Origin of the sequence: Streptomyces sp. NBC_00178 (assembly GCF_036206005.1) — a bacterium.
Lineage (GTDB): Bacteria > Actinomycetota > Actinomycetes > Streptomycetales > Streptomycetaceae > Streptomyces.
On the sequence record NZ_CP108143.1, the window covers coordinates 4,612,463 to 4,668,828 of the forward strand.

Below are 56,366 nucleotides of genomic sequence, written 5' to 3' on the forward strand. Positions count from 1 at the left end.
TGTGCCAGTTCGCCGGAGCGGTCGAGCAGGTCGGCCAGCGCCTCCTGGAAGACCGCGTTCATCAGGGCGTGGCGGTTCGGGAAGTGCCGGTAGAGCGTGCCGATGCCGACGCCCGCGTTCCGGGCGATGTCCTCCAGGGAGGCGTCCGTGCCGTGGGCGGCGAAGGACGCCCGCGCCTCGCTCACCAGCCGGTCGCGGTTGCGGCGCGCGTCGGCGCGCAGCGGCCGGGCCGGTGTGGGTACCGCGCTCATCGCCATGGCCTGTCCTCCTGGTGTCCGCTCCCGCGTCCCAGGATGCCACCGGGGCCCGGCGGATGCCGGGCCCCGGTGTGCGAGGACGAGCGTCAGTCCTTGATCTCGCAGATCGCCGCGCCGGAGGAGATCGACGTGCCGACCTCGGCCGCCAGGCCCTTGACGGTGCCGGAGCGGTGCGCGTTGAGGGGCTGCTCCATCTTCATCGCCTCGAGCACGACGATGAGGTCGCCCTCCTTGACCTCCTGGCCCTCCTCGACGGCGATCTTCACGATCGTCCCCTGCATCGGGGAGGCGAGGGTGTCACCGGAGGCCGCCGAGCCGGACTTCTTCGCCGCGCGGCGCTTGGGCTTGGCACCCGCCGCGAGGCCCGTGCGGGCCAGGCTCATGCCCAGCGAGGACGGCAGGGAGACCTCGAGGCGCTTGCCGCCGACCTCGACGACCACGGTCTCGCGGCCCGACTCCTCGTCGGCGTCCTGGTCCGCGGGCACCGAGAACGGCTTGATGTCGTTGACGAACTCCGTCTCGATCCACCGGGTGTGGACCCGGAACGGGTCCGAGGTGAACGCCGGGTCGGTGACGACCGCGCGGTGGAAGGGGATGGCGGTGGCCATGCCCTCGACGGTGAACTCGCCCAGCGCACGCGCGGCCCGCTGCAGGGCCTGCTCACGGGTCGCGCCCGTCACGACCAGCTTCGCCAGGAGGGAGTCCCAGGCGGGGCCGATGACGCTGCCGCTCTCGACGCCCGCGTCCAGGCGGACACCCGGACCGGTGGGCGGGGAGAACAGGGTGACGGTGCCCGGGGCGGGCAGGAAGCCGCGGCCCGGGTCCTCGCCGTTGATCCGGAACTCGAAGGAGTGGCCGCGCACGGCCGGGTCGCCGTAGCCGAGCTCCTCGCCGTCGGCGATGCGGAACATCTCGCGGACGAGGTCGAGGCCGGTGACCTCCTCGGTGACGGGGTGCTCCACCTGCAGGCGGGTGTTGACCTCGAGGAAGGAGATCGTGCCGTCCACGCCGACGAGGAACTCGACGGTGCCGGCGCCGACGTAACCGGCCTCCTTCAGGATGGCCTTCGAGGCCGCGTACAGCTCGGCGTTCTGGGCCTCCGACAGGAACGGTGCCGGGGCCTCCTCGACGAGCTTCTGGTGGCGGCGCTGCAGCGAGCAGTCACGCGTCGAGACGACGACGACGTTGCCGTGCTGGTCGGCCAGGCACTGGGTCTCCACGTGGCGCGGCTTGTCGAGGTAGCGCTCGACGAAGCACTCGCCCCGCCCGAACGCCGCGACGGCCTCGCGGACCGCGGAGTCGTACAGCTCGGGGATCTCCTCCAGCGTGCGGGCGACCTTGAGGCCGCGTCCGCCACCGCCGAAGGCCGCCTTGATCGCGACCGGCAGGCCGTTCTTCTCGGCGAACTCCACGACCTCGGCGGAACCCGACACCGGGTCCGGCGTGCCGGCCACCAGCGGAGCGCCCGCGCGCTGCGCGATGTGGCGGGCGGCGACCTTGTCACCCAGGTCGCGGATCGCCTGCGGCGGCGGGCCGATCCACGTCAGGCCCGCGTCGAGCACGGCCTGGGCGAACTCCGCGTTCTCCGAGAGGAAGCCGTAACCCGGGTGGATCGCGTCCGCCCCCGAGTCCTTGGCAGCCTGGAGCACCTTGGCCATGTCCAGATAACTGGCGGCCGGGGTGTCACCGCCCAGAGCGAACGCTTCGTCGGCCGCGCGCACATGCAGAGCGTCCCGGTCCGGATCGGCGTAGACGGCTACGCTCGCGATTCCGGCATCCCGGCAAGCCCGAGCAACACGGACAGCGATTTCGCCACGGTTGGCGATGAGCACCTTGCGCACGATGACTCCCTCCTTGAGAACAAGCTGAGTTTAGGGACTACCGACACGGCCGTACGACCCGTCCCCAATAGTGAACTTGCCCACACGGAGTGTGATTCGAGGCTTGCTCGAGTCGCGAAATCCCTTGTCGCACCACGGTACGCCGCCATCCTCAACGGCACAGTAGCCACGAAGTGTGGCCCAAGTCTCTGTCCGGACGGTCAACGGCGCGCGGCGTTTCTTTGTGGACTCCCTACGAACGGCCGAGGGAATCTTTGCGTCGGCGCGACCGAGGGCACGGCGCGTCCCCGCCGAGGGGGCGCGCGGGCGGTGCGGGCGGACGGCCGGCGGCGTCCTACCCCTTGTCCGGTGCGTTACCCGTTAGTAGGGTCCGCGCTATCGCACGTACTACAGGTAACAGGGGGTGGCGCCGTGGTGCGCAGACCAGTGGCCTTCGTGACCGCGGTCGTTCTGTTCGCGGAGGCCGTCGGCATCGTGCTCGTCAACGCCGTCCTGGCGACGGTCGCGGACAACCAGAGCATGTCCCTCGCGGGGATGGATCCCGACGCCATGGTCACCGGCACCTGGGTGATGGGCGGTGTGTCGGGCGTCCTGCTCGTGCTGTGCGGGCTGATACCTCTGCTGGCCGGCATACGCGACCGGGCGCCGGGCCGCTTCGGCAGGATCGCCCTCATCGCCTGCGCGGTCGTCCACGGGGTGCTGGGCGCCCTGGCGGTGGGTCTGATCGGCTGGGCGGCCTTCGCGTTCATGATGGCCGTCCTCGCGCTGATCGTGCTCACGCTGGTGGCGTTCGACCGGCGGGCGCCGCAGGACACGGCGGCCGGTCCCGGAGGGGCCCCCGCCGCCGTGTGAGGTGTCCGCGGCCGCTCAGACCCAGAAGTCGGTCACGGAGAAGCCGAGTTCGCCCAGCAGTCGGCGCAGCAGGGGCAGCGAGAGGCCGATGACGTTGCCGTGGCTGCCCTCGATCGCCTCGACGAACGGCGCCGAGCGCCCGTCCAGCGTGAACGCTCCCGCCACGTGCAGCGGTTCGCCGGTCGCGACGTACGCCGCCACCTCGGCGTCGGTCGGCTCGCCGAACCGGACCACGGTGGAGGCGGTCGCCGACGCCGTGCGGCCGGTCGCCGTGTCGATGACGCTGTGACCCGTCTGCAGGATGCCCGGCCGGCCGCGCATCGACTTCCAGCGGGCCGTGGCCTCCTCGGCGTCCGCGGGCTTGCCGAATGCCTCGCCGTCCAGCTCCAGCACCGAGTCGCAGCCGATCACCAGTGCCCCGGACACCTCCGGGCGGGCCGCGACGGCGGCGGCCTTCGCCTCGGCCAGGACGAGGGCCAGCTCCCCCGGGGTGGGGGCGCTGATCGCGTCCTCGTCCACGCCGCTGACGATCACCTCGGGGGCGAAGCCCGCCTGGCGGAGGAGGCCGAGACGGGCGGGGGACGCGGAGGCGAGCACGAGGCGGCGCTGATCAGTCATGCCCGCCATCGTAGGCGGGGCCGGAGACCTCAGCGGGTGCCCAGGACGAACATCGCCACGACCATGGCCAGGGCCAGCAGCAGTCCCGCGCGGCGCATCATGTCCTGCGCGTCGCGGAGTTCCTTCGGGGGCTTGTTCTCGGGGTCGGACCACAGCATGGGTCCGATGGTGCTCCGGGCACGGCTGCGGCGCCTGAGTACGGGTACTCAAGCGCCGCTCGCGGGCCCGCCGGGCCGCAGTGCCTCAGGAGGGCCAGTACGTCCGCGCCCACGACCGGGGTCCCGGCCGCGGCGAGGCGCCGCGGGCGATGCGTCCCGGGTCCGACCACTGCTCGGGGGGCAGCGGGGCGCCGGACGGCACGGCGACGGCCGCCGCCGCGCGCGCCCGGACCACGGCGAGGGCCGCGGCGAGCTCCTCCGGGGTCGGATTGCCCCGTACGACCTTGATCATGGTGGCTCCCGTGGCTAGAGGGGGATGTTGCCGTGCTTCTTCGGCGGCAGGGACTCGCGCTTCGTGCGGAGCTGGCGCAGGCCCTTCACCAGGTGCGCCCGGGTCTCCGACGGCATGATCACCGCGTCGACGTAGCCGCGCTCGGCCGCGACGTACGGGTTGAGGAGCGCGTCCTCGTAGTCGGTCATCAGCTCGGCGCGGGTGGCCTCGGGGTCGTCGGCGGCCGCGATCGTGCGGCGGTGCAGGATGTTCACCGCGCCCTGGGCCCCCATCACCGCGATCTGGGCGGTGGGCCACGCCAGGTTGAGGTCGGCGCCCAGGTGCTTGGAGCCCATGACGTCGTACGCGCCGCCGAACGCCTTGCGGGTGATCACCGTGATCAGCGGGACGGTGGCCTCGGCGTAGGCGTAGATGAGCTTGGCACCCCGGCGGATGATGCCGCCGTACTCCTGGTCGACGCCCGGGAGGAAGCCCGGCACGTCGACGAAGGTGACGACCGGCACGTTGAAGGCGTCGCAGGTGCGGACGAAGCGCGCCGCCTTCTCGCTCGCGTTGATGTCCAGACAGCCGGCGAACTGCATCGGCTGGTTGGCGACGATGCCGACCGGATAGCCCTCGACGCGCCCGAAGCCGGTGATGATGTTCGGCGCGAACAGGGCCTGGGTCTCCAGGAACTCGCCGTCGTCGAGCACGTGCTCGATCGCGGTGTGCATGTCGTACGGCTGGTTCGCCGAGTCCGGGATGAGGGTGTCCAGCTCGCGGTCCTCGTCCGTGGTCGCCAGGTCCGCCTCCTCCGGGAAGGCCGGCGCCTCGGAGAGGTTGTTGGACGGGAGGTAGGACAGCAGGGACTTGACGTACTCGATGGCGTCCTTCTCGTCACCCGCCATGTGGTGCGCCACGCCTGACGTGGTGTTGTGCGTACGGGCGCCGCCCAGCTCCTCGAAGCCGACGTCCTCGCCGGTGACCGTCTTGATGACGTCGGGGCCCGTGATGAACATGTGCGAGGTCTGGTCGACCATCACCGTGAAGTCCGTGATCGCCGGCGAGTAGACCGCACCGCCCGCGCAGGGGCCGACGATCAGCGAGATCTGGGGGACCACGCCGGACGCGTGCACGTTGCGGCGGAAGATCTCGGCGAACAGGCCGAGGGCGACGACGCCCTCCTGGATGCGGGCCCCGCCGCCGTCGTTGATGCCGATGACCGGGCAGCCGGTCTTCAGCGCGAAGTCCATGACCTTGACGATCTTCTCGCCGTAGACCTCGCCGAGCGAGCCGCCGAAGATGGTGAAGTCCTGCGAGTACACGCAGACGGGCCGGCCGTCCACCGTGCCGTATCCGGTGACGACACCGTCCCCGTACGGGCGGTTCTTCTCGATGCCGAAGTTGGTGGAGCGGTGCCGCGCGAACTCGTCGAGCTCCACGAAAGAACCTTCGTCGAGCAGGAGCTCGACGCGCTCCCGGGCGGTCAACTTGCCCTTGGCGTGCTGCTTTTCGACGGCACGGGCGGAACCTGCGTGTGTGGCCTCTTCAATACGGCGCTGCAGGTCCGCGATCTTTCCCGCGGTCGTGTGGATGTCGCTCTGCGGCTCGGACATCGGGTGGCGGCTCCCTGCCTGGTCACGGGGACGGCTGGTACATCCAGCAGCGTGCTCGACGGCACGCCGCTCGTCGGCTGTGTGGCTACTGACCCGTAGCGTATCGGCGCGGATACGGTTCGGCAGTGCGTCGTTGGCCACACCTAATGTGGGTTGCATGACACCTTCCGATGCGCCGCACAACCGCTGGTCGGACCTCGACAGGCCGCCCCTCAACGTCACGGCGCTGCGCCGCGGGCTGCTGAGGCCCGGTGGGCTGTGGAGCTCCCTCGACGTGGTCGACTCGACCGGCTCCACCAACTCCGACCTCGCGGCACGGGCCGCCGGTGAGGGGCTGGCCGAGGGGGCGGTGCTCGTCGCGGAGGAGCAGACCGCGGGCCGCGGCCGGCTGGACCGGAGCTGGACCGCGCCGCCGCGCTCGGGCCTCTTCCTCTCGGTCCACCTGACCCCCGGCGACATCCCCGCCGAGCGCTGGGGCTGGCTGCCGCTGCTGACCGGCGTCGCCGCCGCGACGGGCCTCGCGCAGGCCGCGGGCATCGACATGGCACTGAAATGGCCCAACGACCTCCTGGTGACCGTCGGGGGCACGGAGCGCAAGACCGGAGGCATCCTCGCCGAGCGCGCCGGGGACGGCGTCGTCATCGGCATCGGCCTCAACGTGTCGCTGCGCGCGGCCGAGCTCCCCGCCCCCCACGCGGGGTCCCTCGCGCTCGCCGGAGCGGTGTCCACCGACCGCGAGACCCTCCTGCGGGCCGTCCTGCGGTCGCTCGAACAGTGGTACACGACGTGGCGTGACGCCGACGGCGACGCCGCGGCCTCCGGCCTCCAGGCGGCCTACGCCGCCGGCTGCGCCACCCTCGACCGCACGGTGCGGGCCGAGCTGCCGGGCGACCGGTCGGTCGTGGGCGAGGCCGTCGCCATCGACGGAGACGGCCGGCTCGTCCTGGCCACGGGCGAGGGCGTGCAGGAACCCGTGTCGGCGGGCGACATCGTGCACCTGCGCGGCGAGGAGGGAGGACTGACCTGATCCGGGGCCCGGGCACATACGGGTGACGTCCCGCGGAACGCACCGCGCAACCGTGTGACCGGGACGTGAGCCAGGGCACACCTGCCGTATCGTTGAGGCGATCCAGCGACAGATCGGCAGGGCAGTGCGCACGGAACGGGCAGGAGGCGGCCGGTGACCGTCGACGACGCTATTCCCGGCGACGGCGCGGACGGCGCGGAGCCCTCGTCGGCGCGGCCGGTCCACTCGACACCGCATCACGAGGTCGACCACACGGCCGAACCCACCGACGACCCGCTCGCCATCCGGCTGGAATCCCTGATCCTCGGGGCCGACCGCCGCTACACGCCCTTCCAGGCAGCCCGGACCGCCGGGGTCTCCATGGACCTGGCGTCCCGCTTCTGGCGGGCCATGGGCTTCGCCGACATCGGGCAGGCCAAGGCGCTCACCGAGGCCGACGTGCTGGCCCTGCGCCGGCTCGCCGGCCTCGTGGAGGCCGGGCTGCTCAGCGAGCCGATGGCGATCCAGGTGGCCCGGTCGACCGGGCAGACCACCGCCCGGCTGGCCGAGTGGCAGATCGACTCCTTCCTGGAAGGGCTGACCGAGCCGCCCGAGCCCGGCATGACCCGCACCGAGGTCACGTATCCCCTGGTGGAGCTGCTGCTGCCCGAGCTGCAGGAGTTCCTGGTCTACGTGTGGCGGCGCCAGCTCGCCGCCGCCACCGGACGGGTCGTGCAGGCGGCGGACGACGAGGAGATGGTCGACCGCCGGCTCGCGGTGGGCTTCGCCGACCTCGTGGGCTTCACCCGGCTGACCCGCAGGCTGGAGGAGGAGGAGCTCGGCGAACTGGTCGAGGCCTTCGAGACGACCTCGGCCGACCTGGTGGCCGCGCACGGGGGACGGCTCATCAAGACGCTGGGCGACGAGGTCCTCTTCGCCGCGGACGACGCGGGGACGGCCGCCGAGATCGCGCTCCGGCTGGTCGAGGCGATGGCCCAGGACACCACGATGCCCGCGCTCCGGGTCGGCATGGCGTTCGGGACGGTCACGACCCGCATGGGCGACGTGTTCGGCACGACGGTGAACCTGGCCAGCCGGCTCACGTCGATAGCGCCGAAGGACGCCGTGCTGGTCGACGGCGCGTTCGCCCAGGAGGTCGTCCGGACCGGTGACGCCCCCGCCTCGGAGGCCCAGGCGGCCGAGGAGATCAGCGCCGCCGCGGAGCGGGCCCGGATGGCGGAGAAGGAAGGGCGGAGTCCCGGCGAGGAGCCGCCGCTGCCGACGTACCGCTTCGGGATGCAGCCGATGTGGCAGCGGCCTGTGCGCGGACTCGGTGTGGTCGAGCCCTGGCTGCTGGCGCGGCGGGGCAAGCCGGCGTCCTGACGCCCGGCCGCGCCCACCCCCTGTCACGGCCGCCCCGGCCGCCCCTAGGATCCCCGGTAACGCTCGTTAACCGTCAGGGGTGCAGTCATGGGTGTCGCGTCGGAGCAGAGGTTCGGGGAGTTCGTCGTCGTACGGCGGCACGAGGGCCGGGAGCACGTGGCCGAGCTGGTGCTCGACCGTCCCAAGGCCATGAACGCCGTGAGCACCGCCATGGCGGTCGCCATCGGTGAGGCCTGTGCCGCGCTCGCCGCCGATCCGGGGGTACGGGCGACCGTGCTCACGTCCAGCCACGAGCGGGCCTTCTGCGTGGGCGCGGACCTCAAGGAGCGCAACTCCTTCAGCGACGCCGAGCTGGTGCGACAGCGGCCGACCGCCCGCGCCGCCTACACCGGCGTGCTCGAACTCCCCATGCCGGTGGTCGCCGCCGTGCACGGCTTCGCCCTCGGCGGCGGCTTCGAGCTGGCCCTGGCCTGCGACGTCATCGTGGCCGACCGTACGGCCGTGGTGGGTCTGCCCGAGGTGTCCGTCGGCGTGATCCCGGGCGGCGGGGGTACGCAGCTGCTGCCCCGCCGGGTCGGCGCCGCACGCGCGGCCGAGCTGGTCTTCACCGCGCGGCGGGTGGACGCCGCCGAGGCGCGCGAGCTCGGCCTGGTCGACGAGCTGGTCGACGCGGGCCGGGACCGCGAGGAGGCGCTGGCCCTCGGCGGCCGGATCGCGGCCAACTCCCCGGTGGGTCTGCGGGCGGCCAAGCGCGCCATGCGGCTGGGGCACGGCCTGGACCTGCGGGCGGGGCTGGAGGTCGAGGACGCGGCCTGGCGGTCCGTGGCCTTCTCCGGCGACCGCGCCGAGGGCGTCGCCGCGTTCAACGAGAAGCGGAAGCCCAGCTGGCCGGGGGAGTGACCCCCGGGAGCGGATCGGGCGATTCGAAGATCATCAGCGCCGTCAACTGATCAATTCGCTGCAAACCTACATAAGCTGTGGCGATGGGCGGTGATGATGCGCGGCTGCGTGCCGTGGTTGCGCTGGCGCAGACGATGGCGGCGGCCTACACGCCGCGCGAGTCGTGGCATGCGGCGGCCGTGGGCGCGTGCGAGGCGCTGGGAGGCAGCTTCGCGGCCCTGTCCGTGTGGGAGCGCGAGCAGGGCAGGCTGCGGGTCCTGGTGAACGCGGGGGAGCGGGCCGAGGGGGAGGAGGAGTTCCCCGAGCAGGAGTCCTATCCCGTCCACCAGTTCCCCGAGATCACCGAGTTCCTGCACGAACGCTGGGCGGGCGGCGGTGAGCCGGACGCCTGGGTGGAGACCGCCGCCGGTGCCCCGGCGGCCGGTGCCCCGGCCCGCGGCGCCCGCCCGTACTGCCACCAGCGGGTCGCGGCGCTGCGCCGGCGTGGGCGGGGCTGCTGCGTCGTGGCGCCGATCGTGCTGCACGGCCGGGCCTGGGGCGAGCTCTACGTGGCGCGCCAGGCGGGTGTGCCGGTGTTCGACCGGGACGACGCGGACTTCGCGACCGTGCTGGCCGCCGTGGTCGCGGCGGGCATCGCGCAGACCGAGCGCCTGGAGGAGGTGCGCAAGCTCGCCTTCACCGATCCGCTGACCGGGCTCGCCAACCGCCGCGCGGTCGACATCCGGCTCGACGAGGCGCTGGAGCTGCACCGCGCCGAGGGCGCCGTGGTCAGCCTCGTGGTCTGCGACCTGAACGGCCTCAAGGCGGTCAACGACACGCACGGGCACGCGGTCGGCGACCGTCTGCTGGAACGTTTCGGCTCCGTCCTCTCGCTCTGCGGGGCAATGCTCCCCGGCGCGCTCGCCGCCCGCCTGGGCGGCGACGAGTTCTGCCTGCTGACCGTGGGACCCCCGGCCGACGACGTGGTGCGGGTGTCCGAGGAGCTGTGCGCGCGGGCCGTCGCCATGGAGATCGGCGACGGCGTGGCCTGCGGGATCGCGTCCACGGGTGACGAGATCGGCCCGGTCCTGTCCGCGCGCCGGCTCTTCCGCCTGGCGGACGCCGCGCAGTACCGGGCGAAGGCGGCGCACAGCGCGAGGCCCGTGGTGGCGGGACGCGACGGCGACGTCATCCGGCTCGCCGACTCGCCGCCCAGGTCGCCCCACGACCGCCGCCGGCTGCGCGGCAGCCCACCCGCGGACGAGGGGTAAGGGGTCTCCGCCGCAACCACTGGTGACATGGACGGTTTCAGTCCGTACGCTTCTGAATATGGATATGCACACAGTCGTGGTGGGGACGTCCGGTACCACCGCCGAGGACGTCGTCGCCGTGGCCCGCGAGGGCGCACGGGTCGAACTCTCCCCGGCGGCCGTCGAAGCCCTCGCCGCCGCCCGCGCCGTCGTCGACGCCCTCGCGGCCAAGCCCGAACCGGTCTACGGCGTCTCCACCGGCTTCGGCGCCCTCGCCAGCCGGCACATCAGCACCGGCCTGCGGGCGGAGCTGCAGCGCAACATCGTGCGCTCCCACGCGGCGGGCATGGGGCCCCGGGTCGAGCGCGAGGTCGTGCGCGCCCTGATGTTCCTCCGCCTGAAGACCCTGGCCTCCGGCCACACCGGCGTACGCCCCGAGGTCGCGCAGACCATCGCCGACGTGCTGAACGCGGGCATCACCCCCGTCGTCCACGAATACGGCTCGCTGGGCTGCTCCGGCGACCTCGCGCCGCTCTCGCACTGCGCGCTGACCCTGATGGGCGAGGGCGACGCGGAGGGCCCCGACGGGACGGTCCGTCCGGCCGGTGAACTCCTCGCCGCGCACGGCATCACCCCGGTCGAACTCCGCGAGAAGGAGGGCCTAGCCCTCCTCAACGGCACCGACGGCATGCTCGGCATGCTCGTGATGGCCCTCGCGGACCTGAAGAACCTCTACACCAGCGCCGACATCACCGCCGCGCTCTCCCTGGAGGCCCTCCTCGGCACGGACAAGGTCCTCGCCCCGGAGCTGCACGCCATCCGCCCCCACCCCGGCCAGGGGACCTCGGCCGGCAACATGCTGCGGGTGCTCGCCGGGTCCGGCCTCACGGGGCACCACCAGGAGGACGCCCCCCGGGTCCAGGACGCCTACTCCGTGCGCTGCGCGCCCCAGGTCAACGGCGCCGGCCGCGACACCCTCGCGTACGGGCGGCTCGTGGCCGACCGCGAGCTCGCCGCGGCCGTCGACAACCCGGTGGTCCTGCCGGACGGACGTGTGGAGTCCAACGGCAACTTCCACGGCGCGCCCGTCGCCTACGTCCTCGACTTCCTGGCGATCGCCGCCGCCGACCTCGGCTCGATCACCGAGCGGCGCACGGACCGGCTGCTGGACAAGAACCGCTCGCACGGTCTGCCGCCGTTCCTGGCGGGCGACGCGGGGGTCGACTCGGGACTGATGATCGCCCAGTACACGCAGGCCGCCATGGTCAGCGAGATGAAGCGGCTCGCGGTCCCGGCCTCCGTCGACTCGATCCCGTCCTCCGCCATGCAGGAGGACCACGTCTCCATGGGCTGGTCGGCCGCGCGGAAGCTGCGTACGGCCGTGGACGCCCTCGCGCGGATCGTCGCCGTCGAGCTCTACGCGGCCACCCGTGCCGTCGAACTGCGCGCCGCCGAGGGACTGACCCCCGCTCCGGCCTCGGTGGCCGCCATCGCCGCGCTCCGCGCCGCCGGTGTCCAGGGCCCGGGCCCCGACCGGTTCCTCGCCCCCGACCTCGCCGGCGCCGACGCGTTCGTGCGGGAGGGCCGGCTGGTCGCCGCGGTGGAGCCCGTGACCGGGCCGCTGGACTGACGCCGGGAGGGCTGCCGCGTCCCGCGGGACGCGGCAGCCCTCGGGCGGTTCAGAAGCCGGCGCCCCGCGTGCCGCCCCGGCGTACCGAATGGGCGACGAAACCCGCACCGACGCCCAGGAGCGCGGTGCCGCCGACGAGATACGGCGTGGTGTCGATGCCCGTACCGGTCTCGGCGAGGGTGCTTCCGGAGGCGGAGGCCCCCGTGGCGGACGCCTGGCGGACCTCGGTGGAGGAACCGGCGGACGTGCCGGTGGAAGCGCTCCGCGGCCCTGTTCCGTCCGTCGCGTTGGCGGACGGGACGAACCAGAGAGCGCAGAGCAGGGTGCCTGCCGCTGTGGTGGTCAGCAGCGTGCGACGAGCGATGGACACAGAATCGATCCCCTTGCGACAGCCGTCAGTTAGCCCCGTGCGCCGATGCTAAGCAAAGCAGCGGGTCGGAGGAAAGCCGCGGTCCCGGGGAGGCTTACGCTCCGGCATATGACTGCATCGGTGACACCCTCATTTGTTCGGCTTCGCGTGGAGATGGTGCTGGAGATCAGCGACGCGGACGCCCTGACCGGCACGGCGCTGGAGAGCATCGCCGCCGACTACACGGCCGCCGGCGCGTCCGCCGGGGACTCGGCCGAGGAACGTACGCATGCCGAGGAGACGGTCAGGGAAGACGCAGCTGAGGCCCTCGCCTCGCTGATCGATCCGTTCGACCTGGTCAGCCAGGTGCCCGGGGTCGAGCTCGCCCAGGCTTCCTGGAGCAGCGAGACGATCGACCACGACCCCGACGCCGAGGACTGGGCTGCCGGAGAGGACGGGGACGAGGTGCACTACGGGATCGAGGACAATGAGACGGACGACGAAGAAGGCGGCGGCATCACGGAACGCTGACGCCCGCGGGGCACTCCTCACGGGTGACGGGAACCACCGCGGTCGCGACCGCGTCGATGAGTGGTGTTCCCCACATCCGCGACGGATGTGGAACGGAAGACCCGGTCGCGGTGTTCTTGGAACATTGACGGGTGTTCGCCGTCAGGCGGCCCCGTCCGGGGATCTTGGGGAATCGGCAACGATGGAGAAGCGTGTGATGACGGACAGCAAGCGGCGCCGGGGCCTCGTGGCCGCCTCCGCACTGCTCGGCGGCGTGCTGGTGCTTTCTGCCTGCAGCGACGACGGCGGTAACTCGAGCGCAAGCGCGGACAGCTCGAAGACGTCACAGGCGCAGGTCGACGAGGCGGCGGCCAAGGACACCTCCGAGGCGCAGATAACGATCGCGCCGAAGAACGGCGCCACCAACGCGAGCATCAACAACGCCGCACTGGTCACCGTCGCCAAGGGCAAGCTGACCGAGGTCACCATGACCACGGCCGACGGCCAGGCCGTCGAGGGCACCCTCGCCGCCGACGGCTCCAGCTGGAAGCCCAGCGGGCAGCTCGAGCGCTCGACGACGTACAAGATCAGCGCCACCGCCTCGGACTCGAAGGACCGCCAGGCGCACGCCAACAGCTCCTTCACCACCGTCTCGCCCGAGAACAGCTTCATCGGGAACTTCACCCCCGAGGACGGTTCCACCGTCGGCGTCGGCATGCCGGTCTCGATCAACTTCAACAAGGCGATCACCAACAAGAAGGCCGTCCAGGACGGCATCAAGGTGACGTCGAGCAGCGGCCAGGAGGTCGTGGGTCACTGGTTCAACAACCAGCGCCTCGACCTGCGCCCGGAGAACTACTGGCAGGGCGGCTCCACCGTCACCCTGAAGCTGGCCCTGGACGGCGTCGAGGGTGCCGACGGCGTCATAGGCGTCCAGCAGAAGACGGTCACCTTCAAGGTCGGCCGCAACCAGGTGTCGACCGTGGACGCCAAGTCGCACACGCTGACCGTCACCCGTGACGGCAAGACGGTGAAGACGATCCCGATCTCCGCCGGATCCCCGGACAACCCGACGTACAACGGCCAGATGGTCATCTCCGAGAAGTTCAAGGAGACCCGGATGGACGGTGCGACCGTCGGCTTCACGGACGACGACGGCAAGGGCGAGTACGACATCAAGGACGTCCCGCACGCCATGCGGCTGTCGACGTCGGGCACCTTCATCCACGGCAACTACTGGGGCGCGAAGTCGATCTTCGGCAGCGTGAACACCAGCCACGGCTGTGTCGGCCTGTCCGACACGAAGGGCGCGGGCGACCCCAACACGTCGGCCGCCTGGCTGTACAACAACTCCATCGTCGGTGACGTGGTCGTGGTCAAGAACTCCCCCGACAAGACCATCGCCCCGGACAACGGCCTCAACGGCTGGAACATGGACTGGGCCCAGTGGACGGCGGGCTCCGCCGCCTGATCCTGAGCGCGCCCCCTCCCCGTACGAAGGCGGCGGTACCCGGACGACCCGGGTGCCGCCGCCTTCGGCGTAGGCGCGTGCGGCCCTGTTCTCATCCCGCTCTCATCGCAGACTTAACTCCCCATCACACCCGGTCCATAGCTTCACGCCATGTTCTTCACCTACCTCCGGCGCGAGCTGCGCCGCCGCAGAAAGGCGGCGCTCGTCGTCGCCTCGGGGCTCGCCCTCGGCATCGCGCTGGTCATCATCGTGAGCTCGGTCTCCTCGGGCATGAGCAAGGCCCAGGACAAGGTCCTCCAGTCGCTGTACGGCCTGGGCACGGACATGACGGTGACCAAGGCCGCCGCCGCACCGGGTTCCGGCGGCACCGAGCGGCCCCGCTTCGAGTTCGACGCCAAGGACGACGAGGACGCCACCCAGAGCACGGACCGGGTCATGGTCCAGGGCTTCCAGACCCTCGACGCCGCAACCGTCGACGAGGTGGGCGGCCAGGCGGGCGTCGCGGACGCCGTCGGCGGGCTGAGCCTGACCGTCCTGAAGGTCGACGGCCAGTTCAAGCGGGGCGAGTTCGAGCAGGAGGAGGGCGCCACCGGACAGGGCGGGCCGGGTGGCGGCCGGAACGGGCAGCCGCGCGGCGAGGTCCGGGGCGGCGGGGCGTCGTTCGACGTCAACTCCTTCACCGTGTACGGCACCGACGTCACGCGGCAGGGCCTCGGCCCGCTGACCTCCTCCAGGATCACCGCGGGCCGGACCTTCGCGACCTCGGAGACCGACGCGAAGGTCGCGGTCGTCGACTCCGCCTACGCCAAGGAGAAGTCGCTCGCGGTCGGCAAGACCGTCACCGTCTCCGGCACCGCCTACACGATCGTCGGAGTCTCCACGGCGGACAGCGGTGACGCGGCCGCCAACGTCTACATCCCGCTGAAGCAGGCGCAGACCGTCGCCGACTCCGAGGACAAGGTCACCACGGTCTACGTGCAGGCCGCCGACTCCCAGCAGATCGACGCCGTCGAGGCCGCCATCCAGAAGAACATCTCCGGCACGACGGTGACCACCTCCGCCGACCTCGCCGACACGGTCTCCGGCTCCCTCTCCACCGCGTCCGGCCTGGCCTCCAGCGTCGGCAGGTGGCTCTCCGTCGCCGTCCTGGCCGCCGCGTTCCTCGTCGCCGGACTGCTCACCTCCTCGGCCGTCAGCCGCCGCGTGCGGGAGTTCGGCACCCTCAAGGCCCTCGGCTGGAAGAGCGGGCGCGTCACCCGCCAGGTCGTCGGCGAAGCCCTCGTCAACGGCCTCATCGGCGGTGTTCTCGGCATCGCCGCCGGCCTCGCGGGCGCCTACGCCGTCACCGCGGTCAGCCCCACCCTGACCGCCCAGCTGGGCTCCTCGGGCGGCGGCGGTGGCGGGATGGGCGGCGGCGGCCCCATGGGCGGCGGCGGTCCCGGCCGCCAGGCGGCCGCCAAGACCCTCGACATCGCGCTCACCGCCCCGGTCTCGCTCACCACGATCCTCGTCGCCGTGGCCCTGGCCGTGGCGGGCGGGCTGATCGCCGGCGCGTTCGGCGGATGGCGGGCCTCACGGCTGCGCCCGGCCGACGCGCTGCGACGCGTCGCGTAGCACCGCCCCCCTCCCACCCGTACGTCACGCAGGAGTCCACACGTGTACCAGCTCAAGGGCGTCACCAAGCGCTACATGCGCGGCAGGAACCCCGTCGACGCGCTCGCCGGCGTCGACCTGACCATCGAGGACGGCGGACGGCTCGTCATCCAGGGGCCGACCGGCGGAGGCAAGTCCACCCTCCTCCAGATGCTCGGCGGACTGGACCGGCCCACCGCCGGAACCGTCGAACTCGACGGCGTCGATCTGGCGAGCCTCCCGGAGTCCCGGCTGACCAAGGTCCGCGCCGAGTCCATCGGATTCGTCTTCCAGAGTTTCAACCTGATCCCCACCCTCACCGCGCAGGAGAACGTGGAGACCGCGCTCGTGCCCCTCGGCCTCGGCGCGAAGGCCCGCCGCGAACGCGCCGCCGAGGCACTGGAGTCGGTCGGTCTGGGCGACCGGCCCGCCCACCTGCCGAGCGAGATGTCGGGCGGCCAGCAGCAGCGCGTCGCCATCGCCCGCGCGCTCGTCAAGCGCCCCAAGGTGCTGCTCGCCGACGAACCCACCGGAAACCTCGACGAGTCCATGCGCGACGAGATCATGGAACTGCTCGACGGGCTGTGGAAGGAGCACGGGCTGACCTTCGTGATGGTCACCCATGACAGCTCGCTCGCCCGCAAGGCGCCCCGGGTGGCGACCATCCGCAAGGGCAGGGTGACGGTGACGGAGAACGCCGCCGCCTGAACGCGCGGACCTCACAGCCCCTCCTCCCCGGCTGTGAGGTCCGCCACCCGCGAACCCCGCCCGGACGGCGCCGAGGGCGCCGGGATGCCCGGCGGGAGGGGGCGGGCGGGCGCAGCGCACGCGGGCCGGGCACCGGCAACCGAGGTCCCTGTGCGGATGTCGCCCCGGCGGTACGCCGCCGCGCTGGGAGACTTGCCGGGTGCAACGGCCCGCACGGGCCGCTGGCGCCTCCGGCGACCGGGGGCGCCGACGCGCACGAGTCCACCCACGGAAGGTCTTGATCAGATGCCTGCCCGTTCCGATTCCCTCGCCCCGCGCACCGCGGAAGACCGTGTCATCGAGCCGCTCTACGCGGAGATCCTGCGGCGCAACCAGGGAGAGCTCGAATTTCACCAGGCGGTACGAGAGGTCCTCGAAACCCTCGGCCCCGTGCTGGCGCGGCGCCCCGAGTTCGTCGACGCCCGCATCATCGAGCGGGTCTGCGAGCCCGAACGCCAGCTCATCTTCCGGGTGCCGTGGGCTGACGACTCCGGCGACATCCACGTCAACCGCGGCTTCCGCGTCGAGTTCTCCAGCTCGCTGGGCCCGTACAAGGGCGGACTGCGCTTCCACCCCTCGGTCAACCTCGGGATCGTGAAGTTCCTGGGCTTCGAGCAGATCTTCAAGAACGCCCTCACCGGCATGCCGATCGGCGGCGGCAAGGGCGGCGCGGACTTCGACCCCAAGGGCCGCTCCGACGCCGAGGTCATGCGCTTCTGCCAGTCCTTCATGACCGAACTCCACCGCCACCTGGGGGAGTACACCGACGTTCCCGCCGGTGACATCGGCGTCGGCGGCCGGGAGATCGGCTACCTCTTCGGCCAGTACAAGCGGATCACCAACCGCTACGAGTCCGGCGTGCTCACGGGCAAGGGCCTCGGCTGGGGCGGCGCCCAGGCGCGCACCGAGGCCACGGGATACGGCTGCGTGCTGTTCACCGCCGAGATGCTGCGCGTACGCAGCGAGTCCCTCGACGGGCAGCGGATCGCGGTGTCCGGTTCGGGCAACGTCGCCATCTACGCCATCGAGAAGGCCCAGCAGCTGGGCGCGACCGTGGTGACCTGCTCGGACTCCGCGGGCTACGTCGTGGACGAGAAGGGCATCGACCTCGACCTGCTCAAGGAGATCAAGGAGAGGGGCCGCGGCCGGGTGTCCGAGTACGCCGAGCGGCGCGGCGAGCACGTGAAGTACGCGGAGGGCACGGGCGTCTGGAGCGTCCCCGTGGACGTGGCCCTGCCCTGCGCCACCCAGAACGAGCTCCACGAGGCCGACGCGCTGGCCCTCGTGCGCAACGGCGTGAAGGCCGTCGCCGAGGGCGCCAACATGCCCACGACCCCCGAGGCCGTCCACGTCCTCCAGGAGGCGGGCGTGGCCTTCGCGCCCGGCAAGGCGGCCAACGCGGGCGGGGTGGCCACCAGCGCCCTGGAGATGCAGCAGAACGCCTCGCGCGACTCCTGGACGTTCGCCCACACCGAGGAGCGGCTGGCGCAGATCATGCGCCACATCCACGAGTCCTGCCACACCACCGCCGAGAAGTACGGCAGCCCGGGCAACTACGTGGTGGGCGCGAACATCGCGGGCTTCGAGATCGTCGCCGAGGCGATGCTGGCGCAGGGCCTCATCTGACCCCGCGCCGTACGCGGACGTGACGGCCCGGCCGGCGGGTCCCGGCTCCGCCGGACCCGGCGGCCGGGGCGCGCAACCGCCTTTCTGCCGACAGCAGATCCGCCCGGCGCGGAGGTGTTTCCCCTCCCGCGCCGGGCGCGCTGCTCCTACGCTCGGACGATGAGCAGCAGCGCGCCGAACTCCGCCCGTGTGATCCCCCTGCGCCCCGTCCCCGCGACGCCGGTCCGGGAGCCCCTCTGGCGCGACGTCGTGGGCGACGTCCTGCGCCGCGCACGCACCGGCCAGGGGCGCACGCTCAAGGACGTCGCCGAGGCCGCGCGGATCTCCGTGCCGTATCTCTCCGAGGTCGAGCGCGGGCGCAAGGAGGCGTCCTCCGAGGTGCTCGCGGCGGCGGCCCGATCCCTCGGGCTGGGGCTGAGCGACGTGCTGTCACTGGCCCAGGACGAGCTGACCCGGCGCATCGCGCCCTCCCGCACGGCCGTGGGCCGCCGGCCGATGGGAGAGGTCCGGCTGGCCGCCTGACCCGCGGCCGGGATGGCCGGCGGGGCGGTTCCGCCCGCCGCCCGCCTCCCCCCTCCGAGCGGGGAGGCGCCTTCCGGCGGGCCGGGGTCCGGTCCGCCGGCCGTGGCTACTTCACCGTGACCGCGTCACCTGCGGAGACGACCTTCATGGTCGTCTCCGTACCGAGGAACGCCCAGCGCCAGCTGCCCGACGCGGAGGCCTTCACCGTCGCCCGCAGGTGGCCCTTGCTGTCCGTGGTCGCCGTCCTGACGGTGTGGTACGAGCCGCCGGGCTTCTTGTACTGCAGCTTCACCACCTGCTTGGTGAAGCCGTGGTACTTCAGATCCGTCCAGTTCGCACGGGCCAGCTTGCCGGTGACGGTGAGCGTGCCGCCCTTCCTCACCGGTTCGGGCGCCGCGTCCGTCGTCAGCGTCGCGGCCCGCTTCATCCGGAACGTGGCGATGCGGTCGGAGATCCAGTAGTCCTTGTCGTTGGCCTGCACCGTGGCGTTGACCTGCCAGGTCCCGGCCACCGAGTTGGCGTCCCAGCCCTCGTTGGCGCTGCCGTACGAGTCGATCCAGGACGGGTCGAACTCCATCGTCGCCGTGCACACGGACGTGGTCGAGCTGCTCTTCCTGCACGAGGTGCCCAGATACGACACCGGCCCGTAGCCGTTCGTCGCGTTGAAGGCGGACACGTCCGCCACGCCCTTCACCCCTGAGCCGTCCTTGATCGTCATGACGACCGGGAACCGCTTCACGTTCTTGACGCCCACGATCACACTGCCGCCCGCGTTCACGACGGTCTTGACGACCCTGATGTCGCCCCGGCCCTCCGCGTGTGCGGCCGGCGCCACGACGACCGCGGTGCCCACGGCACCCACCACCGCGAGCGCGGCGATTCTTCTGCGCATGTCCCACCCCTGGTTCTGCCCGCCCTCAGCCGGGCGGGGGAACAGACTAGCGATCAAGGAGACCTCCGATCGCACGCGGCCCCGCGCCTCCGCCCGGCCACGCACCGGGTGTGGTCCTCAAGGCCACGCGCCGGGTGTCCGATGTATGCGGAGGGTCCGCGAACGCCGGTGAATTCGCCGATGGCACCCGCACCCGGCGCCCCGACTCTGGTCGGGTCAGGCACCCGCATCCCCGTATCCCCGTCAGGAGTGCCCCATGCGTCGTCGTACACCCCGCCGGCTTCTCGGTGCCCTCGCGGCCGTCACGGTCGCGTTCACCCTGTTCTCCTCCGCGCCCTCGGCCGGCGCGGCCCCGTCCCGGGCCGCCGCCGCCACCTCGGCGCCGCGTGCCGCGGACGCGGCGGTCCAGCCGCTGTCGACGAGCACCCCGGTCGTCTTCGTCCACGGCTACACCGGCAGCGCCTCGAACTGGGTCACGGCCATGGGCGTCTTCCAGCTCAACGGCTGGTCCAGCTCACGGCTGTTCGCCTACGAGTACAACTCGTACGGCAACAACATCACCAACGCCCAGGGCCTGGCCTCGTTCGTCGACAACGTGAAGTCCCGGACCGGGGCGAGCAAGGTCGCCCTCGTCAACCACTCGATGGGCGGCCTCGTCAGCCAGTACTACCTGAAGGTGCTGGGCGGGAACACCAGCGTCAGCCACCTCGCCTCGATCGCGGGCGCGAACCACGGGACGACGGCCGCCGGGGCCTGCCTGATCTACACGACCTGTCAGCAGATGTATCCGGGCTCCTCGTTCATCTCGCAGATCAGCGCGGGCGACGAGACGCCCGGCGACACGAGGTACGCCACCTGGTACTCCGCCTGCGACGGAGTCATCCTCCCGTACACCAGCACCCGGCTGAGCGGCGCGACGAACAACCTCGTCGCCTGCCAGACCCACATCGGGTTCCTGGCCGACACGATCGTGCTGGGCCAGATCGCGCGCTTCGCCGCCTCCTGACCCGGACGCGCCCCGTCCCCGGCACGAGGTGTGCCGGGGACGGGGCGCGTCGGTCGCGGGGGCGTACGTCAGGCGGCCGGGGCGGGTGGATCGCGGCGCTCGCCGCTCCCGTCCGTCCCCCGCGACGGCGACTCGTAGGAGGCCATGTACGCGGAGGTCTTCCTCCGCGCGCGCAGCCAGAACCAGACGGCGAGCGCTATCAGGACGAGGGGGATCAGTCGTGCCATGGGTGTGCGGTCCAATCCGGAGCGGGGTGAGGTGGGGCGGTCAGTGCGGCAGGGTCGCGGGGCTGCCGCCGTTGGCCTCGTAGCCCGCGACGGCCAGGGCCCGGTACACGGTGTACTCGGCGGCCGGGTCGGCGTTCTCGGTCCAGGGCAGCGCGCCCACGTGGCCGTCGATGTGGACGAGCTGGTGCACGGCCTCCGACCAGCGCTCCATGCGGACGAGGAAGAGGACGAGCAGATGCCGGACGTGGGCGAGCACCGGATCGTCGGCCCGCGCCGCGTGCACCGCGAACATCGCGCCCCCGACCGCCTTCGTCACGGCGGCGCTTTCGTAGAAGCCCCGCACGAGGTTGACCTCGGGCAGGTGCTCGTACAGCGCGAACAGCGGAAGCGCGGCGAGCAGCGAGCCCTGCGGGGCGCGGGCGGCCGCCGCCGTGGCGAAGCGGTCGGCCTCCTCGCGGGAGCCGTGCCACTTCTCGCACCAGAAGTGCAGGGCGGCGATGTGCGCGCCCATATGCGCCGGCGCCCGGTCGATGATCTTCGCCCAGACCTGGTCGAACTGCTCGTGGGAGTAGCCCAGTCCACGGGCCACGGCCAGCTCCACGATGTACGGGACGGGGTCACCCGGTGCCAGCAGGGCGGCCTCGCCGCAGACCGTGCGGGCCTCCTCCAGGATGATCCGGAAGTCGTCGGTGCCCACGGTGCCGGTGCGCCAGGCCTGCTGCACCAGGAACTCCGCGTGCACGGCCGCGCCGCCCGCGTCCTTGGGGGCCTCCGCCCGCCACGCGCGCAGCCACGCCCCGCCGGTGCCGGGCTGCCGCGCCAGCTCCAGCGACGCGGCGCCGGCGAAGGCCTGCACCCGCTGCCAGCGGATCTCGCTCTCCTTGGGCGTCCCCGCCAGCAACTGTGAGGCCGCCCGCCAGGCACCGGTCCCCTGCACCACGTCCAGGACGTCGAGGAGGTCCTGGTCGGGTCCGGGCATCCGGAGGTCCAGCTCCTCCTGGCGTGCGAAGCCGTAGTCGTCCGGGTCGGCGGCGTCCGGCGAACCGGGCGCGACCTGGCGGATACCGCCCCGGCGCCGCAGCACGTACGGACCCACGACGGCACCGAGCAGGCACAGGGCGAGCAGGAACCACAGAATCTCCATGCGGTCCATTGTCCCCGGACGGGCGTCCGCGCGGCGAGTGGCCCGTAACCACCCTTCCGACGAACTACGCTCGGGCCCCATGAGCGACCAGCACAGCTTCGAGACCCTCGCGATCCACGCCGGCAACACGGCCGATCCCCTCACCGGCGCAGTGGTCCCGCCGATCTACCAGGTGTCCACCTACAAGCAGGACGGTGTCGGGGGCCTGCGCGGCGGCTACGAGTACAGCCGCAGCGCCAACCCGACCCGCACCGCACTGGAGGAGAACCTGGCGGCCCTGGAAGGCGGCCGCCGCGGACTCGCCTTCGCCTCCGGCCTCGCCGCCGAGGACTGCCTCCTGCGGACCCTGCTCACGCCCGGCGACCACGTCGTCATCCCGAACGACGCCTACGGCGGCACCTTCCGGCTGTTCGCGAAGGTCGCCTCGCGCTGGGGCGTGGAGTTCTCGGTGGCCGACACCTCGGACGTGAGCGCGGTACGGGCGGCGATCACCCCCCGCACCAAGGCGATCTGGGTGGAGACCCCGTCCAACCCGCTGCTCGGCATCACGGACATCGAGGCCGTCGCCGGGGTGGCCCGGCAGGCGGGCGCACGACTGGTCGTCGACAACACCTTCGCCAGCCCCTACCTCCAGCAGCCGCTCGCGCTCGGGGCCGACGTCGTGGTGCACTCCACCACGAAGTACATGGGCGGGCACTCGGACGTCGTCGGCGGCGCGCTCGTCGTCGGCGACCCGGAACTGGCCGAGGAACTGGCGTACCACCAGAACGCGATGGGCGCCGTGGCCGGACCGTTCGACGCGTGGCTGGTGCTGCGGGGCATCAAGACGCTCGCCGTCCGCATGGACCGCCACGACGCCAACGCCACGAAGGTCGCCGACCTCCTCACCCGGCACGCCAAGGTGACGCAGGTCCTCTACCCGGGGCTGCCCGAGCACCCGGGGCACGAGATCGCCGCCAAGCAGATGAGGGCCTTCGGCGGGATGGTCTCGTTCCGCGTCGCGGGCGGCGAGGAGGCCGCGGTCGAGGTCTGCAACCGCGCGAAGCTCTTCACGCTCGGTGAGTCGCTGGGCGGTGTCGAGTCGCTCCTGGAGCACCCGGGCCGCATGACCCACGCCTCCGCCGCCGGTTCCCCGCTGGAGGTGCCGGCCGACCTCGTCCGCCTGTCCGTCGGCATCGAGAACGCCGACGACCTGCTGGCCGACCTGACGCAGGCGCTGGGCTGACACCACGTCCCCGCGGCGTGCGGGACGGCTCCCGCCCGCCGGGAGACGGCTGTACGGCCGCACTCCGGCGGCCGTACACGCGCGCGCCGGTCAGACGGCGACCTTCTCGTCCTCGAGCGACGCCCGGATCTGTTCACGCAGGTCCGGGCCGTCCGTGTGCTCGTGGACCGAGACCGCGTGCTCGGTGGCCGCCCGGACCACCTCGTCCTCCTCACCGGAGATGGTGAGCGAGCAGTCCGAGACGCTGGGGTACTTGCGGCAGTCGGCGATCTTCCGTGTCATGACGGCCTCCTCGGTGTACGAGTGCCGGCCCTTCAAGGGTAGATCCGCCCCGCGCCGCCGACAGCCCCACGGACCGCCGGACCCGGTGGGAGAGGCGGTCAGCCCTCCGGGACCGGCTGGTGCGCGGCCTGCCGCGCGGCCAGCGAGCCGTTGAAGCGGGTCAGCAGGGCGCAGAACGTGTCGCGCTCCTCCTCGCTCCAGCCGTCCGTCACCTGGAACATCAGCTCACGCCGCGAGGCACGGACCTCCTCCAGCCGCGACTGGCCGCGCGGCGACAGCTGCAGCACGACGGCGCGCCCGTCCTCCGGGTGTGAGGTCCGCTTGACCAGCCCGGTGTCGACGAGCGGCGCCACCTGGCGGGTCACGGTCGAGGAGTCGATCCCCATGCCCGCGGCCAGCGCCTTCACGCCCATGGGGCCTTCCACGTCGAGCCGGTTCAGCAGCAGATAGGCGGCGCGGTCCATCGAGTTGCGGACCTGGCCGACACCGCCGAGGCGGGTCTGCTCGGCACGTCGGGCGAAGACGGCCACCTGGTGCTGAAGAGCGTCGAGAAGGTGGTCCGTTCCCGGATGTCCGGGGGCCGCGCCCCCGGAAGGAGTCGCAGCAGTCGTCATGTCCTGAGGGGGCATGGCCGGGGGCTCTCTTCGTGCGGTGTCGGATGGGTGGGGGACAGAGTACGCGGCCACGGGGCAACGTGTACCAGCGCTGCACAAACCTGTGGACACCACCTCAGGGCGCCGTGGGACGGGAGGGCCCGCGGCGCTCCGAGCTGCAAGACTTGCCGCCATGACCTTCCGTACGCCGGCCCCCCTCCCGCCTCTGATCCTCGACGACGTCCGGGGAGCCCAGAAGATGCTGTCCGGAGTGGCCAGAACGACGGCGATGGAGGGCAGCCGGCACCTGAGCGCCCTCGTCGGGGCGCCGGTCCACCTCAAGTGCGAGAACCTCCAGCGGACCGGTTCGTTCAAGCTCCGGGGCGCGTACGTACGGATCGCGGGCCTCACACCGGTCGAGCGTGCGGCGGGGGTCGTGGCCGCCAGTGCCGGAAACCATGCGCAGGGTGTCGCACTCGCGTCCTCGCTGCTCGGCGTACGTTCAACGGTCTTCATGCCGGTCGGCGCCCCCCTGCCGAAGGTCGCCGCCACCCGCGACTACGGCGCCGAGGTCCGGCTGCACGGCCAGGTCGTCGACGAGACGCTGGCCGCCGCCCAGGAGTACGCCGAGGAGACCGGCGCCGTCTTCATCCACCCCTTCGACCACCCCGACATCATCGCGGGCCAGGGCACCGTCGGCCTGGAGATCCTCGAACAGTGCCCGGAGGTCCGCACGATCCTCGTCGGCATCGGCGGAGGCGGTCTCGCGGCGGGCATCGCCGTCGCCGTGAAGGCGCTGCGCCCCGACGTACGGATCGTCGGCGTCCAGGCGGCCGGCGCTGCCGCCTTCCCGCCCTCGATCTCCGCCGGATACCCGGTGGCGCTCGACCAGGTGCAGACCATGGCCGACGGGATGAAGGTGGGGCGCCCCGGCGACCTCACGTTCCCGCTGGTCCGCGAGCTGGTGGACGAGATCCGCACCGTCTCGGAGGACGAGCTCTCCAGCGCCCTGCTGCTCTGCCTGGAGCGCGCGAAGATGGTCGTCGAGCCCGCGGGGGCGAGCCCGGTCGCGGCCTTGCTGAGCGACCCCGCGGCCTTCCGGGGCCCGGTCGTCGCCGTGCTCTCGGGCGGCAACGTGGACCCCCTGCTGATGCAGCGCGTCCTGACCCACGGCATGGCCGCCGCGGGCCGCTACCTGAGCCTGCGGGTGCGGCTCACCGACCGCCCCGGTGCCCTCGCCACGCTGCTCGCGAGCCTCTCCGCGGCGGACGCCAACGTCCTCGACGTGATCCACGTGCGGACCGATCCGCGGCTCGGACTCACCGAGGCCGAGGTCGAACTCCATCTGGAGACCAAGGGGCCGGAGCACTGCGAGGAGGTCGCCTCCACCCTGCGCGCCGCCGGATACCTGGTGACCGCCTGAGAGGGCCCGCAGGGCAGGGGCACGGGCTCCCGTACAGAATCGGTAAACCGGTTGTCGGTCGCGATGTATCGCGTTAACGTGCACCGCCGAGCAGTCCGGTCCTCCCGCAGCGGGAGCACCCGCGTCTCTAGGATCTGCTCAGGAAGCACCCGAAACCACTGGGGGAATCCCGTATGCCAGGCGCCATTTACGCCGAAGGTCTGGTGAAGACCTTCGGCGATGTACGAGCACTGGGCGGCGTCGATCTCGACGTGCCCGAAGGTACCGTCCTCGGCCTGCTGGGGCCCAACGGCGCCGGCAAGACGACCGCTGTCCGCGTCCTGACGACCCTCCTCCAGCCGGACAGCGGACAGGCCGTCGTCGCGGGCATCGACGTACTCAAGCACCCCGACCGGGTGCGCCGCTCGATCGGGCTCTCCGGCCAGTTCGCGGCCGTCGACGAGTACCTCACGGGCCGCGAGAACCTCCAGATGGTCGGGCAGCTCTACCAGATGAGCGGCCGCGACGCGAAGAAGCGGGCCGTCGAGCTCCTGGAGCGGTTCAACCTCGCGGACGCGGCCGACCGCACCGCGAAGACGTACTCCGGAGGCATGCGCCGCCGCCTCGACCTCGCGGCCGCGCTCGTCGTCTCCCCGCCGGTGATGTTCATGGACGAGCCCACCACGGGCCTCGACCCGCGCAACCGGCAGCAGCTGTGGGAGGTCATCCAGGAGCTCGTGGCCGGCGGTACGACGCTGCTGCTCACCACGCAGTACCTGGAGGAGGCCGACCGCCTCGCCCACAACATCTGCGTCATCGACCACGGCAAGGTCATCGCGCGCGGCACCTCCGACGAGCTCAAGGCCCGCACCGGCGGCGAGCGCGTCGAGGTCGTCGTCCACGAGGCCGACCAGATCGAACCGGCCCGCTCCGTCCTCGCGACGTACGGCAAGGGCGAGATCTCCGTCGTCGAGCACACCCGCAACCTGACCGTGCCGGTCACCGGCGGGGCCAAGCTGCTGGCCGAGGTCATCCGCGACCTCGACACCCACGGCGTGGAGATCGACGACATCGGGCTGCGCAGGCCCACCCTCGACGACGTCTTCATCTCGCTCACCGGTCACGCCGCCGAGCTGGAGAAGAACGGCCAGGACGCATCGACCGAGGCCGCCGGCCGGAAGGAGGACGGCAAGTGACCACCGTCTCGGACACACCGCCCGTCACGCAGCTCAAGTCCCGGGGAGCGATCGGCCAGTCGGTCGTCGACTCCCTCGTCGTCGCCAAGCGCAATCTGATCCGCATGGCCAGGATCCCCGAGATGGTGATCTTCGGCCTGATCCAGCCCATCATGTTCGTGGTGCTGTTCACCTACGTGTTCGGCGGCTCCATCAAGGTCGGCGACTCCACCTCGCCGCAGGCCTACCGCGAGTTCCTGATGGCCGGCATCTTCGCCCAGACCGTCACCTTCGCCACCGCCGGAGCGGGCGCGGGTATCGCGGACGACATGCACAAGGGGCTGATCGACCGCTTCCGGTCGCTGCCCATGGCCCGGGGCGCCGTCCTCACCGGACGCACGCTCGCCGACCTCGTGCAGACCGCGCTCACCCTCGTCGTCCTCGCCGGAGTGGCGCTGATCGTCGGCTGGCGGACCCACGAGAACATCGGCAAGGTGCTGCTCGGCTTCCTGCTGCTGCTCCTGCTCGGCTACGCGTTCTCCTGGATCGGCGCGCTGATCGGCCTCGTCGTGCGCACCCCGGAGGCGGCGACCTCCGGCGGGCTGATCTGGCTCTTCCCGCTGACGTTCATCTCGAACGCCTTCGTGGACGCCAACCAGATGCCGACGGTCCTGCGCTACATCGCCGAGTGGAATCCCTTCAGCGCCACCGTGCAGGCCTGCCGTGAGCTGTTCGGCAACCTGCCGCCGGGCTTCGTCACCCCCGACGCCTGGCCGATGCAGCACCCGATCCTCGCGTCGGTGATCTGGTCGGTCCTGATCGTCGTGGTCTTCCGCACCCTCGCGGTCCGGAAGTACCGCTCGGCCACCGCCTGACCCCGGGTACGACGGAGCCCCGGCCATGCGGCCGGGGCTCCGTGCGTGCTGGGGGGGGTCAGCCCTGGTACGGCTTCGCCGAGATGATCTTCACCGCGGCCTTCTTGCCGTTGGGGAGCTCGTACTCCGCGTCGTCGCCCACCCGCTTGCCGTTCACACCCGTGCCGAGCGGGGACTGCGGGGAGTAGGTCTCGATGTCGGTGCTCGCGTACTCGCGGGAGGCGAGCAGGAAGGTGACCGTGTCGTCCGGGTCGCCGTCGAAGGCGATGGTCACGACCATGCCGGGCTCGACCACACCGTCGTCGGCAGGGGCCTCGCCGACCTTGGCGTGCTCCAGGAGCTGGGTCAGCTGGCGGACCCGGAGCTCCATCTTGCCCTGCTCCTCCTTGGCGGCGTGGTAGCCGCCGTTCTCGCGGAGGTCGCCCTCCTCACGGGCCGCCGCGATCTTGACGGAGATCTCCGTGCGCGCGGGACCAGACAGGTACTCCAGCTCGGCCTTGAGCTGGTTGTACGCCTCCGGCGTGAGCCAGGTGACGTTATCGCTGGTCTGGGTCACAGGGTGCTCCTCGTCGGTGCTGGGAATACAAAGCAACGCCCTACCCCAAGCATGCGCTGCCACGGGTGGGCGAAACAACGAGCCTAACAATTCCGCGCGAAAAGGGGGAGAAGGTAAATCGTCACACGCGCGTCCGTGCAGGTCGCAGGGGGCGCGAGGGCGTCAGGGGCGGCGCGCGCCTTCCGGAGCCGTCAGCTGCCGGCGGTGCACGCCAGCAGCTCCACCGCGGTGGCCCGCGAGGTGGTGCGCAGGCTGAGGACCCTGTCGATCCGGTCGGAGCGCTCGTCGAAGCGGAAGTCCGCGCGCCCCACCTCCGCGCCGTCCTCGCTCAGGGCGCGCAGCGTGCAGTGGCCGTCGGCCTCCCGTTCCTTGCGGACCTCGAGATGGGCCTCCGCACGGCCGTCCGAGACGACCTTCGACTTGATCAGCTCCGCGCTGATGTCCTGGCCGGCGACGTAGTCGTAGCCGAACCAGCCGATCATGGCGAGGAACGCCGCCCCGAGCACCGAACCGATGACCCGCAGCTTGCGGTCCGCGCGCTCGTCCCGGGACCGGCCGTAGCGTCCTTCGGGCAAGGTCTCGCGCACCGCCGCCATGATCGTTCCTCCTGTGCGGGGGAACACGGAATTTTCCGGTCCCAGGTTCAGTCACTATAGAAGCCGACCACCGAGACCAATCACTGAGGACCGAGTCTTGACCGAGCAGCTGAGACTGATGGCCGTTCACGCCCACCCCGACGACGAGTCGAGCAAGGGCGCGGCCACCATGGCCAAGTACGTGTCCGAGGGGGCGGACGTCCTGGTCGTCACCTGCACAGGGGGCGAACGGGGATCCATCCTGAACCCGAAGCTCCAGGGGGACGCGTACATCGAGGCGAACATCCACGAGGTTCGCAAGAAGGAGATGGACGAGGCCCGGGAGATCCTCGGCGTCAAGCAGGAGTGGCTCGGGTTCGTCGACTCCGGGCTGCCCGAGGGCGACCCGCTGCCGCCGCTGCCCGACGGGTGCTTCGCGCTGGAGGACGACGAGAAGGCCGCGGGGCGCCTCGTCGCGAAGATCCGCGCGTTCCGGCCGCAGGTGATCACCACCTACGACGAGAACGGGGGGTACCCGCACCCCGACCACATCAAGACGCACACGGTCACGATGATCGCCTTCGACGGGGCCTCGGACACCGAGAAGTTCCCCGAGGCGGAGTTCGGCCCGGCCTGGCAGCCGCAGAAGCTCTACTACAACCAGGGCTTCAACAAGCCGCGGACGCTCGCCCTCCACGAGGGTCTCCTGGCCCGCGGGCTGGAGTCCCCGTACGGCGAGTGGCTGGAGCGCGTGAAGCAGTTCGAGCGCCCCGAACGCACGCTGACCACGTACATCCCGTGCGGCGAGTTCTTCGAGATCCGCGACAAGGCGCTGCTCGCGCACGCCACGCAGATCGATCCGGACGGCGGCTGGTTCCGGGTCCCGCTGGACGTCCAGCGGGAGATCTGGCCGACCGAGGAGTACGAGCTCGCCAAGTCCCTGGTCGACACATCCCTCCCCGAGAGCGACCTCTTCGCGGGCATCCGCGACAATGCCTGATATGTACGCGACCCAGGCACTGACGCAGCTCGTTCCGTTCGCCGCCGACGAGCTCGACAAGAACAAGGTGACTCCCGGCGTCCTCGGCTTCATCGTCTTCGCGGCGCTCGCCGTGGGGGTGTGGCTCCTGATGAAGTCGATGAACCGCCACATGGGCAAGGTCGACTTCGAGGAGGCCCCCGACCCGGCGGCCGAACCGGCGACGGCCGGGAAGAAGAGCGCAGCGGCCAAGGGCTGACCGGGCGGGGCCGCGCGGCCCCGCCCGCCGGCGTGCGCGCCCGCCCGAGGGCCCGTGGGCGTACGCCCACGGGCCCTCGGGGCTTGCGCGCCCAGCGCCTCACGGGCGTACGCCGACCGGCACCCCCATCACCTCACGGGCGTGCCGGGACGGGGTCAGGCCTAGGCGCCAGGCCTGCCAGCCGTCGTCCAGGTCGATCCCGCGGTTCAGGACGACCCGGAACGCTTCCGCGCAGCTCTCCAGCTTGCCGTCACGCAGCGGGTGCGCCCCCGCCAGCAGGTCGGCCAGTTCCTGCTGGGCCACCGCCGTGCCCACCTCGCTGCCGCCCGGCGAGGCGTACGGCAGGAGGGTGCACCGCAGGAACGCCGCCCAGTCGCCGCCCCGGACGTCGCCGTACGAGGCGAACAGGGCGGCGGCCTCGCCGCACAGTTCCAGTGCCTGCGCCGCCCGGTCGTTCCCGCCGTCGACCAGCGCCAGGTCCAGGCAGGCCCACGCCTCGCCGTGCGGCACCCCGATCCGGCGGAAGTCGGCCCGGGCGTCCGCCAGCAGCTGACGCGCGAAGCCGGAGTTGCGCAGGTTGCCCGTCCGTGCGGCCCGCTGGTCGCGGGTGACCCGGCCGGAGTGGTGGCGGGCGCACGCCAGGCCGTACACGTCCCGCATCCGGGAGAACATCGTGCGGGCCCGCTCCAGCTCCCGTACCGCCTGGTCCGTGTCGCCGTCCTCCTCCAGGGCCTGCCCCAGGTGGTAGCGCGTCCACGCCTCGCCCCGCGCGTCCTCGTTGCCGCGGTGCCGGGCCAGCGCCCCGCGCAGCTGCTCCACCGCCGGGGCCGGCTCGCCCTCCATCAGCCGGGCGCGGCCGAGCTGGGTCAGGGCCCACGCCTCCCCGCGCTCGTCCCGGGTGCGGCCGTACAGGCCGAGCGCGGTGGTCAGCTCCTCCTCGGCGCGGGCCCCCTCGCCCAGGCGCAGGCAGACCTGGCCGAGCTGGAAGTGGGACCAGGCCTCGCCGTGCAGTGACTCGCCCTCGCGGTGCAGGGTGAGCGCGGTGTCGAGCAGGGCCATGGCCTCCGGCAGATCGGCCCGGTCGCGTTCCACGGCGGCCAGGGCGTGCAGCGTCCACGCACGGTCCTCGGCCTGCCCGGGCGAGGCCTGCAGGGCCAGCGCCTCGCGCAGCCGGGCCGCGGCCTCCGCCAGATTGCCCTGGTGGTGCAGCGTGATGCCGAGGGAGCACAGGGCGAGGGCGGCGCCCGCGTCGTTCTGGGCCTCCCGGTAGAGACCGACGACGGAGGACAGCGTGGTGCGCGCCTTGTCGAGCTCGCCGAGCTGCCGGGCCGCGATGCCGGTACGCCACTGGACCGACCGTTCCAGGAGCCCGTGGCCGACGGCCTGCGTCAGTTCGCCGATCTCACCGAGCCGGTAGAGGTCCCCGCGCAGCAGGCAGTAGTCGCAGAGGGCGCCCAGCAGATGGAGCACGGCCGCCTGGTCGACACCCTCCGCGTGCCGCAGCGCCGAGGTGATGAAGCTCGACTCGTCGTCGAGCCAGCGCAGGGCCGCGTCCAGCGAACTGAACCCGTGCGAGCCGAACTGGCCGGCGCGGGTCGACATCTTGCCGTCCACCATGCGGATCACGGCGTCGGCGAGCTCGGCGTAGTTCTGGATCAGGCGCTCCTGCGCGGCCGTACGGTCCGCAGCGGGCTCCTCGTCGAGCAGCCGCGCCAGGGCGAAGTCCCGCACGAGGTCGTGCAGGCGGTAGCGCGCGCCCCGCACGTGGACCAGGAGCCCGGCGCCGGCCAGGGCGTCCAGCAGCCGGCCGGCCTCCTGCTCGTCCGACGACAGCAGCGAGGCGGCGGCCGCCGCGCCGAGGCTGGCGCGTCCGGCGAGCGCGAGCCGCCGCAGCAGGACGCGGGCGTTCTCGGGCTGGTCCGTGTAGCGCAGCCACAGGGCCCGCTCGACGGGGCCCACCGGACCGTACGCGCCGAGGGCGGCGGCGAGTTCCGCCCGGTTCCGTGCCCCCAGCGAGGAACCCGCCGTGCGCAGGGCGAGCGGCAGCCCGCCGCACAGCTCCACGACCGCCTCGGTGGACGGGTAGTCGTACGGGCCGTCCTCCTCGTCCTGCGCGGACTCGCGCAGGAGCTCCTCGGCGCCGGCGGCGTCCAGCGCCCCGACGGGCAGGTGGTGCACCCGCGCGGGAGTGTCGTCGGGCAGCGCGAGGGGCTCACGGGCGGTGACCAGGACCAGGCTGTCCGAGCGCTCGGGCAGCAGGGTGCGGACCTGCGCGGCGTCGGTGGCGTCGTCCAGGACGATCGTGACGGGGGTGCCGGTCAGGTGCTGGTGGTACAGCTCGCTCAGGCGGCGCACCTGCTGCTCGGCGGACGTCCTCTCACGGAACAGGAGCTGTTCGCGCGGTGCGCCCAGCCGGTTGAGGAGGTGCAGCAGGGCGTCCCGGGTCGACAGGGGCGCCTCCCCGGCCACGGCACCGCGGAGGTCGACCACGCACGCCCCGCGGAACTGGTCCTTGAGCGCGTGCGCGGCCCGTACCGCGAGTGTGGTGCGCCCGGCGCCGGGAACACCGTGCAGGACCACCACGGTCGGCCTGGTCTCCGTGGCGGCGCGGGCGGCGTGCACCCACCGGGCGATCTCCGCCAGTTCGATGCGCCGCCCCGCGAACGGGCCGTCCACGGCGGGCAGCTGGGCGAAGGACTGTTCGAGCAGGGACCGGGTCCGGGCGGCCGCACTGCGGTCCCCGCCGCGCAGCTGCGCGACCACGGAAGCGGTTGCCTTCTTCGGCGGCCTGGCGGCGGCGGTCAGCATGCGCTGCTGGTCGAGGTACGGGCGGATGCCCCGGACCTCCAGCGCCGTCAGCCACTGCAGGCGCAGCTGTCCCGGGCCGCCCGGCTGGTTCAGCTCACCGGCCCTGCGGTGCGCGGCCGGCCAGTGCGACGCGGTCACCCGGGCCACCGTCGCCGTCGCCCCCGCGACCGCGACCACGGCGCCCGCCCCCGCGGCGAGGCCGGCCGCCGTGCCGAGCGCCAGATCCGCGCCGAAGGCCGCCGCGGCGGCAACGCCGGTCACGATCAGGGGAGTTCCCAGCGCCGCCCGGCTGAAGCGCCCGGACAGGGGCTGCTTGCCGGCCTCGGCCGTGTCGAGCGCCCGGGTGTAGGCCGCGTACTCCTCGGCCGCGCCCGCCGCCATGGTGTCGAGCGCGCCCCGCGCACGCGCCAGCAGCGCACCCGCGTCCGTGCGCCCGCCCGTCCGCCGCGCCTCCTCCTCCACGGCACGTACCAACAGCCGTTCGGCTTCCGCCCGATGGCTGTCCCGCATGCGTCCCCCCAGGGTCCTCGGCGACTTCCCCCGACCGGTTGTCGCGGGCACCCAGTGTCCTGCGCACGGCGCGTCAGCGCGAGAGAGCGAGGCGATCGGACGGCGGGGGACCAGGGTGCGCGAGGATTGGGGCATGGCCAACCGACTTGCGCAGACCACTTCCCCGTACCTCCTCCAGCACGCCGACAATCCCGTCGACTGGTGGCCGTGGTCGCCCGAGGCGTTCGAGGAGGCCCGGAGGCGAGGTGTCCCCGTGCTGCTCAGCGTCGGCTACGCCAGCTGCCACTGGTGCCACGTGATGGCCCACGAGTCCTTCGAGGACGACACCCTCGCGGCCTACCTCAACGCCAACTTCGTGCCGGTCAAGGTCGACCGCGAGGAACGCCCCGACGTCGACGCCGTCTACATGGAGGCCGTGCAGGCCGCGACCGGCCAGGGCGGCTGGCCGATGACCGTCTTCCTGACCCCGGACGCCGAACCGTTCTACTTCGGCACGTACTTCCCGCCCGAGCCCCGCCACGGCATGCCCTCCTTCCACCAGGTCCTCGAAGGGGTGGTGGCCGCCTGGACCGACCGGCGGGACGAGGTCGCCGAGGTGGCCGGGCGGATCGTGAGCGACCTGGCGGGCCGCTCGCTGACCCCGGAGGGTTCCGGCCCGCCCGGTGAGGCGGAGCTCGCCCAGGCACTGCTGCGGCTGACCCGGGACTACGACGAGAAGCACGGCGGATTCGGCGGCGCGCCCAAGTTCCCGCCGTCCATGGTCGTCGAGTTCCTGCTGCGGCACCACGCCCGCACCGGTGCCGAGGGCGCCCTGCAGATGGCCGCCGACAGCTGCGCCGCCATGGCGCGCGGCGGGATCTACGACCAGCTCGGCGGCGGTTTCGCCCGCTACTCGGTGGACCGGGAGTGGGTCGTGCCGCACTTCGAGAAGATGCTCTACGACAACGCCCTGCTGTGCCGCGTCTACGCCCACCTGTGGCGGGCCACCGGCTCGGACCTGGCCCGCCGGGTGGCTCTGGAGACCGCCGACTTCATGGTCCGCGAGCTGCGGACGGCCGAGGGCGGATTCGCCTCCGCGCTCGACGCCGACAGCGAGGACGCGCAGGGCCGGCACGTCGAGGGCGCGTTCTACGTGTGGACGCCCGCGCAACTGCGCGAGGTGCTGGGCGAGGAGGACGCCGTCTTCGCCGCCGAGTACTTCGGGGTGACGGACGAGGGCACCTTCGAGGAGGGCTCCTCGGTCCTGCGGCTCGCGCGCGACGGGGAGGCGGAGCCCGCCGACGCCGGGCGGGTCGACGGCGTACGCGCCCGGCTGCTGGCGGCGCGCGAGCTGCGGCCGCGTCCCGAGCGCGATGACAAGATCGTCGCCGCCTGGAACGGGCTGGCGGTCGCCGCGCTCGCCGAGACGGGGGCCTACTTCGACCGCCCGGACCTGGTCGAGCGGGCCACCGAGGCCGCCGACCTGCTGGTGCGGGTGCACATGGGCGACGTGGCCAGGCTCTGCCGTACGTCGAAGGACGGCCGCGCGGGGGACAACGCCGGGGTCCTGGAGGACTACGGCGACGTCGCGGAGGGCTTCCTCGCGCTCGCCTCGGTCACCGGGGAGGGTGCCTGGCTGGAGTTCGCGGGTTTCCTGCTGGACATCGTCCTGGAGCGTTTCACCGGTGAGGGCGGCCAGCTGTTCGACACCGCGGACGACGCCGAGCGGCTGATCCGCCGACCGCAGGACCCCACCGACAGCGCGACCCCGGCGGGCTGGACGGCCGCGGCCGGCGCGATGCTCTCGTACGCGGCGCACACCGGATCCGAGGCGCACCGCACGGCGGCGGAGGGGGCGCTCGGGGTCGTCGGGGCGCTCGGTCCCAAGGCGCCCCGGTTCATCGGGTGGGGGCTCGCCGTCGCGGAGGCGCTGCTGGACGGTCCGCGCGAGGTGGCGGTGGCCGGCCCCGTCGGCGGTGGGCTGCACCGGACGGCGCTGCTGGGACGGGCCCCCGGCGCCGTCGTGGCGGCGGGGGAAGTGCCCGGCGGTGCCGCCGAGTTCCCGCTGCTGGTGGACCGGCCGCTGGTGGGCGGCGCGCCGACGGCGTACGTCTGCCGCCACTTCGTCTGCGACGCGCCGACCACGGAGGCGGACGAGCTGGCCGCGAAGCTGGGCGGCTGACGCTGCCACGGCGAAGGGCCCGGCCGTCCGGCCGGGCCCTTCGCCGTGCGGGGGACCGCTCAGCTGTGCTGGTAGGCCACCAGGGAGATGCCGACGTAGTGCACGATGAACGCGGCCAGCGTCAGTGAGTGGAACACCTCGTGGAAGCCGAACCAACGGGGCGACGGGTTGGGCCGCTTGATGCCGTAGATGACCCCGCCCGCGCTGTAGAGCAGTCCGCCGACGACGACGAGGACCAGCACCGCGATGCCGCCGGCGCGCATGAAGTCCGGCAGGAAGAACACCGCGGCCCAGCCCATGGCGATGTAGCACGGGGTGTACAGCCAGCGCGGGGCGCCGACCCAGAACACGCGGAAGGCGATCCCGGCCGCCGCGGCCCCCCAGACCGCCCACATGAGCGGCCGGCCGGTGGCGTCGGGCAGCAGCAGGAGTGTCAGCGGGGTGTAGGTGCCCGCGATGATCAGGAAGATGTTGGCGTGGTCCAGCCGCCGCAGCACCGCCTCGCCGCGCGGGCCCCAGGTGCCCCGGTGGTAGACCGCGCTCACACCGAAGAGCAGGCAGGCGCTGACTATGTAGACCGCGCAGGCCACGCGCGCGCGGGTGCTGTCGGCCAGGGCGATCAGGGTGATGCCCGCTATCAGCACGGCCGGGAACATGCCGGCGTGCAGCCAGCCCCGCATCCGTGGTTTCACGGGGACGGGGTCGGTGAGCTCGACAGGTCCGGACGCGGCCGCTGCAGAAGTCATGCCACGCATGCTACCTACGCATCCGTAGGTTTCCGATTCGAGTGGCGATGCTCACGTGTGCGGCCCTCTGGACATATGGGCGCGATGGTCGGATGATCAAATGAGTGCGGTCGGCACCGGATGAGCGCCAGGGGGATCGGCGGGGTCAGCATCCGGGTCGCAGCCCCCACGGGGCCTGACAACACACCCTCTGACTAGGAGCGATCGTGGCGCGCGACATCGCGGCTCCCCTCTCTGTTCCCACCCAGCACCAGGAGCTCGTCTCCTGGGTAGACGAGATCGCTGCCCTGACCGAGCCCGACCGTGTGGTCTGGTGCGACGGTTCCGAGGCCGAGTACGAGCTCCTGTGCGGAGAGCTCGTCGCCAAGGGCACCTTCACCGCTCTCGACCCGGTCAAGCGCCCCAACTCGTACTACGCCGCCTCCGACCCGACCGATGTGGCGCGCGTCGAGGACCGCACCTTCATCTGCTCCGCGAAGGAGGAGGACGCCGGCCCGACCAACCACTGGAAGGCGCCCGCCGAGATGCGGGAGATCTTCGCCGGAGAGAAGGGTGTCTTCCGCGGCTCCATGCGCGGCCGCACGATGTACGTCGTCCCCTTCTGCATGGGCCCCGTCGGCTCCCCGCTGTCCGCGATCGGCGTCGAGATCACCGACTCCGCGTACGTCGCCGTCTCGATGCGCACCATGACGCGCATGGGCCGGGAGGTCCTCGACGAACTGGGCACCGACGGCTTCTTCGTCAAGGCCGTCCACACCCTCGGCGCCCCCCTGGAAGAGGGCCAGGAGGACGTGCCGTGGCCCTGCAACTCCACCAAGTACATCTCCCACTTCCCCGAGGACCGCGAGATCTGGTCCTTCGGCTCCGGCTACGGTGGCAACGCCCTGCTGGGCAAGAAGTGCTACGCCCTGCGCATCGCCTCGGTCATGGCCCGGGACGAGGGCTGGCTCGCCGAGCACATGCTGATCCTCAAGCTGACGCCGCCGCGCGGGGCGAGCAGGTACGTCGCCGCCGCGTTCCCGAGCGCCTGCGGCAAGACCAACCTCGCCATGCTGGAGCCGACGATCTCCGGCTGGACCGTCGAGACCATCGGCGACGACATCGCCTGGATGCGCTTCGGCGAGGACGGCCAGCTGTACGCGATCAACCCGGAGGCAGGCTTCTTCGGCGTCGCGCCCGGCACCGGCGAGCACACCAACGCCAACGCCATGAAGACGATGTGGGGCAACTCCGTCTTCACCAACGTCGCGCTCACCGACGACGGCGACGTCTGGTGGGAGGGCATGACCGAGGAACTCCCCGCGCACCTCACGGACTGGAAGGGCAACGACTGGACCCCGGAGTCCGGCACGCCCGCCGCCCACCCGAACGCCCGCTTCACCGTGCCGGCCGGGCAGTGCCCGATCATCGCGCCGGAGTGGGAGGACCCGAAGGGCGTGCCGATCTCGGCGATCCTCTTCGGTGGCCGCCGCGCCTCCGCCGTCCCGCTGGTCACGGAGTCCTTCACCTGGCAGCACGGTGTGTTCCTCGGGGCCAACGTCGCCTCCGAGAAGACCGCCGCGGCCGAGGGCAAGGTCGGCGAGCTGCGCCGCGACCCGTTCGCCATGCTGCCGTTCTGCGGCTACAACATGGGCGACTACATGAAGCACTGGATCGAGGTCGGCGCCGACAAGGCGGACCAGTCCAAGCTCCCGAAGATCTACTACGTGAACTGGTTCCGCAAGAACGAGGCGGGGAAGTTCGTGTGGCCCGGCTTCGGCGAGAACAGCCGCGTCCTCAAGTGGATCGTCGAGCGTCTGGACGGCACCGCCGAGGGTGTCGAGACGCCGATCGGCATCCTGCCGGCCAAGGGGTCCCTGGACACCGAGGGCCTGGACCTCTCGGAGCCGGACCTCGACTTCCTCCTGAACGTCGACAAGGAGGTCTGGCGCGAGGAGGCCGCGCTGATCCCCGAGCACCTCAACACCTTCGGTGACCACACGCCGAAGGAACTGTGGGACGAGTACCGCGCACTGGTGCGCCGTCTGGGCTGACCGCACCTTCCGGCCCCGCGGCCGGGTCTCCCGGCTTCCGCCCTGACCTGCGGAGGCCGGGGGCCCGCCGCGGTACGGCACCCGGAGTCCTCTCGTGACTCCGGGTGCCGCTGTCCTCCCGGAGACCACCGGGGGAGGGCGCGCGGACGTGCCCGCGCAGGACACGCGGACATGCGGCGCCCGTCGTGCGGGGCGCCCGGTCCACGCGTCTTCCCGACCCGTGGACCGGGGCCGTCAGGGGGTGCCGACCAGGGCGGCCGGTGCGGTGGAACCGGACAGGGCCGCGGTGTGCGCGTCCATGGCCTCGGCGGCGAGGATCGCGACGGCCGTGTCGGCGCGGGACGCCGCCACGACGAGGGCCCGGCCCGCGAGCGCGTGCGCCCGGCGGTGCAGAGCGGCCGGGGCTACGTCGCTGCGTCCGGCGTGCCGGGCGGGCGGAGCGCCGCGGAGCCGGGCCACCTGCTCGGAGATGCGGTCGCCCATGAGGGCGAGGTCCAGCTCGTCGGTGACCGCGAGGAGCGCGGCCAGATGGCCCGCGAGTTGGATGTCCAGCTCCTCCTCGCGCGTGCGGTGCGGGAATCCGGCGTCGTCGGCCGGCGAGTGGACCGATTTGGTCCGGATCGGCTCGTACATGGATGGCCTCCTGGTGGTGCAGTAGGTCCATCCTAACTTGGATTCAGTCTAAAGTTGTGTGAGATCTGGAGAGAAGCGGATCTACGGCTGGCTGTAACCGTCGAGGAAGGTTCCGATACGCGTCATGGCGTCGGTCAGATCCTGGACGGGAGGCAGGGTGACCACCCGGAAGTGATCCGGGTCCGGCCAGTTGAAGCCGGTGCCCTGCACCACCATGATCTTCTCCGCGCGCAGCAGGTCGAGGACCATCTGCCGGTCGTCCTTGATCTTGAAGACCTTGGGGTCGAGCCTCGGGAAGAGGTACAGCGCCCCCTTCGGCTTCACACAGGTCACCCCGGGGATTCGCGTCAGCAGGTCGTACGCGGCGTCCCGCTGCTCCAGGATCCGGCCGCCCGGCAGCACCAGGTCGTCGATCGACTGGCGGCCGCCCAGCGCCGTGGCCACCGCGTACTGCGCCGGCATGTTGGCGCACAGACGCATGTTGGCGAGGACCGTCAGCCCCTCGATGTACGACGAGGCGTGGGCCTTCGGGCCGCAGACGGCCATCCAGCCGGAGCGGTACCCCGCGATCCGGTAGTTCTTGGACAGCCCGTTGAAGGTGAGCACCATCAGGTCGGGGGCGACCGCCGCCGTCGGGGTGTGCGTCGCGCCGTCGTACAGGATCCGGTCGTAGATCTCGTCGGAGCACACGACCAGGTTGTGGCGCCGGGCGATCTCCGTCAGCCCGCGCAGCATCTCGTCGTCGTACACCGCGCCGGTGGGGTTGTTCGGGTTGATGATCACGAGCGCCTTGGTGCGGTCGGTGATCTTCCGCTCGATGTCCGCGAGGTCGGGCATCCAGTCGGCCTGCTCGTCGCACCGGTAGTGCACGGCCGTGCCGCCCGCCAGGGAGACCGAGGCCGTCCACAGCGGGTAGTCCGGCGCCGGGACGAGCACCTCGTCGCCGTCGTCGAGCAGTGCCTGCATCGACATCTGGATGAGCTCGGACACTCCGTTGCCCAGGTAGACGTCCTCGACGTCCAGGTCGATGCCCTTGGTCTGGTAGTGCTGCATCACCGCCCGGCGCGCGGACAGCAGGCCCTTCGCGTCGCCGTAGCCGTGCGCCCCCGCGAGGTTGCGCAGGATGTCCTCGAGGATCTCCGGCGGGCATTCGAACCCGAACGCCGCCGGGTTGCCCGTGTTGAGCTTGAGGATGCGATGGCCCGCAGCCTCTAGCCGCATGGCCTCCTCGAGCACGGGGCCGCGGATTTCGTAACAGACGCCGGAGAGCTTCGTGGACTGGATGACCTGCATGTCAGCGAGCTTACGACCGTGTTTCGCCCCCTGCTCATGGTTTGCCCGCCGGTTGCTCCCTCCGGGTGTCCGCGGGCGGGGCGCCGGTCTTCCATCGCCATGCCGCCCCGGCCGCCGGCCGTGGATCGGCCGGTCGGGGCGGCACGGCGGCTTGGAATGCGGGACCGGCGCCGGAGGCGGGTGAGATGCGCCACGCGGACGGTCCCCGGCGCCGTCCCGTACGGGCGGGCGGAGCCGGGGCGCCGGTCCTGCGGCGGTCCGGCCGGGCTGGACGGTCGCGCTCAGCCGGGCAGGACGGTCCCCTCGGGGAGCCGCACGGCGAAGTCCTCGGCCAGGACGCGCAGCACCTCGGCCTGGCCGCCGAGCTCCCGCTCGGTGACCGTGCCGTCGTCGGCCGTCTCCACGAGCGTCCGCCCGGACAGGGCCAGGTGGCGGCCCGGCAGGGTGCGCTGGGCGTAGACGGCCTGCCGGAACGGCGAGCGCGGGTTCGTCGCGATGTGCCAGTTGATGACGTCGTAGTCCGGCGTCTCGAACGGTTCCAGGGTGAACTCGTACTGCGGTTCCCAGTAACCGCCCTTGTCCGTCTGCAGTTCCCACATCTCCAGCGGACCGTCGTGCGGGGCGTGCACCAGGCGGTGGCGGCGCGGGGTGTCGAGCAGTTCGGCGTCCTCCACGAGCGGGATCGGCTCCAGGAGCGCCCCGTTCGCGCCGAAGCCGACGTCGGCGAGGAAGGGCGTGGCCCCGTCCTCCGCCTCCACCTTCATCAGCATGTGCGTACGGGGCCGGACGTCGCCGGGGGCCGCGCCCAGGACCACCCGCGCGGTCAGCAGCGTCACCCGGAATCCGAGCTGGGTCAGGGCGGCGGCGAGCAGGGTGTTGTGCTCGTAGCAGTACCCGCCGCGCTCGCCGCGGACGAGCTTCGCCTCCAGGTCGGGCAGCGCGAGCGAGGGGGCGCTGCCGAGGACGGGTTCCAGATTCTCGAACGGGATGCCCAGCATGTGGGCGCGGTGCACGGACCGCAGCACCTCCACTGTGGGGCGGCGCTCCCCGGACCAGCCGATGCGGGCGAAGTAGGCGTCGAGGTCGAGTGTCATGCCCCGACCCTACGCAGATCACTCAGATGTACCTCAAATCCTGTGCGGGCGGGGGGCGTCGGGGGCAGGCTCCCCGCATGATCGCTTTCGGGAAGCAGAGGAAGCAGGACACGGTGGTGCTCGTGCTGCGGGACGCGCCGGAGATCGCCGGAGAGCTCCGGCGGGCGCTCGCCACGGCGTCCGACGCGGAGCGCCCCGGTCTGGAGCGGGCCCTGGCGCTCGCCGGCGAGGCGGAGGCGGTCCCGGACGCGGAGCTGCGCGCCCGGTGGGTGCGGCAGCGCCTCGCGGCGGCCGGGTACGACGGCCCGGTCGACTCGGTGGCCGCGATCAAGGCACTCCGGCAGGCGGAGCCGGGCCTGAGCCTCCTTCAGGCGGCCACGTACGCGCGGGAGGCGGCCGGGGCGTAGAGGATCGGCGCTCCGGGGCGGGGGCGGCCCGCGCCGCGCGGCGGCCGGTTTTCGCCCCTTGCCGGACTCCCCTCCCGTGAGAAAGCATGCGCATGTCAAAACCGGAGGAACTCCGGTGACGGACGCATCTGGAGGGGACCCCCACATGAACAAGCCTCTCGTCGGCGCACTTCTCTCCGTCCTGCTCCTAGGGGCGGGCATCGCACCCGCGGCCGCGGCCACGACCGAGGATCCCGGCACCACCAGGGTGCAGGCCAAGGCGGTCACCTTCGCCGGCACGGTCGCGCTCAGCAACTGCTCCGGCTCGGTCGTGCGGGCGCCCTCGTCGCAGCCGGGAGACCCCGCCCTCGTGCTCTCCAACGGCCACTGCCTGGAAACCGGCTTCCCCGCACCCGGCCAGGTCCTGCTCAACCGGTCCTCGACCCGCAGCTTCACCCTGCTGAACGCCGCGGGCAGCGGTGTCGGCACCCTGCGCGCGTCCAAGATCGCCTACGGGACGATGACGGACACCGACGTCTCCCTCTACCAGCTGACCCGCACCTACGCCCAGATCGAGAGCTCCTACGGCATCAAGGCCCTGGAACTCGACTCCGCGCACCCGGTGAAGGGGACCGCGATCACCGTCGCGTCCGGCTACTGGAAGCGCACCTACAGCTGCGCCGTGGACGGCTTCGCCTACCGCCTCAAGGAAGGCTCCTGGACCTGGAAGGACTCGGTCCGCTACACCTCCGCCTGTCAGACCATCGGCGGCACGTCCGGGTCCCCGGTGATCGACGACGCAACCGGCAAGGTCGTCGCCGTCAACAACACCGGGAACGAGGACGGGCAGCGGTGCACGGACAACAACCCGTGCGAGGTCGACGAGAACGGCACCGTGACCGTCCGCAAGGGCATCAACTACGCCCAGCAGACCTACGGCATCGTGCCGTGCATCGGCACCGGCAGCCAGATCGACCTGAACCGCGCCGGCTGCGCCCTGCCCAGGCCCTGAGGACGCGCCGGCCGGTCAGAGCCCCGGCCGGCCGGCGCCCCGCACCGCCCTGCCCGCCAGCACGGAGGTCCGCTTCCCGTCCTCGACGACGAAGCGCCCGTCGATGAGGACGTGCGGGACCCCCACGGGAAGCGTGCGCGGCTCCTCGAACGTCGACCCGGCCGCGACCGTGGCCGGGTCGAAGAGGACCAGGTCCGCGCGGTAGCCCTCGCGGACGTACCCGCGGTCGGGCAGGCGCAGGCGGGCGGCCGGCCTCGACGTCAGGTGCGCGACGCACTCCTCCAGCGAGAGGATGCCCAGCTCCCTGACGTACCGCCCGAGGTACTGGGGGAACGTGCCGTAGGCCCGCGGGTGCGGCTTGTCGCCCTGGAGGATGCCGTCGCTGCCGCCGGTGTGGACCCGGTGGCGCATGATCTGCCGCACGTTCTCCTCGTGTCCGACGTGCTGGAGGATCGTGGTGCCGAGGCGGTCCTCGACGAGCAGCCGGCGGGCCGTCACCCAGGGCTCCTCGTCCCGCAGACGCGCCGATTCGGCGACCGTGCGCCCGACGTACCCGGACAGCTCCGGGTTGCCGACACCGGAGATCTCTATGGTGTCCCACTCGATCGGGACCCCGTGGCAGCCGTCGGAGCCCACGGCCTCCATGTGGTGCCGGATCCGCCCGGCCGCCTCCTCGTCCGCGAGCCGGGTCATCACCGACGCGGGCCCGCCCTCGCTCGCCCAGCTGGGAAGCATCGCGACGAGCGTCGTGCAGCCCGGGGTGTACGGATAGGTGTCCAGCGAGATGTCAGCGCCCCCGGCGAGCGCGTCGTCCAGCAGGGCCAGCAGCTCGGGGGCCCTGCCCTCGTTCACACCGAAGTTCATGGTGGCGTGCGCGAGGTGGAGGGCGCAGCCGGCGTCGCGGGTGAGGCGCACCATCTCCTCGTAGGCATGGAGGGCCCCGGCGCCGTACGAGCGGTGGTGCGGGCAGTAGTAGCCGCCGTGCGCGGCCACCACCCGGCACAGCTCGGTGAGTTCGGCGTCCTTCGCGTACATCCCCGGGGTGTACGTCAGGCCCGATGACATCCCGACCGCGCCCTCGGCCATGCCCTGGGCGACGAGTTCCCTCATGCGCGCCAGCTCGGCGTCCGTGGCGGGCCGGTCGTCCCACCCCACCGCGAGCATCCTCACCGTGCCCTGCGGGATCAGGTAGGCCGCGTTGACGGCGATGCCCTGCCCGCCGAAGTTCCGGTCGAGACGGTCCAGGTAGCCGCCGACGGTGCGCCAGTCGAAGTCGATGTCGCTGCCGTCGCCGTTCCAGCCGGCGATGGAGCGGCGCACCTCGGCGAGGGTGCGGTCGTCGGCGGGGGCGTACGACAGGCCGTCCTGGCCGAGGACTTCGAGGGTGACGCCCTGGGCGGCCTTCGCGCTGTGGTCCGGGTCGCGCAGCAGCGCGAGGTCGCTGTGCGCGTGCATGTCGATGAAGCCGGGGGACAGTGCGAGGCCGTCCGCCTCCACGACACGGGGCGCGGCGGGGCGCGGGCCGTCGCCCTCGCGCCGGATCTCGGAGATCCGGCCGTCCGCGATGCCCACGTCGGCGCGGTAGGAGGGGGTACCGGTGCCGTCGACGACACGGGCGTCGCGGATGACCAGGTCCATGGGAGGTCGCCTTTCGGGAGGGGGGAGCGGGTCCGCCGCGATCAGAAGAAGGTGCGGATGTAGTCGGTGACGGTGCCGTCCGCCTCGACCAGCGGGATGAGCTGCCACTTGTCGAAGGACGTGCAGGGGTGCGAGAGGCCCATCCCGACCCAGTCCCCGACCTCCAGCCCGGTGTCCGCGTCCGTCCGCACCCAGCCGTGCTGGTCGGAGAGCCCCGTCACGGTCACACCCGTGGCCGGCCGGACCGAGCCGTCGCGAGCGGAGCGGACGACCTGCGCCTCGGGGAGGTCCAGGTCGTAGGCCGCGTCGCGCTTGCCCGCGTTGACGAAGGCCTGCTCGGGGCTGGGGCGGGAGACGACCTGCGCCCACAGCCGGAAGGCGGGCTGCAGCGCGCCCTCCTCGGGAATCCGGTTGAAGGGGGTCAGGTGGCGGTAGTGGCCGTCGTCGTGGCTGACGTAGGCGCCCGAGCGCAGCAGCTTGAGCACCGGCCGGGACAGCGCGGGCACTCCGGCGAAGACGTCGGCCACCGCGTCGAACCAGGCGCTGCCGCCCGCGCTGACGATGATCTCCTCGTCGTCCGCGAGGGCCGCGAAGCGCCCGGCCGCGTCGAAGTCCGCCGCGAGCGCGACGAGCCGGCCGAGCCAGGCGCGCACGCGCTCGGGGGAGGCTTCCGGCACCTCGCCCTCGTAACCGGCGACGCCCACCAGGCGCAGGGCGGGGGCCGCCGCCACGGCGTCGGCCACGGCCGCGCAGTCCGCCTCCGTGCGGGCGCCGGTCCGGGCGCCCTCGCCCGCGCCCAGCTCCACGACCACATCGACCGGGCGCACCGCGCCCGCCGCGCGCAGGGCCTCGTCCATCAGTTCGGCGCCGCGCACGGAGTCGACGTAGCAGGCGAACGTGAAGCCGGGGTCGGCGTCCAGCTCACCGGCCAGCCAGCGCAGTGCCACCGCGTCGACGAGCTCGTTGGCCAGGAAGATCCGCCGGATGCCGTGTGCGCGGTAGACCCGTGCCTGGTGGGGGACCGCGGCGGTGATGCCCCAGGCGCCGTGCTCCAGCTGACGGGCGAACAGCTGCGGGGACATCGACGTCTTGCCGTGCGGAGCGAAGGCGAGCCCGTGCCGCTCGGCGTACGTCTCCAGGAGCGCGAGGTTCGCCTCGAGCGATTCCGCGGAGAGGGCCAGTACGGGGGTGGTGAAGCCACCGGTGAAGAGATTGCGGCGCTCGGCCGCCAGGGCGCCCACGGTCAGCCCCTCCGCGTCGGGCGGCAACGCCTTGAAGCGGTGGTCGACCACTTCGCCGGCGAGTGCCGTCGCGGACTGTTCAGCGGACTGCTGGGCGGCCAAGGGATCCTCCTCGGAGACGAGGTCGTTGCATTATCTGCAACGGCCATTGCGCATATCGCTTAACGCTGTCTAACATCCTGGCCGATGCCGGGTCAATGGTGAGTACCGGCGCCCACGGCCGACCATGAGGAGCCCAGAGTGTCCGGACACGCAGCCAGGACAGCCACCGCGGACGTCGTCTGCCTCGGCGAGTCCATGGTGACGTTCCTGCCCTCGCAGCCGGGCCGCCTCGCCGACGTCCCCGCCTTCGGCCGGGGCATCGGAGGGGCCGAGTCCAACGTCGCCTGCGCACTCGCCGCGTCCGGCCACCGGGCGGCATGGGTCGGACGGGCCGGGGCCGACGGCTTCGGCGACCACCTCGTCGAGACGATCGCCGCCTACGGCGTCGACACCACCGCCGTACGCCGCGACCCGGAGCGCCCCACCGGCGTCTACTTCCGCACCGCGACGGACCGCGCCACCGACACCCACGAGGTGGCGTACTACCGCGCCGGCTCCGCCGCCTCCGCCATGTCCCCGCGCAACATGCCCTACGACGCCATCCTCTCCGGCCGCGTCCTGCACCTCTCCGGCATCACCGCCGCACTCTCCGCGGACTGCCTGGAGCTCCTGAACGACCTGACCGCCCCCCGCGACGGCCGGCCGCTCGTCTCCTTCGACGTCAACCACCGGCCCGGGCTGTGGCGCGGCAGCGACGCGGGCCCCCAGGTCCTCCTCGGCCTCGCCCGCCGCAGCGACCTCGTCTTCGTCGGCGAGGACGAGGCCGAGGACGCGTGGGGAGTCGTGGGCGCCGAAGCGATCCGCGCGGCCCTCCCCGAGCCCGGCGTCCTCGTCGTCAAGCGGGGCGCGGACGGCGTCACCGTCTTCTCACGGACCGACACCGGACCCGGAAGGACGGAGCCCGCCCAGGACACCGTCACCACCGTCCCCTCCCTGCGGGTCGACGTCGTCGCCGCCGTCGGCGCGGGCGACGCCTTCGCCGCCGGCTTCCTCTCCGCCACCCTGCGCGGCCTGCCCGTACGGGAACGGGCCCGGCACGGCCACCTCATGGCCGCCGCCGTCCTCACCGTCCCCGGCGACCTCACCGGCCCCCCGGACCGCGCACACGCCGACCGGCTCGCCGCCCTGGACGACGACGCCTGGGGGACACTTCGTCTCGGCCCCGGCTGGACAGCAGCCGACGGGGCGAACGAGGAGGTACGAGTCACATGAGCCAGACCGTCGACCGCGCGCTCAGCATCCTGCCGCTGCTCGCCCAGGGCCCCGCCGACCTCGGCCAGGTCGCCGAGCGTCTCGGCGTCCACAAGTCCACGGCCCTGCGCCTGCTCCGCACGCTCCATGAGCACGGACTCGTCTACCGGCAGGACGACCAGCGCTACCGCCTCGGCGCCCGCCTCTTCGCCCTCGCGCAGGAAGCCGTCGAGAACCTCGACGTGCGCGAGATCGCCCACAGCCACCTCGTCGCCCTCAACGAGCAGTGCGGGCACACCGTCCACCTCGCGGTCTACGAGGAGAACGAGGTCCTCTACATCGACAAGGTGGAGAGCCGCTACCCCGTGCGCATGTACTCACGGATCGGCAAGCCCGTCGCGATCACCGTCGCCGCGGTCGCCAAGCTGCTCCTCGCCGACCTCACCGAGCCCGAACGGCGCGTGATCGCCGAACGTCTCGACTACCCCATGTACACGTCCCGTTCGGTCCCGAACGCCGGCGCCTTCCTCAAGGAACTCGCCGTCGTACGCGAACAGGGATGGGCCACCGACCTCGGCGGCCACGAGGAGTCCATCAACTGCGTCGGCGCCCCCATCCGGGGCGCGGACGGCCGGGTCGTGGCCGCCATGTCGGTGTCCGCGCCGAACGTGGTCGTCACGGCCGACGAACTCCTCACCCTGCTCCCGCTGGTGCGCCGCACCGCGGAATCCATCAGCCGGGAGTACTCCGGCGCCACCCCCACCAAGAAAGCCTGAACCACCATGACCGAGAAGACCGCCCTCACCCCCAGCACCCACACCGCGCCGCCCGCGAAGTTCTCGCACGGTGTGAAGAAGGGCAACATCCTCCAGGTCGCCGGTCAGGTCGGCTTCCTGCCCGCCGTGGAGGGCCAGGCCCCCACCCCGGCCGGACCGACGCTGCGCGAGCAGACGCTACAGACCTTCGCCAACGTCAAGGCGATCCTGGAGGAGGGCGGCGCGAGCTGGGACGACGTGATGATGATGCGCGTCTACCTCACGGACGTCGACCACTTCACCGAGATGAACGCGATCTACAACGCGTACTTCGAGGAGCAGGGCCTCAAGGCCCCGGCCTCCGCACGTACGACGGTGTACGTCGGCCTGCCCAAGGGCCTGCTCATCGAGATCGACGCCCTCGCCGTCCTGGGCTGATCACCCGGTCCGCCGGCCCCCTTTCCGAACGGCGGACCCCCCGATCCCCAAGGCCCACCGCACCACGCAGCACGGCCCGGCGCCCCGTCACTCCCGTACGGGAACGCCGTGCCGCGCTCCCCCCTGCCCAGAAGGACCCCGTCACCAACGGAGTTGACCGTTCATGCTGCTCGCCGCGTCCCCCGCCCCCGCTCCCGAAGCGCCACCCCACACCGGTGGACTGCTCCTCCTGATCGGAGGCACCCCCGGTCTGCTGACCGTCGCCGCCCTCGGGATCGCCCTCCTGCTCCTCCTGATCATCAAGGTCCGGCTGCAGCCGTTCGTCGCGCTGCTCGCCGTATCCATAGCCGTCGGCCTCGGTGCCGGTCTCTCCGTCACCGAACTCTTCGGCACGGTCCAGAAGTCCGCCGCCGTGTCCGTCATCGAATCCGGCATGGGCGGCATCCTCGGACACGTCGCGATCATCATCGGGCTCGGCACGATGCTCGGCGCCATCCTGGAGGTCTCCGGCGGGGCGGAAGTGCTGAGCAGCCGCCTGCTGAACCTCTTCGGCGAGAAGCGCGCCCCGCTCGCCATGGGCCTCACCGGCCTCATCTTCGGTATCCCGGTCTTCTTCGACGTCGGCATCTTCGTCCTCGCGCCGATCGTCTACGCCGCCGCCAAGCGCTCCGGCAAGTCGATCGTCCTGTACGCGATGCCGCTGCTGGCGGGTTTGTCCATGACCCACGCCTTCCTGCCGCCGCACCCCGGACCGGTCGCCGCCGCGGGCCTCTTCAACGTCTCCCTCGGCTGGGTCATCCTGATGGGCGCCGTCGTCGGCATCCCGTCCGTCCTCGCCGCCTGGGTCTACGCCGCCTGGATCGGCAAGCGCCTCTTCGTCGAGGTGCCGCAGGACATGGTCGAGGCCGCCGAGGAGTCCAAGGCCGCGGTCGTCGCCGAACAGCGCGCCTCCGGCGTCACGCCGCAGGAGCACCCGGTCGCCCTCGGCACCGTCCTCGCGATCATCGGCACGCCGCTGGTGCTGATCCTCGCCGCGACGTTCTCCTCCATCGCGCTCGACCCCTCCACCCTGCGCTCCGTCATCGAGTTCTTCGGCAACCCCTTCGTCGCCCTGACGATCGCGCTGCTGCTCGCCTACTACCTGCTGGGCATCCGGCGCGGCTGGTCCCGCAAGTCCCTCGAAAAGGTCTCCACGGCCTCACTGAAGCCGGTCGGCAACATCCTTCTCGTCGTCGGCGCCGGCGGCATCTTCGGCGCCGTCCTCAAGGGGAGCGGCATCGCCGACGCGCTCGCCGACACCTTCAACGACGTCGGCCTGCCGGTCATCCTGCTGGCCTGGCTGATCTCGGTCGTCCTGCGCGTCGCACAGGGCTCGGCCACGGTCGCCATCGTCACCACCGCCGGCATCGTCGTCCCGCTCGTCGAGGGCCAGCACATGTCGCAGCCGCACCTCGCGCTGATCATCATGGCCATCTCGGCGGGCTCCATCTTCGCCTCGCATGTCAACGACGGCGGCTTCTGGATGGTGTCGAAGTACTTCGGGATCTCCGAGCGCGACACCCTGAAGACCTGGACCGTGCTGGAGACGGTGCTCTCGGTCGTCGGCTTCGTCGTGGCGGCGGCGCTCAGCCTGGTCATCTGAGGGCTGTCGCGCAAAAAAGGGTGCGCGGCTCCGGCTACGGACGGATCCCGCCCCGGCCAGGAACGACGCACGACCGGCCGCCGCCTCCCGCGAGGCGGCGGTCCGGCCGTGTCCGGTCCGGTGGCGATGCCGCGGAGTCCCTTGCACTGTTGCTCCCGGGCGGGATCAACCCGGCGCGGACCGGCAGGCCCGGGTACCTCCCCACCGCCGGGAGGACCTGCCCCCATGCACCGGCCATCGGGCCCCCGCCGCCCCTGCCCCGCCGGGTCCCCCTGCCGTTCCTCCTCCAGCGTCCGGGCCACCGCGGCGTCGCCCACGGTCCGCCGCGGCGCGAGGCCGCCGCAGGGAGCCGTGCCGGGCGGGCCGCTCACACCGGCTTCGTGCAGAGCACCGTCTTCCCGTCGTCGACCTCGAACGTGTAGTAGTACGCGCGGTCGTTCCGGCTCTCCGCGCAGTAGCCGGGCGGATAGCTCGGCTCCGCCCGCCAGCGGCCGGTGATCCGCAGGATCGTGTCGTAACCCGCGGGCACCGTGTCCTTGGAACAGCCCCACACCGTCATCAGCCGCCCGTCCCGCATGCCCGTCCCGTCGCGCTTGGCGACGAAGCACTCGCCCACCCGGAACCGGCGCGACACGCACAGCCGCGTACCGAACTCGGGCCGTGAACCGGAGTGGTGCCAGTAGGACCTGCCGGGGCCGGTGGGGCAGGCGGAGACGGCGAGCCCTCCCTGCGCGGACGTCACCAGGAGATAGGCGTCCGCCGCGTCGCAGTCCACGCTCCGCGGGGCGTCCGCCGACCAGCTGCCGTAGCCGTCGTCGTGGGCATCGAGGCAGTCGCCGGCCGAGACCGCGCGGAACACGGCGTCCTCGGCGTCCGGCGTCGGATCGGGTGTCGCACCGGGCGTCGGCCCCGAGAGGGGCGCGTCCCGGGAACTGCCCGCACCGGTCACCGTGTCGCCACCACTGCCCGAGCTGCTCCCGTGGGTCCCGCCCCCTCCGCTGCCCGAGGAGCCGTCGTCGGACTTCGTGTTCTGCCAGACGAAGAAGGCGATCACGGCAAGGACCAGCAGGACCACGACCGTCGACGACGAGGACTTCTTCGGCGCGGCGGGCGACGGGCCGGGCGACCGCGCGGGCGTCCGGGCCGAGGCTCCGGCGCGCGTACGGGCGGTGGCGGGCCGGGGCGCCCCCGCCGGGGCCGCGGGCGACCGGGCGGCCCGCTGCCGTGCGGCCGCCTCCCGTGCGGCCTGCCTCCCGGCACGCTCGCGGGCCCGCTGCTCGGCCGCCTCCCGCTCCCGCCGCCGCGCCTCCTCCTGTTCCCGCGCCCTCTCCCGCTCCTGTGCCTCTTTCCGCTGCTGCTCCTCCTCCCGCAGCCGCTCCTGTTGCCGCTGCCGCTCCTCCTCGCGCTGCCGCTCCTGTCCGGCCTGCGCCGCCCGGGCCCGATCCCGCTCGGCCCGCTCCGCCAGGGCCGCCTGTTCCCGCCGGGCACGCTCGCGCTCCTGCGTGTACATCACCGTGGCCCGAGGCGGAGGAACCATGCCCGTGGGCAGGTCGGAGGGGGAGGCGTCCGGGGCGCCGGCGCCCCGCGCGAAGTCCTGCCCCTGACGCTCGTACGCGGTGATCAGGGCCGTCCAGCGCGGCGGCAGCCAGCGGCTCCCGCCCTGCGACACCGGCAGGCCGGCGAGCGACTGCCGGAAGCGGGCCAGCATCTCGGCCGGGACGGGCCGCTGCCCCGGATCGGCGGCCAGGCAGGGGCGGATCAGCGTCGCCAGTTCCTTCGGCAGGCCGTCGAGGTCGAGCTCGCCCCGCTGCACCCTCGCCAGCAGACCGAGGGTGTCGCTGTCCGCACGGTACGGAGGCCTGCCGAGCGCCAGGTGGAACAGCGTCGCCCCGAGCGAGTACACGTCCGACGCCTCGGTGGAGGGCTCCCCGCGCGCCTGTTCGGGCGAGGTGAAGGCGATGGTGCCCAGGGTGAGACTCGTACGGGTGAGGTCGTTGGCGTGGGAGATGCCGAAGTCGATGACGCGGGGGCCGGGGAGCGGCAGAAGGATGTTCTGCGGCTTCACGTCCCGGTGGATGATGCCCTCGCGGTGCAGGGTGACCAGCGCCTCGGCCGTGCCGGCCGCCAGCCACCGCACCGCGGAGGCGGGGAGCACCCCGGCGGTGCGGACCAGTTCCGACAGGGAGGGCGCGGCGATGTAGTCGATCGCCATCCACGGCCTGTCCGCGCCCGGGTCCGCCTCCCGCACGCGCGCCGTGAACGCGCTGTCGACGCGCTGCGCGAGCTCGACCTCGCGGGTGAAGCGCCGCCGGTCGACGTCGCTGACGACCCCCTCGGCGAGCAGCGTCTTCACGGCGGCCAGCTGCCCGTCGGCGCTCCGGGCGAGATAGATGCGCCCCATGCCGCCGGAGGCCAGCCTGCCGATCATCTCGTATCTGCCGAGCGTCGCCGGATCTCCGCTCCCCAGCGGATCAACTCGCGCCCCTGCCATGTCACTTCCCCCGTCCAGCGCCCTACGGTCGAGCGCGACAAGCGTCCCACGGGGACGGGGGGAGTGCACCGATATCTCCTGTCACGGAACGTCCACAGCTGTCCCGGACCGGAGGGGGCCCGGCGGGGGTACGACGTGCCCTCTTGTGCGAAGCGGAACTTTGCGCTTCGTTGGCCGGCATGGCGGAGACAAGCGGAACCACAGAGACCGGGGAGTCGGAATCCCGTCCACGCACATCGAGTTGGAAGTACATCGGCCCGGGAATCGTCGTGGCGGCGACGGGTGTGGGGGCCGGCGACCTGGTCGCGACGCTCATCGCGGGGAGCAAGTTCGGCTACACCCTCATGTGGGCGGCCGTCATCGGCTGCCTCGTCAAGATCTCACTCGCCGAGGCGGTGGGCCGCTGGCACCTCGCGACGGGCCGCACCCTCTTCGACGGCTGGCGCACCCTCGGCGGCTGGACCACCGGGTACTTCGCGGTGTACGTCGTCGTCTGGGGCTTCGTCTACGGCGCCACGGCCATGTCGTCGAGCGCCCTGCCCATCGTGGCGCTCTTCCCCGACGGGCCGGGCCTGAAGACCTGGGCGATCCTCACCGGACTGGTCGGGCTGGTCTTCGTGTGGTTCAACCGGTACGCCGTCTTCGAGAAGGCCATGACGGTCCTGATCGGCGTGATGTTCGTCGTCGTGGTCTACGTCGCGATCCGGGTGGTCCCGGACGTGGGGGCCTCCCTCGCCGGGCTTGTCCCCGTGCTCCCGGACGGCTCGCTCATCTACACGCTCGGGCTGATCGGCGGGGTCGGCGGCACGATCACGATGGCGGCGTACGGATACTGGGTGAACGCGAAGGGCTGGGACAACTCCTCCTGGATGAAGGTCATGCGGCTCGACAACCGCGCCGCCTACCTCACCACCGGCGTCTTCGTCGTCGCGATGCTGATCGTCGGTGCCGAACTGCTGCACTCCTCGCAGATCGCCCTCACGAAGGGCGACCGGGGGCTGATCGACCTCGGGGTGGTACTGGAGGACCGCTTCGGACCGACGACCGCCAAGCTCTTCCTGGTCGGCTTCTTCGCCACCTCGTTCTCCTCCCTCATCGGGGTGTGGCACGGAGTGAGCCTCATGTTCGCCGACTTCGTGGAGCGGCTGCGCGCGGGCCGCGCCGGTGACGGGACCGGGGGAGCGGAGAGGGCGGGCAGCGAGACGGTCGGCCGCCAGGAGCGGTCCGTGCCGTTCCGCGCGTACCTGCTGTGGCTGACCTTCCCGCCGATGAGCCTGCTCTGGCTGGACGAACCGTTCGGACTGGTCATCGGATACGGCGTGCTGGGCGCCTTCTTCATGCCGTTCCTGGCCCTCACCCTGCTGTGGCTGCTCAACTCCTCCCGCACCCCGCGCGAGTGGCGCAACGGCTGGCTCAGCAACGGCATGCTGAGCGCGGCCGGGCTGCTGTTCGTCGTGCTGTGCGTCCAGCAGATGCGCGATCTGCCCTGGTGAGAGCGGTCGAGCGGCTGCCGGGCGGTGCTGCCGTGCGCCGGGAACGCAGCAGCGCCGCCGGGGGAGCGGCGGCGCTGCTGGTTCCGGTGGGCCGGGAGGGTTACGGCAGTCCGTGGACGTGCGGGCCGACCGCGTTGGACCAGGCGTTGCCCGCGGTGGCGTCCCAGTTCGTGGACCAGGTCATCGCGCCGCGCAGGGCCGGGTAGGTCCTGGACGGCTTGAACGAGCCGCAGGAGGTGCCCTTGGCCAGGCAGTCCAGGGCGGCGTTCACGATGGACGGGGCGACGTAGCCGCTGCCCGCGCCGCGGGTGGACGCGGGGACGCCGAGGCCGACCTGCGACGGGGCGAGGCCGCCCTCCAGCTGGATGCAGGCGAGCGCGGTGAGGAAGTCCACCGAGCCCTGGGAGTAGACCTTGCCGTCGCAGCCGAGCATCGAACCGCTGTTGTAGTACTGCATGTTGACGACGGTCAGGATGTCCTTGATGTTGAGTGCCGTCTTGAAGTACTCACCGGAGGTCGACTGCATGTCGATGGTCTGCGGGGCCATCGTGATGACGAGGCCCGAGCCCGCCTTCGACGACAGGGAGCGCAGCGCCTTCGTCATGTAGGTCGAGTTGAGGCCGTTCTCGAGGTCGATGTCGACGCCGTTGAAGCCGTACTCCTGGATGAGCGCGTACACCGAGTCGGCGAACGCGGTGGCGGAGGCGTCGCTGTTGACCGATACGGTCCCCCGCTCACCGCCGATGGAGATGATGACGTTCTTGCCGGCCGCCTGCTTGGCCTTGATGTCGGCCTTGAACTGGGCGACGGTGTAGCCGTTCAGGCCCGCGGAGTCCAGGTTGAAGGTGACCGCGCCGGGCGTCGCCGTGGCGTCGGCGAAGGAGACGGCGATGATGTCGTAGTTCGCCGGGACGTCGCTGAGCTTCTGGACGGTGGCGCCGTTGTTGAAGTTCTGCCAGTACCCGGTCACCGCGTGCTTGGGCACCGAGGTCGTCGGGCCGCCCGGATCGGTGGTCTTCGCCGTACGGCCGCTGACCGTCGCGGACTTGGCGGACTCGCCGGCGGCGTTGGTGGCACTGACGGCGAACTGGTACGCGGTGTCGGCGGCCAGCCCCGTCACCGTCGCGGAGGTGCCGGAGGACGTGGTGGCCTTCGTGCCGTTCCGGTAGACGGTGTAACCGGTCGCTCCGGAGACGGCGTTCCAGCTCAGGGAGACGGACGAGGTGGTGGTGGCTCCCACGGCCAGTCCGGCCGGGGTGCCGGGGACCGAGGGCTCGGGGTCGGTGCCACCCCCGCCGTCGGGGCCGTTGACCTGCACGTCATCGGCGAAGTAGGGGGCCTGGCCGTACCAGCCGTGGGTGTAGACGGTCACGGAGGTCGTGGACGGGCCGGTGGTGAAGCTGGTCTTCAGCTGGGTCCAGCTGCCCGATCCGGGCGTCCAGGTGGAGACGTCCGTGGTCCCGGTGCCGCTCGCCCCGAGGTAGGCGTAGCCGCCCTGCACCCAGGAGCTCAACGCGTACGTCGAGTTGGGCTTCACGGCGACGGTCTGCGTGCACTTGGCGTTGTCCTGACCGGCCGGGGTGGCCCTGAGCGCGGACGCGCCCCCGTGCACGGGGGAGGAGACGGTGGCGCCGCTGCCGGCGGAACAGGTCCAGTTGGCGAGGCCGGACTCGAATCCGGCGTTCTTGGCCACGTTGATGTCCGCGGCCTGCGCACTGCTCGTGAGGCCGGTGACGGCAAGCGCCCCTGCCGCGACGACGGCGACCGCACCGCCGAGGAAGGGCCGGACCCGGCTCCTTCTGTGTCTGCTGCTGCCTGCGGAGCGTTCCACTTGCTGCCTCCGGTGGGGGAGTTGGGAGTGCTGGCGGGGAACGGTGGCCACCGTTGGCCGATAAACTGGTCCAGACCAATCAAGTTGTCAAGACCTCTGGCGTCCCGGCCTGTGGGAAGGGCCCGCGTCACGTCGAGGGCTCGCGTCGGCCGGCGCCCGCCTCGTGGCCGGTCCGGGCCCGGACCGGCCACGAGGCGGGCGCCGGGTGGCCGGGGCTCCCGAGCCCGGTCCACCGTCGGGTGATCGGGGCTCCCGGACCGAGGGGTACTCGTGCGGGTGAGGCGGCGGAGATATCCGGAACGTGACGGAGCAGATATCCGGAAGCGGTGAAAGCCGCGGCTTCGATCCGTGCTGACGTGGGCCGATGAATTCATCCTGAATCCAAACCTGACGGACGTACGTAACCCTCCGCAGTGGTACAGGAGTTAACGAGTCTGCTTTTCGTCCGATTTCGCACGGAGGCGTTGCGAACGCCTGTGCCGCACGACTTCGTACTGGGTTCCGATATCTGTTCTCTGCCTGGTATGACGTGGCTAAAGTGCTGGGGAAGAAGCACGGAGCAGGAGCGATTGCGGCCGGAGTCCACCTGGACGACGGCCGGAGCCGAACGGGGAAGAGCGTGCCGACCGCAATAGCAGTGACCAGTGCTGATCTGGTGCTACCGCCGACCGATCAGCAGACACCGACAGCGGCCCTGCTGCAGGCTCCCGAGGCCCAGCCCCTCGATCTCGCGATCGGCGACATGAACCTGCTCCTGGAGCAGCACGGCCACGTGGTCGTGGTCTACCCGACGGGTATCGGCCCCGCCCACGAACGCAGACTCCACGCCATCCGCTCCGTACTGGAGAGCGACCGCATCGCCCTGCTCAAGACGGACCTGCCACCCCTCGGGGTCGCGGTACTGGTGCGCCAGCTGCGCCAGTTGTCGATCTGCGACTTCAGTCCCGGGGTGGTGGCGTCGGCCGCCCGGCTGCTCGCCCACTACATCCACGCCGGCGCGGTGCTCAACTCGGTGGCGAGACTCGACAGGGTCCCCGTGAGCCTCAAGACCCACGCGAAA

At 72.0% G+C, this 56,366-nt stretch carries 52 protein-coding genes (2 of these 52 running past the window's edge); 29 read left to right on the forward strand and 23 right to left on the reverse strand.

Going from position 1 to position 56,366, the window contains the following annotated elements; all coding sequences use genetic code 11:
• Together OHT61_RS20330 and OHT61_RS20335 are read right to left on the reverse strand one after the other, a co-directional pair.
• On the reverse strand, positions 1–251 hold the start of the coding sequence (locus OHT61_RS20330) for a TetR/AcrR family transcriptional regulator (protein ID WP_443049491.1). It extends 364 nt beyond the left edge of the window; only the first 251 of its 615 coding nucleotides appear in the window; its start codon is at positions 249–251; the stop codon falls past the left edge of the window.
• 92 nt (positions 252–343) lie between these two features.
• On the reverse strand, positions 344–2,098 hold the full coding sequence (locus OHT61_RS20335) for an acetyl/propionyl/methylcrotonyl-CoA carboxylase subunit alpha (protein ID WP_329040198.1): 1,755 nt from the start codon (positions 2,096–2,098) through the stop codon (positions 344–346).
• Positions 2,099–2,512: 414 nt separating this feature from the next.
• On the opposite strand from OHT61_RS20335, the gene OHT61_RS20340 reads away from it, so the two are divergent.
• Positions 2,513–2,950 carry a hypothetical protein gene (locus OHT61_RS20340; RefSeq protein WP_329043337.1) on the forward strand — a complete coding sequence of 146 codons (438 nt, stop codon included), beginning with the start codon at positions 2,513–2,515 and terminating at the stop codon, positions 2,948–2,950.
• Positions 2,951–2,965: 15 nt separating this feature from the next.
• On the opposite strand, the gene OHT61_RS20345 is transcribed toward OHT61_RS20340, so the two are convergent.
• The 4 genes from OHT61_RS20345 to OHT61_RS20360 all read right to left on the reverse strand — a co-directional run bounded on the left by OHT61_RS20345 (position 2,966) and on the right by OHT61_RS20360 (position 5,613).
• Positions 2,966–3,577 (reverse strand): nucleoside triphosphate pyrophosphatase, encoded by a 612-nt coding sequence (locus tag OHT61_RS20345; RefSeq protein ID WP_329040199.1) that lies wholly within the window; start codon positions 3,575–3,577, stop codon positions 2,966–2,968.
• 20 nt (positions 3,578–3,597) lie between these two features.
• Positions 3,598–3,726 carry a morphogenic membrane protein MmpB gene (mmpB, locus tag OHT61_RS20350; RefSeq protein ID WP_099174806.1) on the reverse strand — a complete coding sequence of 43 codons (129 nt, stop codon included), beginning with the start codon at positions 3,724–3,726 and terminating at the stop codon, positions 3,598–3,600.
• An 85-nt stretch (positions 3,727–3,811) separates the two neighbouring features.
• Positions 3,812–4,018 carry an acyl-CoA carboxylase epsilon subunit gene (locus tag OHT61_RS20355; protein WP_329040200.1) on the reverse strand — a complete coding sequence of 69 codons (207 nt, stop codon included), beginning with the start codon at positions 4,016–4,018 and terminating at the stop codon, positions 3,812–3,814.
• A 14-nt stretch (positions 4,019–4,032) separates the two neighbouring features.
• Positions 4,033–5,613, reverse strand: a complete 1,581-nt coding sequence (locus OHT61_RS20360; protein ID WP_329040201.1) for an acyl-CoA carboxylase subunit beta — start codon at positions 5,611–5,613, stop codon at positions 4,033–4,035.
• A gap of 157 nt (positions 5,614–5,770) precedes the next feature.
• Between OHT61_RS20360 and OHT61_RS20365 the strand changes: the two genes are divergently transcribed.
• From OHT61_RS20365 to hutH, 5 genes are all read left to right on the forward strand, one after another.
• Positions 5,771–6,640 carry a biotin--[acetyl-CoA-carboxylase] ligase gene (locus OHT61_RS20365; protein WP_329040202.1) on the forward strand — a complete coding sequence of 290 codons (870 nt, stop codon included), beginning with the start codon at positions 5,771–5,773 and terminating at the stop codon, positions 6,638–6,640.
• 153 nt (positions 6,641–6,793) lie between these two features.
• The gene (locus tag OHT61_RS20370) at positions 6,794–8,002 is read left to right on the forward strand and encodes an adenylate/guanylate cyclase domain-containing protein (RefSeq protein ID WP_443049492.1); all 1,209 of its coding nucleotides are present in this window, start codon (positions 6,794–6,796) and stop codon (positions 8,000–8,002) included.
• Between the two features lie 87 nt (positions 8,003–8,089).
• Entirely contained in the window at positions 8,090–8,902 is an 813-nt protein-coding gene (locus tag OHT61_RS20375; RefSeq protein WP_329040203.1) for an enoyl-CoA hydratase/isomerase family protein, read from the forward strand.
• A gap of 83 nt (positions 8,903–8,985) precedes the next feature.
• Positions 8,986–10,152, forward strand: a complete 1,167-nt coding sequence (locus OHT61_RS20380; protein ID WP_329040204.1) for a GGDEF domain-containing protein — start codon at positions 8,986–8,988, stop codon at positions 10,150–10,152.
• Between the two features lie 58 nt (positions 10,153–10,210).
• Positions 10,211–11,761, forward strand: a complete 1,551-nt coding sequence (gene hutH, locus OHT61_RS20385) for a histidine ammonia-lyase (RefSeq protein WP_329040205.1) — start codon at positions 10,211–10,213, stop codon at positions 11,759–11,761.
• Positions 11,762–11,810: 49 nt separating this feature from the next.
• Here hutH and OHT61_RS20390 read toward each other — a convergent pair whose 3' ends face one another.
• Positions 11,811–12,131 carry a hypothetical protein gene (locus tag OHT61_RS20390; RefSeq protein WP_329040206.1) on the reverse strand — a complete coding sequence of 107 codons (321 nt, stop codon included), beginning with the start codon at positions 12,129–12,131 and terminating at the stop codon, positions 11,811–11,813.
• A 108-nt stretch (positions 12,132–12,239) separates the two neighbouring features.
• On the opposite strand from OHT61_RS20390, the gene OHT61_RS20395 reads away from it, so the two are divergent.
• The 6 genes from OHT61_RS20395 to OHT61_RS20420 all read left to right on the forward strand — a co-directional run bounded on the left by OHT61_RS20395 (position 12,240) and on the right by OHT61_RS20420 (position 18,618).
• A complete protein-coding gene (locus OHT61_RS20395; protein ID WP_443049494.1) occupies positions 12,240–12,641 on the forward strand; it encodes a hypothetical protein in 402 nt (133 codons plus the stop codon).
• A 181-nt stretch (positions 12,642–12,822) separates the two neighbouring features.
• Entirely contained in the window at positions 12,823–14,091 is a 1,269-nt protein-coding gene (locus tag OHT61_RS20400; RefSeq protein WP_329040207.1) for a L,D-transpeptidase, read from the forward strand.
• 150 nt (positions 14,092–14,241) lie between these two features.
• Positions 14,242–15,705 carry an ABC transporter permease gene (locus OHT61_RS20405; protein ID WP_329040208.1) on the forward strand — a complete coding sequence of 488 codons (1,464 nt, stop codon included), beginning with the start codon at positions 14,242–14,244 and terminating at the stop codon, positions 15,703–15,705.
• Between the two features lie 42 nt (positions 15,706–15,747).
• Positions 15,748–16,431 carry an ABC transporter ATP-binding protein gene (locus OHT61_RS20410; RefSeq protein WP_329040209.1) on the forward strand — a complete coding sequence of 228 codons (684 nt, stop codon included), beginning with the start codon at positions 15,748–15,750 and terminating at the stop codon, positions 16,429–16,431.
• 285 nt (positions 16,432–16,716) lie between these two features.
• Positions 16,717–18,096, forward strand: a complete 1,380-nt coding sequence (gene gdhA / locus OHT61_RS20415; RefSeq protein WP_329040210.1) for an NADP-specific glutamate dehydrogenase — start codon at positions 16,717–16,719, stop codon at positions 18,094–18,096.
• 159 nt (positions 18,097–18,255) lie between these two features.
• Positions 18,256–18,618, forward strand: coding sequence for a helix-turn-helix domain-containing protein (locus OHT61_RS20420; protein ID WP_329040211.1), 363 nt, complete (start codon positions 18,256–18,258; stop codon positions 18,616–18,618).
• 106 nt (positions 18,619–18,724) lie between these two features.
• Here the strand turns inward: OHT61_RS20420 and OHT61_RS20425 are convergent, their stop codons facing one another.
• On the reverse strand, positions 18,725–19,510 hold the full coding sequence (locus tag OHT61_RS20425) for a hypothetical protein (protein ID WP_329040212.1): 786 nt from the start codon (positions 19,508–19,510) through the stop codon (positions 18,725–18,727).
• A gap of 256 nt (positions 19,511–19,766) precedes the next feature.
• On the opposite strand from OHT61_RS20425, the gene OHT61_RS20430 reads away from it, so the two are divergent.
• Entirely contained in the window at positions 19,767–20,516 is a 750-nt protein-coding gene (locus OHT61_RS20430) for an esterase/lipase family protein (protein ID WP_329040213.1), read from the forward strand.
• Positions 20,517–20,584: 68 nt separating this feature from the next.
• Here the strand turns inward: OHT61_RS20430 and OHT61_RS20435 are convergent, their stop codons facing one another.
• A complete protein-coding gene (locus OHT61_RS20435; RefSeq protein WP_329040214.1) occupies positions 20,585–20,743 on the reverse strand; it encodes a hypothetical protein in 159 nt (52 codons plus the stop codon).
• A gap of 40 nt (positions 20,744–20,783) precedes the next feature.
• Positions 20,784–21,887 carry a hypothetical protein gene (locus OHT61_RS20440; RefSeq protein ID WP_329040215.1) on the reverse strand — a complete coding sequence of 368 codons (1,104 nt, stop codon included), beginning with the start codon at positions 21,885–21,887 and terminating at the stop codon, positions 20,784–20,786.
• A 79-nt stretch (positions 21,888–21,966) separates the two neighbouring features.
• On the opposite strand from OHT61_RS20440, the gene OHT61_RS20445 reads away from it, so the two are divergent.
• Entirely contained in the window at positions 21,967–23,112 is a 1,146-nt protein-coding gene (locus tag OHT61_RS20445) for a cystathionine gamma-synthase (protein ID WP_329040216.1), read from the forward strand.
• A gap of 90 nt (positions 23,113–23,202) precedes the next feature.
• On the opposite strand, the gene OHT61_RS20450 is transcribed toward OHT61_RS20445, so the two are convergent.
• Positions 23,203–23,394, reverse strand: a complete 192-nt coding sequence (locus tag OHT61_RS20450; protein ID WP_329040217.1) for a DUF1059 domain-containing protein — start codon at positions 23,392–23,394, stop codon at positions 23,203–23,205.
• A 98-nt stretch (positions 23,395–23,492) separates the two neighbouring features.
• Positions 23,493–24,023, reverse strand: coding sequence for a MarR family winged helix-turn-helix transcriptional regulator (locus OHT61_RS20455; RefSeq protein WP_329040218.1), 531 nt, complete (start codon positions 24,021–24,023; stop codon positions 23,493–23,495).
• 157 nt (positions 24,024–24,180) lie between these two features.
• Between OHT61_RS20455 and ilvA the strand changes: the two genes are divergently transcribed.
• From ilvA to OHT61_RS20470, 3 genes are all read left to right on the forward strand, one after another.
• A complete protein-coding gene (gene ilvA / locus OHT61_RS20460) occupies positions 24,181–25,410 on the forward strand; it encodes a threonine ammonia-lyase (RefSeq protein ID WP_329040219.1) in 1,230 nt (409 codons plus the stop codon).
• Between the two features lie 173 nt (positions 25,411–25,583).
• On the forward strand, positions 25,584–26,585 hold the full coding sequence (locus OHT61_RS20465; RefSeq protein WP_329040220.1) for an ATP-binding cassette domain-containing protein: 1,002 nt from the start codon (positions 25,584–25,586) through the stop codon (positions 26,583–26,585).
• Positions 26,582–27,439 carry an ABC transporter permease gene (locus OHT61_RS20470; protein ID WP_329040221.1) on the forward strand — a complete coding sequence of 286 codons (858 nt, stop codon included), beginning with the start codon at positions 26,582–26,584 and terminating at the stop codon, positions 27,437–27,439. Before OHT61_RS20465 ends, OHT61_RS20470 begins: the two co-directional genes overlap by 4 nt.
• A 58-nt stretch (positions 27,440–27,497) precedes the next feature.
• On the opposite strand, the gene greA is transcribed toward OHT61_RS20470, so the two are convergent.
• Together greA and OHT61_RS20480 are read right to left on the reverse strand one after the other, a co-directional pair.
• Positions 27,498–27,995 (reverse strand): transcription elongation factor GreA, encoded by a 498-nt coding sequence (gene greA / locus OHT61_RS20475; RefSeq protein ID WP_327115278.1) that lies wholly within the window; start codon positions 27,993–27,995, stop codon positions 27,498–27,500.
• Between the two features lie 191 nt (positions 27,996–28,186).
• Positions 28,187–28,591 (reverse strand): DUF4307 domain-containing protein, encoded by a 405-nt coding sequence (locus OHT61_RS20480; protein WP_329040222.1) that lies wholly within the window; start codon positions 28,589–28,591, stop codon positions 28,187–28,189.
• A 97-nt stretch (positions 28,592–28,688) separates the two neighbouring features.
• On the opposite strand from OHT61_RS20480, the gene mca reads away from it, so the two are divergent.
• Together mca and OHT61_RS20490 are read left to right on the forward strand one after the other, a co-directional pair.
• Positions 28,689–29,570 (forward strand): mycothiol conjugate amidase Mca, encoded by an 882-nt coding sequence (gene mca / locus OHT61_RS20485; RefSeq protein WP_329040223.1) that lies wholly within the window; start codon positions 28,689–28,691, stop codon positions 29,568–29,570.
• A gap of 1 nt (position 29,571) precedes the next feature.
• Positions 29,572–29,808, forward strand: coding sequence for a hypothetical protein (locus OHT61_RS20490; protein ID WP_329040224.1), 237 nt, complete (start codon positions 29,572–29,574; stop codon positions 29,806–29,808).
• Between the two features lie 99 nt (positions 29,809–29,907).
• On the opposite strand, the gene OHT61_RS20495 is transcribed toward OHT61_RS20490, so the two are convergent.
• On the reverse strand, positions 29,908–33,126 hold the full coding sequence (locus tag OHT61_RS20495; RefSeq protein ID WP_329040225.1) for a tetratricopeptide repeat protein: 3,219 nt from the start codon (positions 33,124–33,126) through the stop codon (positions 29,908–29,910).
• 133 nt (positions 33,127–33,259) lie between these two features.
• Here OHT61_RS20495 and OHT61_RS20500 point away from each other — a divergent pair, with 133 nt between their 5' ends.
• Positions 33,260–35,287: a thioredoxin domain-containing protein gene (locus OHT61_RS20500; RefSeq protein ID WP_329040226.1), complete on the forward strand. Its 2,028-nt coding sequence runs from the start codon at positions 33,260–33,262 to the stop codon at positions 35,285–35,287.
• A 59-nt stretch (positions 35,288–35,346) separates the two neighbouring features.
• Here OHT61_RS20500 and trhA read toward each other — a convergent pair whose 3' ends face one another.
• Positions 35,347–36,033: a PAQR family membrane homeostasis protein TrhA gene (gene trhA, locus OHT61_RS20505; RefSeq protein WP_329040227.1), complete on the reverse strand. Its 687-nt coding sequence runs from the start codon at positions 36,031–36,033 to the stop codon at positions 35,347–35,349.
• Positions 36,034–36,239: 206 nt separating this feature from the next.
• Here trhA and OHT61_RS20510 point away from each other — a divergent pair, with 206 nt between their 5' ends.
• Complete coding sequence (locus tag OHT61_RS20510) at positions 36,240–38,066, forward strand: phosphoenolpyruvate carboxykinase (GTP) (RefSeq protein ID WP_329040228.1); 1,827 nt, start codon at positions 36,240–36,242, stop codon at positions 38,064–38,066.
• Between the two features lie 234 nt (positions 38,067–38,300).
• Here OHT61_RS20510 and OHT61_RS20515 read toward each other — a convergent pair whose 3' ends face one another.
• The 3 genes from OHT61_RS20515 to OHT61_RS20525 all read right to left on the reverse strand — a co-directional run bounded on the left by OHT61_RS20515 (position 38,301) and on the right by OHT61_RS20525 (position 41,086).
• A complete protein-coding gene (locus tag OHT61_RS20515) occupies positions 38,301–38,699 on the reverse strand; it encodes an SCO4983 family protein (RefSeq protein WP_329040229.1) in 399 nt (132 codons plus the stop codon).
• Positions 38,700–38,780: 81 nt separating this feature from the next.
• Positions 38,781–39,992 carry a pyridoxal phosphate-dependent aminotransferase gene (locus OHT61_RS20520; RefSeq protein ID WP_329040230.1) on the reverse strand — a complete coding sequence of 404 codons (1,212 nt, stop codon included), beginning with the start codon at positions 39,990–39,992 and terminating at the stop codon, positions 38,781–38,783.
• A 281-nt stretch (positions 39,993–40,273) separates the two neighbouring features.
• Positions 40,274–41,086: an arylamine N-acetyltransferase family protein gene (locus tag OHT61_RS20525; protein WP_329040231.1), complete on the reverse strand. Its 813-nt coding sequence runs from the start codon at positions 41,084–41,086 to the stop codon at positions 40,274–40,276.
• Between the two features lie 77 nt (positions 41,087–41,163).
• Between OHT61_RS20525 and OHT61_RS20530 the strand changes: the two genes are divergently transcribed.
• Complete coding sequence (locus OHT61_RS20530) at positions 41,164–41,493, forward strand: hypothetical protein (protein WP_329040232.1); 330 nt, start codon at positions 41,164–41,166, stop codon at positions 41,491–41,493.
• A gap of 145 nt (positions 41,494–41,638) precedes the next feature.
• Positions 41,639–42,484, forward strand: a complete 846-nt coding sequence (locus OHT61_RS20535) for a S1 family peptidase (protein WP_329040233.1) — start codon at positions 41,639–41,641, stop codon at positions 42,482–42,484.
• Positions 42,485–42,499: 15 nt separating this feature from the next.
• On the opposite strand, the gene OHT61_RS20540 is transcribed toward OHT61_RS20535, so the two are convergent.
• Positions 42,500–44,122, reverse strand: coding sequence for an N-acyl-D-amino-acid deacylase family protein (locus OHT61_RS20540; protein WP_329040234.1), 1,623 nt, complete (start codon positions 44,120–44,122; stop codon positions 42,500–42,502).
• Positions 44,123–44,163: 41 nt separating this feature from the next.
• Positions 44,164–45,465 carry an alanine racemase gene (locus tag OHT61_RS20545; RefSeq protein ID WP_329040235.1) on the reverse strand — a complete coding sequence of 434 codons (1,302 nt, stop codon included), beginning with the start codon at positions 45,463–45,465 and terminating at the stop codon, positions 44,164–44,166.
• 138 nt (positions 45,466–45,603) lie between these two features.
• Here OHT61_RS20545 and OHT61_RS20550 point away from each other — a divergent pair, with 138 nt between their 5' ends.
• The 4 genes from OHT61_RS20550 to OHT61_RS20565 all read left to right on the forward strand — a co-directional run bounded on the left by OHT61_RS20550 (position 45,604) and on the right by OHT61_RS20565 (position 49,491).
• A complete protein-coding gene (locus OHT61_RS20550) occupies positions 45,604–46,677 on the forward strand; it encodes a sugar kinase (RefSeq protein WP_329040236.1) in 1,074 nt (357 codons plus the stop codon).
• Complete coding sequence (locus OHT61_RS20555; RefSeq protein WP_329040237.1) at positions 46,674–47,432, forward strand: IclR family transcriptional regulator; 759 nt, start codon at positions 46,674–46,676, stop codon at positions 47,430–47,432. Before OHT61_RS20550 ends, OHT61_RS20555 begins: the two co-directional genes overlap by 4 nt.
• Before the next feature lie 6 nt (positions 47,433–47,438).
• Positions 47,439–47,849 carry a RidA family protein gene (locus OHT61_RS20560; protein ID WP_329040238.1) on the forward strand — a complete coding sequence of 137 codons (411 nt, stop codon included), beginning with the start codon at positions 47,439–47,441 and terminating at the stop codon, positions 47,847–47,849.
• Between the two features lie 163 nt (positions 47,850–48,012).
• A complete protein-coding gene (locus tag OHT61_RS20565; protein WP_329040239.1) occupies positions 48,013–49,491 on the forward strand; it encodes a GntP family permease in 1,479 nt (492 codons plus the stop codon).
• 367 nt (positions 49,492–49,858) lie between these two features.
• Here OHT61_RS20565 and OHT61_RS20570 read toward each other — a convergent pair whose 3' ends face one another.
• The gene (locus tag OHT61_RS20570) at positions 49,859–51,982 is read right to left on the reverse strand and encodes a serine/threonine-protein kinase (protein WP_329040240.1); all 2,124 of its coding nucleotides are present in this window, start codon (positions 51,980–51,982) and stop codon (positions 49,859–49,861) included.
• Positions 51,983–52,161: 179 nt separating this feature from the next.
• Between OHT61_RS20570 and OHT61_RS20575 the strand changes: the two genes are divergently transcribed.
• Positions 52,162–53,475, forward strand: coding sequence for an Nramp family divalent metal transporter (locus tag OHT61_RS20575; RefSeq protein ID WP_329040241.1), 1,314 nt, complete (start codon positions 52,162–52,164; stop codon positions 53,473–53,475).
• Positions 53,476–53,575: 100 nt separating this feature from the next.
• Here the strand turns inward: OHT61_RS20575 and OHT61_RS20580 are convergent, their stop codons facing one another.
• The gene (locus tag OHT61_RS20580) at positions 53,576–55,306 is read right to left on the reverse strand and encodes a chitinase (RefSeq protein ID WP_329040242.1); all 1,731 of its coding nucleotides are present in this window, start codon (positions 55,304–55,306) and stop codon (positions 53,576–53,578) included.
• 637 nt (positions 55,307–55,943) lie between these two features.
• Between OHT61_RS20580 and OHT61_RS20585 the strand changes: the two genes are divergently transcribed.
• A protein-coding gene (locus tag OHT61_RS20585) for a hypothetical protein (protein ID WP_329040243.1) crosses the window boundary here: on the forward strand, positions 55,944–56,366 show its 5' portion. The gene runs 444 nt beyond the window's last position; 423 of the gene's 867 nt are visible here — the first part of the coding sequence; its start codon is at positions 55,944–55,946; the stop codon falls past the right edge of the window.

Coding starts and splice junctions, on each gene's coding strand:
- ilvA (WP_329040219.1), top strand. CDS start 24,181: ATGACCTTCCGTACGCCGGCCCCCCTCCCGCCTCTGATCCTCGACGAC.
- OHT61_RS20465 (WP_329040220.1), top strand. CDS start 25,584: ATGCCAGGCGCCATTTACGCCGAAGGTCTGGTGAAGACCTTCGGCGAT.
- OHT61_RS20380 (WP_329040204.1), top strand. CDS start 8,986: ATGGGCGGTGATGATGCGCGGCTGCGTGCCGTGGTTGCGCTGGCGCAG.
- OHT61_RS20440 (WP_329040215.1), bottom strand. CDS start 21,887: ATGGAGATTCTGTGGTTCCTGCTCGCCCTGTGCCTGCTCGGTGCCGTC.
- OHT61_RS20570 (WP_329040240.1), bottom strand. CDS start 51,982: ATGGCAGGGGCGCGAGTTGATCCGCTGGGGAGCGGAGATCCGGCGACG.
- OHT61_RS20565 (WP_329040239.1), top strand. CDS start 48,013: ATGCTGCTCGCCGCGTCCCCCGCCCCCGCTCCCGAAGCGCCACCCCAC.
- OHT61_RS20345 (WP_329040199.1), bottom strand. CDS start 3,577: ATGGCGGGCATGACTGATCAGCGCCGCCTCGTGCTCGCCTCCGCGTCC.
- OHT61_RS20515 (WP_329040229.1), bottom strand. CDS start 38,699: ATGTACGAGCCGATCCGGACCAAATCGGTCCACTCGCCGGCCGACGAC.
- OHT61_RS20530 (WP_329040232.1), top strand. CDS start 41,164: ATGATCGCTTTCGGGAAGCAGAGGAAGCAGGACACGGTGGTGCTCGTG.
- OHT61_RS20495 (WP_329040225.1), bottom strand. CDS start 33,126: ATGCGGGACAGCCATCGGGCGGAAGCCGAACGGCTGTTGGTACGTGCC.
- OHT61_RS20555 (WP_329040237.1), top strand. CDS start 46,674: ATGAGCCAGACCGTCGACCGCGCGCTCAGCATCCTGCCGCTGCTCGCC.
- OHT61_RS20425 (WP_329040212.1), bottom strand. CDS start 19,510: ATGCGCAGAAGAATCGCCGCGCTCGCGGTGGTGGGTGCCGTGGGCACC.
- trhA (WP_329040227.1), bottom strand. CDS start 36,033: ATGACTTCTGCAGCGGCCGCGTCCGGACCTGTCGAGCTCACCGACCCC.
- OHT61_RS20400 (WP_329040207.1), top strand. CDS start 12,823: ATGGAGAAGCGTGTGATGACGGACAGCAAGCGGCGCCGGGGCCTCGTG.
- OHT61_RS20560 (WP_329040238.1), top strand. CDS start 47,439: ATGACCGAGAAGACCGCCCTCACCCCCAGCACCCACACCGCGCCGCCC.
- hutH (WP_329040205.1), top strand. CDS start 10,211: ATGGATATGCACACAGTCGTGGTGGGGACGTCCGGTACCACCGCCGAG.
- gdhA (WP_329040210.1), top strand. CDS start 16,717: ATGCCTGCCCGTTCCGATTCCCTCGCCCCGCGCACCGCGGAAGACCGT.
- OHT61_RS20365 (WP_329040202.1), top strand. CDS start 5,771: ATGACACCTTCCGATGCGCCGCACAACCGCTGGTCGGACCTCGACAGG.
- OHT61_RS20500 (WP_329040226.1), top strand. CDS start 33,260: ATGGCCAACCGACTTGCGCAGACCACTTCCCCGTACCTCCTCCAGCAC.
- OHT61_RS20445 (WP_329040216.1), top strand. CDS start 21,967: ATGAGCGACCAGCACAGCTTCGAGACCCTCGCGATCCACGCCGGCAAC.
- OHT61_RS20355 (WP_329040200.1), bottom strand. CDS start 4,018: ATGATCAAGGTCGTACGGGGCAATCCGACCCCGGAGGAGCTCGCCGCG.
- OHT61_RS20375 (WP_329040203.1), top strand. CDS start 8,090: ATGGGTGTCGCGTCGGAGCAGAGGTTCGGGGAGTTCGTCGTCGTACGG.
- OHT61_RS20455 (WP_329040218.1), bottom strand. CDS start 24,023: ATGCCCCCTCAGGACATGACGACTGCTGCGACTCCTTCCGGGGGCGCG.
- OHT61_RS20420 (WP_329040211.1), top strand. CDS start 18,256: ATGAGCAGCAGCGCGCCGAACTCCGCCCGTGTGATCCCCCTGCGCCCC.
- OHT61_RS20520 (WP_329040230.1), bottom strand. CDS start 39,992: ATGCAGGTCATCCAGTCCACGAAGCTCTCCGGCGTCTGTTACGAAATC.
- OHT61_RS20535 (WP_329040233.1), top strand. CDS start 41,639: ATGAACAAGCCTCTCGTCGGCGCACTTCTCTCCGTCCTGCTCCTAGGG.
- OHT61_RS20540 (WP_329040234.1), bottom strand. CDS start 44,122: ATGGACCTGGTCATCCGCGACGCCCGTGTCGTCGACGGCACCGGTACC.
- mmpB (WP_099174806.1), bottom strand. CDS start 3,726: ATGCTGTGGTCCGACCCCGAGAACAAGCCCCCGAAGGAACTCCGCGAC.
- OHT61_RS20360 (WP_329040201.1), bottom strand. CDS start 5,613: ATGTCCGAGCCGCAGAGCGACATCCACACGACCGCGGGAAAGATCGCG.
- OHT61_RS20435 (WP_329040214.1), bottom strand. CDS start 20,743: ATGGCACGACTGATCCCCCTCGTCCTGATAGCGCTCGCCGTCTGGTTC.
- OHT61_RS20450 (WP_329040217.1), bottom strand. CDS start 23,394: ATGACACGGAAGATCGCCGACTGCCGCAAGTACCCCAGCGTCTCGGAC.
- OHT61_RS20480 (WP_329040222.1), bottom strand. CDS start 28,591: ATGGCGGCGGTGCGCGAGACCTTGCCCGAAGGACGCTACGGCCGGTCC.
- OHT61_RS20490 (WP_329040224.1), top strand. CDS start 29,572: ATGTACGCGACCCAGGCACTGACGCAGCTCGTTCCGTTCGCCGCCGAC.
- OHT61_RS20395 (WP_443049494.1), top strand. CDS start 12,240: ATGACTGCATCGGTGACACCCTCATTTGTTCGGCTTCGCGTGGAGATG.
- OHT61_RS20575 (WP_329040241.1), top strand. CDS start 52,162: ATGGCGGAGACAAGCGGAACCACAGAGACCGGGGAGTCGGAATCCCGT.
- OHT61_RS20405 (WP_329040208.1), top strand. CDS start 14,242: ATGTTCTTCACCTACCTCCGGCGCGAGCTGCGCCGCCGCAGAAAGGCG.
- OHT61_RS20430 (WP_329040213.1), top strand. CDS start 19,767: ATGCGTCGTCGTACACCCCGCCGGCTTCTCGGTGCCCTCGCGGCCGTC.
- OHT61_RS20525 (WP_329040231.1), bottom strand. CDS start 41,086: ATGACACTCGACCTCGACGCCTACTTCGCCCGCATCGGCTGGTCCGGG.